This window comes from Arthrobacter sp. Soil763 (assembly GCF_001428365.1).
Lineage (GTDB): Bacteria > Actinomycetota > Actinomycetes > Actinomycetales > Micrococcaceae > Arthrobacter.
Window position 1 is genome coordinate 1 of record NZ_LMSH01000006.1, and the last position, 57,138, is coordinate 57,138.

Annotated in this window: 51 protein-coding genes and 1 pseudogene (1 of these 52 only partly in view); 29 read left to right on the plus strand and 23 right to left on the minus strand. The window is 63.2% G+C overall.

What is annotated here, in order from left to right; all coding sequences use genetic code 11:
• Positions 1 to 146: 146 nt before the first annotated feature.
• Positions 147 to 1,499: a ParB/RepB/Spo0J family partition protein gene (locus ASG71_RS15575; RefSeq protein ID WP_056741003.1), complete on the plus strand. Its 1,353-nt coding sequence runs from the start codon at positions 147 to 149 to the stop codon at positions 1,497 to 1,499.
• Between the two features lie 570 nt (positions 1,500 to 2,069).
• Here ASG71_RS15575 and ASG71_RS15580 read toward each other — a convergent pair.
• Positions 2,070 to 2,369 carry a hypothetical protein gene (locus ASG71_RS15580; RefSeq protein ID WP_056741005.1) on the minus strand — a complete coding sequence of 100 codons (300 nt, stop codon included), beginning with the start codon at positions 2,367 to 2,369 and terminating at the stop codon, positions 2,070 to 2,072.
• Between the two features lie 221 nt (positions 2,370 to 2,590).
• Here ASG71_RS15580 and mobC point away from each other — a divergent pair, with 221 nt between their 5' ends.
• From mobC to ASG71_RS15600, 4 genes are all read left to right on the plus strand, one after another.
• Entirely contained in the window at positions 2,591 to 2,983 is a 393-nt protein-coding gene (gene mobC, locus ASG71_RS15585) for a plasmid mobilization relaxosome protein MobC (protein WP_200948017.1), read from the plus strand.
• Between the two features lie 2 nt (positions 2,984 to 2,985).
• Entirely contained in the window at positions 2,986 to 4,626 is a 1,641-nt protein-coding gene (locus ASG71_RS15590) for a relaxase/mobilization nuclease domain-containing protein (RefSeq protein WP_056741010.1), read from the plus strand.
• A 27-nt stretch (positions 4,627 to 4,653) separates the two neighbouring features.
• A complete protein-coding gene (locus tag ASG71_RS15595; protein ID WP_056741012.1) occupies positions 4,654 to 5,892 on the plus strand; it encodes a hypothetical protein in 1,239 nt (412 codons plus the stop codon).
• 242 nt (positions 5,893 to 6,134) lie between these two features.
• Complete coding sequence (locus ASG71_RS15600) at positions 6,135 to 6,437, plus strand: DUF4193 domain-containing protein (RefSeq protein WP_056741014.1); 303 nt, start codon at positions 6,135 to 6,137, stop codon at positions 6,435 to 6,437.
• A 165-nt stretch (positions 6,438 to 6,602) separates the two neighbouring features.
• Here ASG71_RS15600 and ASG71_RS15605 read toward each other — a convergent pair whose 3' ends face one another.
• On the minus strand, positions 6,603 to 6,929 hold the full coding sequence (locus tag ASG71_RS15605; protein WP_056741016.1) for a hypothetical protein: 327 nt from the start codon (positions 6,927 to 6,929) through the stop codon (positions 6,603 to 6,605).
• 739 nt (positions 6,930 to 7,668) lie between these two features.
• Here ASG71_RS15605 and ASG71_RS15610 point away from each other — a divergent pair.
• From ASG71_RS15610 to ASG71_RS15640, 7 genes and pseudogenes are all read left to right on the plus strand, one after another.
• Complete coding sequence (locus ASG71_RS15610) at positions 7,669 to 8,538, plus strand: PucR family transcriptional regulator (RefSeq protein WP_235564157.1); 870 nt, start codon at positions 7,669 to 7,671, stop codon at positions 8,536 to 8,538.
• Between the two features lie 163 nt (positions 8,539 to 8,701).
• Positions 8,702 to 9,811: a hypothetical protein gene (locus ASG71_RS15615; protein ID WP_056741018.1), complete on the plus strand. Its 1,110-nt coding sequence runs from the start codon at positions 8,702 to 8,704 to the stop codon at positions 9,809 to 9,811.
• A gap of 269 nt (positions 9,812 to 10,080) precedes the next feature.
• Positions 10,081 to 10,398: a hypothetical protein gene (locus ASG71_RS15620; protein WP_056741020.1), complete on the plus strand. Its 318-nt coding sequence runs from the start codon at positions 10,081 to 10,083 to the stop codon at positions 10,396 to 10,398.
• Positions 10,399 to 10,535: 137 nt separating this feature from the next.
• Entirely contained in the window at positions 10,536 to 12,212 is a 1,677-nt protein-coding gene (istA, locus tag ASG71_RS15625) for an IS21 family transposase (protein WP_056741022.1), read from the plus strand.
• Positions 12,209 to 13,000, plus strand: a pseudogene (gene istB / locus ASG71_RS15630) (IS21-like element helper ATPase IstB); the annotation flags it as partial. The gene istA and the pseudogene istB, both read left to right, overlap by 4 nt.
• Before the next feature lie 174 nt (positions 13,001 to 13,174).
• Positions 13,175 to 13,582 (plus strand): large conductance mechanosensitive channel protein MscL, encoded by a 408-nt coding sequence (gene mscL / locus ASG71_RS15635; RefSeq protein WP_056741024.1) that lies wholly within the window; start codon positions 13,175 to 13,177, stop codon positions 13,580 to 13,582.
• A 195-nt stretch (positions 13,583 to 13,777) separates the two neighbouring features.
• The gene (locus ASG71_RS15640) at positions 13,778 to 13,999 is read left to right on the plus strand and encodes a hypothetical protein (RefSeq protein ID WP_056741113.1); all 222 of its coding nucleotides are present in this window, start codon (positions 13,778 to 13,780) and stop codon (positions 13,997 to 13,999) included.
• Positions 14,000 to 14,392: 393 nt separating this feature from the next.
• On the opposite strand, the gene trxA is transcribed toward ASG71_RS15640, so the two are convergent.
• The 6 genes from trxA to dnaK are packed head-to-tail and all read right to left on the minus strand — an operon-like array spanning position 14,393 to position 21,160.
• Positions 14,393 to 14,821 carry a thioredoxin gene (gene trxA, locus ASG71_RS15645; protein ID WP_056741026.1) on the minus strand — a complete coding sequence of 143 codons (429 nt, stop codon included), beginning with the start codon at positions 14,819 to 14,821 and terminating at the stop codon, positions 14,393 to 14,395.
• On the minus strand, positions 14,818 to 17,454 hold the full coding sequence (gene clpB, locus ASG71_RS15650; RefSeq protein ID WP_056741027.1) for an ATP-dependent chaperone ClpB: 2,637 nt from the start codon (positions 17,452 to 17,454) through the stop codon (positions 14,818 to 14,820). Before clpB ends, trxA begins: the two co-directional genes overlap by 4 nt.
• Positions 17,451 to 17,768 carry a chaperone modulator CbpM gene (locus ASG71_RS15655; protein ID WP_056741029.1) on the minus strand — a complete coding sequence of 106 codons (318 nt, stop codon included), beginning with the start codon at positions 17,766 to 17,768 and terminating at the stop codon, positions 17,451 to 17,453. Before ASG71_RS15655 ends, clpB begins: the two co-directional genes overlap by 4 nt.
• Positions 17,765 to 18,715 carry a DnaJ C-terminal domain-containing protein gene (locus ASG71_RS15660; RefSeq protein ID WP_056741031.1) on the minus strand — a complete coding sequence of 317 codons (951 nt, stop codon included), beginning with the start codon at positions 18,713 to 18,715 and terminating at the stop codon, positions 17,765 to 17,767. Before ASG71_RS15660 ends, ASG71_RS15655 begins: the two co-directional genes overlap by 4 nt.
• Complete coding sequence (locus ASG71_RS15665) at positions 18,708 to 19,253, minus strand: nucleotide exchange factor GrpE (RefSeq protein WP_056741114.1); 546 nt, start codon at positions 19,251 to 19,253, stop codon at positions 18,708 to 18,710. The genes ASG71_RS15660 and ASG71_RS15665 overlap by 8 nt, the downstream gene beginning before the upstream one ends.
• Before the next feature lie 8 nt (positions 19,254 to 19,261).
• On the minus strand, positions 19,262 to 21,160 hold the full coding sequence (gene dnaK / locus ASG71_RS15670; RefSeq protein ID WP_056741033.1) for a molecular chaperone DnaK: 1,899 nt from the start codon (positions 21,158 to 21,160) through the stop codon (positions 19,262 to 19,264).
• Between the two features lie 507 nt (positions 21,161 to 21,667).
• Here dnaK and ASG71_RS15675 point away from each other — a divergent pair.
• The 4 genes from ASG71_RS15675 (at position 21,668) to ASG71_RS15685 (ending at position 25,744) form a co-directional block, all read left to right on the plus strand.
• Positions 21,668 to 22,765 carry a S1C family serine protease gene (locus tag ASG71_RS15675; RefSeq protein WP_235564159.1) on the plus strand — a complete coding sequence of 366 codons (1,098 nt, stop codon included), beginning with the start codon at positions 21,668 to 21,670 and terminating at the stop codon, positions 22,763 to 22,765.
• A gap of 65 nt (positions 22,766 to 22,830) precedes the next feature.
• The gene (locus tag ASG71_RS15680) at positions 22,831 to 23,385 is read left to right on the plus strand and encodes an HdeD family acid-resistance protein (protein ID WP_056741037.1); all 555 of its coding nucleotides are present in this window, start codon (positions 22,831 to 22,833) and stop codon (positions 23,383 to 23,385) included.
• A gap of 337 nt (positions 23,386 to 23,722) precedes the next feature.
• Positions 23,723 to 23,986: a UBP-type zinc finger domain-containing protein gene (locus ASG71_RS16485; protein ID WP_082575245.1), complete on the plus strand. Its 264-nt coding sequence runs from the start codon at positions 23,723 to 23,725 to the stop codon at positions 23,984 to 23,986.
• Positions 23,987 to 24,010: 24 nt separating this feature from the next.
• A complete protein-coding gene (locus tag ASG71_RS15685; RefSeq protein ID WP_056741038.1) occupies positions 24,011 to 25,744 on the plus strand; it encodes an FAD-dependent oxidoreductase in 1,734 nt (577 codons plus the stop codon).
• A gap of 1,162 nt (positions 25,745 to 26,906) precedes the next feature.
• Here the strand turns inward: ASG71_RS15685 and ASG71_RS15690 are convergent.
• Both ASG71_RS15690 and ASG71_RS15695 read right to left on the minus strand, forming a co-directional pair.
• Positions 26,907 to 27,347, minus strand: coding sequence for a DUF4913 domain-containing protein (locus ASG71_RS15690; RefSeq protein WP_056741040.1), 441 nt, complete (start codon positions 27,345 to 27,347; stop codon positions 26,907 to 26,909).
• Between the two features lie 11 nt (positions 27,348 to 27,358).
• Positions 27,359 to 29,128, minus strand: coding sequence for a type IV secretory system conjugative DNA transfer family protein (locus ASG71_RS15695; protein WP_056741042.1), 1,770 nt, complete (start codon positions 29,126 to 29,128; stop codon positions 27,359 to 27,361).
• A 227-nt stretch (positions 29,129 to 29,355) separates the two neighbouring features.
• Between ASG71_RS15695 and ASG71_RS15700 the strand changes: the two genes are divergently transcribed.
• The 3 genes from ASG71_RS15700 to ASG71_RS15710 all read left to right on the plus strand — a co-directional run bounded on the left by ASG71_RS15700 (position 29,356) and on the right by ASG71_RS15710 (position 32,577).
• Entirely contained in the window at positions 29,356 to 30,447 is a 1,092-nt protein-coding gene (locus ASG71_RS15700; protein ID WP_056741044.1) for a tyrosine-type recombinase/integrase, read from the plus strand.
• A 4-nt stretch (positions 30,448 to 30,451) separates the two neighbouring features.
• Positions 30,452 to 30,799, plus strand: a complete 348-nt coding sequence (locus ASG71_RS15705) for a helix-turn-helix domain-containing protein (protein ID WP_056741046.1) — start codon at positions 30,452 to 30,454, stop codon at positions 30,797 to 30,799.
• Positions 30,800 to 31,206: 407 nt separating this feature from the next.
• Positions 31,207 to 32,577: a hypothetical protein gene (locus tag ASG71_RS15710; RefSeq protein WP_235564161.1), complete on the plus strand. Its 1,371-nt coding sequence runs from the start codon at positions 31,207 to 31,209 to the stop codon at positions 32,575 to 32,577.
• A 59-nt stretch (positions 32,578 to 32,636) separates the two neighbouring features.
• Here the strand turns inward: ASG71_RS15710 and ASG71_RS15715 are convergent, their stop codons facing one another.
• The 9 genes from ASG71_RS15715 to ASG71_RS15755 are packed head-to-tail and all read right to left on the minus strand — an operon-like array spanning position 32,637 to position 41,740.
• Positions 32,637 to 34,184, minus strand: a complete 1,548-nt coding sequence (locus ASG71_RS15715; RefSeq protein ID WP_056741050.1) for a helicase HerA domain-containing protein — start codon at positions 34,182 to 34,184, stop codon at positions 32,637 to 32,639.
• Positions 34,184 to 35,692, minus strand: coding sequence for an SCO6880 family protein (locus ASG71_RS15720; RefSeq protein WP_056741053.1), 1,509 nt, complete (start codon positions 35,690 to 35,692; stop codon positions 34,184 to 34,186). The genes ASG71_RS15715 and ASG71_RS15720 overlap by 1 nt, the downstream gene beginning before the upstream one ends.
• Complete coding sequence (locus ASG71_RS15725; protein ID WP_056741055.1) at positions 35,679 to 36,968, minus strand: hypothetical protein; 1,290 nt, start codon at positions 36,966 to 36,968, stop codon at positions 35,679 to 35,681. Before ASG71_RS15725 ends, ASG71_RS15720 begins: the two co-directional genes overlap by 14 nt.
• A gap of 1 nt (position 36,969) precedes the next feature.
• Positions 36,970 to 37,725: a hypothetical protein gene (locus tag ASG71_RS15730; protein ID WP_056741057.1), complete on the minus strand. Its 756-nt coding sequence runs from the start codon at positions 37,723 to 37,725 to the stop codon at positions 36,970 to 36,972.
• 25 nt (positions 37,726 to 37,750) lie between these two features.
• Positions 37,751 to 38,020: a hypothetical protein gene (locus tag ASG71_RS15735; RefSeq protein WP_011689681.1), complete on the minus strand. Its 270-nt coding sequence runs from the start codon at positions 38,018 to 38,020 to the stop codon at positions 37,751 to 37,753.
• 11 nt (positions 38,021 to 38,031) lie between these two features.
• On the minus strand, positions 38,032 to 38,634 hold the full coding sequence (locus tag ASG71_RS15740) for a DUF6668 family protein (protein ID WP_056741059.1): 603 nt from the start codon (positions 38,632 to 38,634) through the stop codon (positions 38,032 to 38,034).
• A gap of 34 nt (positions 38,635 to 38,668) precedes the next feature.
• Positions 38,669 to 40,102: a chromosome partitioning protein ParA gene (locus tag ASG71_RS15745; protein ID WP_056741061.1), complete on the minus strand. Its 1,434-nt coding sequence runs from the start codon at positions 40,100 to 40,102 to the stop codon at positions 38,669 to 38,671.
• A gap of 43 nt (positions 40,103 to 40,145) precedes the next feature.
• On the minus strand, positions 40,146 to 40,664 hold the full coding sequence (locus tag ASG71_RS15750; protein ID WP_056741063.1) for a hypothetical protein: 519 nt from the start codon (positions 40,662 to 40,664) through the stop codon (positions 40,146 to 40,148).
• Positions 40,661 to 41,740, minus strand: coding sequence for a CHAP domain-containing protein (locus tag ASG71_RS15755; RefSeq protein ID WP_056741065.1), 1,080 nt, complete (start codon positions 41,738 to 41,740; stop codon positions 40,661 to 40,663). The genes ASG71_RS15750 and ASG71_RS15755 overlap by 4 nt, the downstream gene beginning before the upstream one ends.
• A 234-nt stretch (positions 41,741 to 41,974) precedes the next feature.
• On the opposite strand from ASG71_RS15755, the gene ASG71_RS15760 reads away from it, so the two are divergent.
• The 4 genes from ASG71_RS15760 to ASG71_RS15775 all read left to right on the plus strand — a co-directional run bounded on the left by ASG71_RS15760 (position 41,975) and on the right by ASG71_RS15775 (position 45,427).
• Positions 41,975 to 42,877 (plus strand): MarR family winged helix-turn-helix transcriptional regulator, encoded by a 903-nt coding sequence (locus ASG71_RS15760; protein WP_056741067.1) that lies wholly within the window; start codon positions 41,975 to 41,977, stop codon positions 42,875 to 42,877.
• Positions 42,878 to 42,968: 91 nt separating this feature from the next.
• The gene (locus tag ASG71_RS15765) at positions 42,969 to 43,328 is read left to right on the plus strand and encodes a hypothetical protein (protein WP_056741069.1); all 360 of its coding nucleotides are present in this window, start codon (positions 42,969 to 42,971) and stop codon (positions 43,326 to 43,328) included.
• Positions 43,325 to 44,260, plus strand: coding sequence for a hypothetical protein (locus ASG71_RS15770; RefSeq protein WP_056741070.1), 936 nt, complete (start codon positions 43,325 to 43,327; stop codon positions 44,258 to 44,260). The genes ASG71_RS15765 and ASG71_RS15770 overlap by 4 nt, the downstream gene beginning before the upstream one ends.
• Before the next feature lie 12 nt (positions 44,261 to 44,272).
• The gene (locus ASG71_RS15775; RefSeq protein ID WP_082575249.1) at positions 44,273 to 45,427 is read left to right on the plus strand and encodes an alpha/beta hydrolase; all 1,155 of its coding nucleotides are present in this window, start codon (positions 44,273 to 44,275) and stop codon (positions 45,425 to 45,427) included.
• Between the two features lie 151 nt (positions 45,428 to 45,578).
• On the opposite strand, the gene ASG71_RS16740 is transcribed toward ASG71_RS15775, so the two are convergent.
• Positions 45,579 to 45,758, minus strand: coding sequence for a hypothetical protein (locus ASG71_RS16740; RefSeq protein ID WP_157366497.1), 180 nt, complete (start codon positions 45,756 to 45,758; stop codon positions 45,579 to 45,581).
• Between the two features lie 494 nt (positions 45,759 to 46,252).
• On the opposite strand from ASG71_RS16740, the gene ASG71_RS15785 reads away from it, so the two are divergent.
• The 3 genes from ASG71_RS15785 (at position 46,253) to ASG71_RS15795 (ending at position 49,275) form a co-directional block, all read left to right on the plus strand.
• Positions 46,253 to 47,818: a hypothetical protein gene (locus ASG71_RS15785; RefSeq protein ID WP_235564165.1), complete on the plus strand. Its 1,566-nt coding sequence runs from the start codon at positions 46,253 to 46,255 to the stop codon at positions 47,816 to 47,818.
• Positions 47,819 to 47,983: 165 nt separating this feature from the next.
• Positions 47,984 to 48,907 (plus strand): ParA family protein, encoded by a 924-nt coding sequence (locus ASG71_RS15790; protein WP_082575251.1) that lies wholly within the window; start codon positions 47,984 to 47,986, stop codon positions 48,905 to 48,907.
• Entirely contained in the window at positions 48,904 to 49,275 is a 372-nt protein-coding gene (locus tag ASG71_RS15795) for a ParB family protein (RefSeq protein ID WP_056741080.1), read from the plus strand. Before ASG71_RS15790 ends, ASG71_RS15795 begins: the two co-directional genes overlap by 4 nt.
• A gap of 481 nt (positions 49,276 to 49,756) precedes the next feature.
• Here the strand turns inward: ASG71_RS15795 and ASG71_RS15800 are convergent, their stop codons facing one another.
• Together ASG71_RS15800 and ASG71_RS15805 are read right to left on the minus strand one after the other, a co-directional pair.
• Complete coding sequence (locus tag ASG71_RS15800) at positions 49,757 to 51,130, minus strand: hypothetical protein (RefSeq protein ID WP_157366499.1); 1,374 nt, start codon at positions 51,128 to 51,130, stop codon at positions 49,757 to 49,759.
• Between the two features lie 597 nt (positions 51,131 to 51,727).
• The gene (locus tag ASG71_RS15805; protein WP_235564167.1) at positions 51,728 to 52,597 is read right to left on the minus strand and encodes a HEPN/Toprim-associated domain-containing protein; all 870 of its coding nucleotides are present in this window, start codon (positions 52,595 to 52,597) and stop codon (positions 51,728 to 51,730) included.
• A gap of 942 nt (positions 52,598 to 53,539) precedes the next feature.
• Here ASG71_RS15805 and ASG71_RS15810 point away from each other — a divergent pair.
• Both ASG71_RS15810 and ASG71_RS15815 read left to right on the plus strand, forming a co-directional pair.
• On the plus strand, positions 53,540 to 53,869 hold the full coding sequence (locus tag ASG71_RS15810; RefSeq protein WP_056741087.1) for a histone-like nucleoid-structuring protein Lsr2: 330 nt from the start codon (positions 53,540 to 53,542) through the stop codon (positions 53,867 to 53,869).
• Between the two features lie 219 nt (positions 53,870 to 54,088).
• Positions 54,089 to 55,081, plus strand: coding sequence for an Abi family protein (locus tag ASG71_RS15815; RefSeq protein WP_056741089.1), 993 nt, complete (start codon positions 54,089 to 54,091; stop codon positions 55,079 to 55,081).
• A 185-nt stretch (positions 55,082 to 55,266) separates the two neighbouring features.
• Here the strand turns inward: ASG71_RS15815 and ASG71_RS15820 are convergent, their stop codons facing one another.
• The gene (locus ASG71_RS15820) at positions 55,267 to 55,878 is read right to left on the minus strand and encodes a recombinase family protein (RefSeq protein ID WP_056741090.1); all 612 of its coding nucleotides are present in this window, start codon (positions 55,876 to 55,878) and stop codon (positions 55,267 to 55,269) included.
• Between the two features lie 219 nt (positions 55,879 to 56,097).
• Between ASG71_RS15820 and ASG71_RS15830 the strand changes: the two genes are divergently transcribed.
• Positions 56,098 to 57,138: the 5' portion of a helix-turn-helix domain-containing protein gene (locus tag ASG71_RS15830; protein ID WP_082575257.1), read on the plus strand. Its footprint extends 255 nt past the window's final position; only the first 1,041 of its 1,296 coding nucleotides appear in the window; the start codon lies at positions 56,098 to 56,100; the stop codon falls past the right edge of the window.

A 57,138-nucleotide genomic window follows, 5' to 3' on the forward strand; every position in this document is an offset into this window, starting at 1 on the left:
CTTGCCCTGCGGGTAGACGGGCCTCCGTCGGCCGCCGAGCAAGCAAGCTTGCCAGCAACAAAAAAACAACGGGGGAGCAGGGGAGCTGGCCGGTCACCTAAGCCGCCCCACTCACCCCAACTTCTCGGACAAGAAGGAGCAACACCATGAACGCCACACCCACCCTTGAAATGCTCGACCCGGCCACCCTGACCGTGGACATCAACGTCCGCAAGGACGCCGCCCTGACACCGGATTTCATTGCCAGCATCAAGGAACACGGCGTGATGGAACCCGTCATCGCCCACCGCAAAGACGACGGCGTGGTGCATGTCCTGATGGGACAGCGCCGCACCCGGGCGGCTGTCGAGGCCGGGCGCGCGAGCATCCCGGTGATGATCACCGAGTCTCCCGAGGAAGCCGAACGGATCGTGACGCAGGTGGTGGAGAACATCCAGCGCGCCGAGCTGACGGAAGCGGACGAGGCAGAGGCATACCACCAGCTGTCCCTGATCGGCGTTTCAGCCGCCACGATCGCCAAAAAGACCGGGCGGACCAAGACGACCGTGGAGAGTGCCCTGAAGGCCAAGTCCACCGACACCGGATCCGCCGCCCTGGGCAAGGGATACACGATTGAAGCGGCCCTGATTCTGGCCGAGTTTGGCTCCGATGAGGAGGCGGTGGAGGAATTGGAATCGGTCATCGCGGACGAGCCGGACATGCTGGCCCACGTCACCCAGCAGTTGCGGGACCGCCGCGACCGCGCGGCCGCCCTCGCGGCGCTGACAGCCGAGCTGGAGGCCGCCGGGACCACCGTGGTGGAACGCGCCGGATACGACGGCGACAGCGAGAACGTCCGGGTGTCCTCGCTGAACCGGGCAGACGGGGAACCGGCCACCGAGGAGGACGCCAACGCCGTGCACATCGTCACGTCCTACAACGGCCATCACTCCACCGTCCCGGTCGTGGCCGGGTGGAAGGAGCTAGGTTTTACGCTCCGGTACAACGGCTACGGCGCATCACCGGCGAACAAGGGTCCGATGACCGAGGAGCAGAAGACCGAGCGGAAAACCCTGATCGAAAATAACAAACTGATGCAGTCGGCTACTGTGGTCCGCCGCGACTTCGTGAAAACCCTGCTGGCGAAGAAGCAGCCGCCCAAAGGCTGGCAGCACTTCACCGTCCACGCCATCACCCACCACCCCGAAACGGCCAGCGGCTACGAAGGAACCGTCGCCGCCGAAATGGCCGGAGCCAAGACAGGGGAGACCTCGGAGAGGTGGGGCTGGAACCCGTTGCGGGACCACGTAGCCAAATCCACGGGCCGGCCCGAGGTATCCCTGATCGCCCTGGTCTGCGCAGGGTACGAGAAGACCATCACCAAGGACTCATGGCGGTCCCCGAACATACGCCACATCGACTACCTGACCCGGCTCGTTGCCTGGGGGTACACGGCAAGCCCGGTCGAGCAGATCATCCTCGACAGCGCCGCACCCGCACAGGAACACGAAGCCGCATAAGAGCCCCTTGCCGGGCGGACCCCCGCCGCCCGGCAAGGCCTCCGGCCACCCACCACATGAGGGTCAGGTACCTTCCAGAGGTCGGGCGGTCCGCCGCGCGATGCGAACCAAAGTTGCTGGTCATCAGCGGCGGACCGCCGTTTGACGCGACCACCAGGAACCATCCAGGTGCCGCGGCTCCGGCCGGCAGACCACGCGACCCGCAACGTGGCACCACGCGCACAATACGATGACCCGTCAGCCGTTCAGGCTGGGTACAACATTCAGCTAAGCTGGATCACAGATTTCCTTTGTCCGAGGAGCAGAAAAGGACCGGCTACCAGGCCGGTCCTTTTCTGTTTAACCGCACGCACCCGGACGGCAACGCGGACATCCCATCCGCAAATCTCTCCGACCCGGCCCGCTCCTTACGGAGACTGTGCACAGCCACCGCTTACCCAGGGTGACGTGCGCCGGGGAGGGTGACGTGGTGGTTGTGTGCAGCCGGTCAGGTGGGTCCCGTCGTCCAGATGTGTGCGGGAAAAGCCCGCAGGAAATAGCTTTTGCCGTGCCCATGTGGGCGAGGGGTTGCTACTCCGAGACGCCAGCCACGGGAGCTGACTCTTGCGTGGTCTTCCGGCCCCGAGGACGCCCGCCGGCCTTCTTGGCCGGAGCGTCCAGGCCGAAGCCGCGCAGGTCGGACTCGGTCCAGTCTGCGCGCAGGGCCGCCTGGTAGTCCTTGGCGTATTTCTGTTCCGCCGCAGAGAGCAGCTGAGCAGCTTCCTGAACCTCGACACCGCTGGCTGCGGCCTGCTTGACGGCGTTTACTTTGGCGTCTCTGGCGGCGTCGATTTTTGCGGCGGCTTTTGCGGCGATGTCGTTGATATCCATACCCAGACCCTACCGGCCACCGCTGACAGTCGGAAGCAGGGTTTTCAGAAGCCCCGCACACAGGGCGAAAAACATACAAAGCCGATCGTCCGGAGCAAGCTATACATTTGCACGGGTGTAAATGGGCGTGTCCTGCACGGCTCCTGCGTCGGCGTTTGGCACACTGGCTTGTGGGTCCCCGGTTGGGGTCGCTGCGCTGGGCCTTTGATTGGGGGATTGGGATGTCTGATGAGGGGAACGCTCACCGTCCCAATCTGTCGCGCCGGCGTCGTGAGAACACGCCCGCCGGGAGTAAGAAGCGGCGTGACGTGTGGGTCACGGTGGAGGAAGAAGCTGCCCTTGTTGCCAGGGCGGAGCGGGAGAAGGTGACTGTCCCGAACCTGCTGATTTCGTCGGCACTCTCGTCGCACTCTGATTCACCGACGGAGCGGCGTGCCATCGCAGCTGAGCTCATGTCTCTGCACAATCTGCTGGCGCGTTCGTCGAACAACATCAACCAGCTCGCGCGCCAGGCGAACGCGACCAGCGAGTTTCCATCTGAGGCCCGCGAAGCGCTGAAGCACATACGCGCGGTGGCGATGCGGATTGATGACGCCATTGATGGGTTGATGTAGGGATGATCCCGAACATTACCCGCGGTTCGCGCATGGCCGGCCTGATGGTTTACCTCGCGTCGACTGACGCTGATAAGACGAAGAACTCGCACAGTGAGCCGCACCTGGTTGCGGGTGATGCGGCCATTATGGCGTGGTACGACGATGGCGTACTGGACCGCAATGATGCTCTGGCCATAGCCAAGCACCTGGACCGGCCGCGAAAGATGTTCGGCGTCTCGGTGCAGATCAAGGACATGCAGTGGGACGCGGCCAAGAAGGAGCGAGTTCACGTCGGTCACAAGGATGCCAGCGTATGGCACTGCTCCTTGAGCCTGCGTGCCGAGGAAGGTGCATTGACGGACCAGCAGTGGGGCGATATCGCCAATGACTTTGTGGACTCCATGGGGTTCACCGAAGCCAGCGGAAAGGCTCGCTGCCGGTGGGCGGCGATCAACCACGGGACGTCCGAGAACGGTAACCACCACATCCACATCGCCGTGTCCCTAGTCCGCGAGGACGGGACCAAAGCCTCCACGCACGGTGACTACAGACGAGCCCAGCAGACGTGCCGTGAGCTGGAGGTTAAGTACGGTCTGGAACAGCTCTCAACCGTGCACGCCACCCGCGGCTACGCCCAGGCGGAGAAGGCGACCGCTGCCCGGGATGACCGCGAAATGCACCGTTCCTCGTTGGCCCGGAAAGTACGAGCCAGCGCCAGTGCCTCAGCAACGGAAGCTGAGTTCGTCCGCCGAGCCCGTGACACAGGACTGCTGGTCCGGCCCCGCTACGCGAAAAACACCACGGACGTCATCGTCGGGTACTCCGTAGCCGAACGACCCGGACGCGGGGAGCGTCCGATCTGGTTCGGCGGCGGCACCCTCGCTTCCGACTTGAAGCTCGGTGCTCTGCGTGAAGAATGGATGGACTCACCGCACCTGGCTACGGAGGCTGCAGCGGAATGGAATGCAGCTGCCCGCAACAAGCGGAAGGTGTCGAAGGCCGGGCCCGAGAACGCAACGCCACCAGCGGAAGCGTGGGTTGAGTACACCCGGAACGCGACGGCACTGGCGGACCAGCTGCGCACTATCCCGCGGGATGATCACGCGACCTGGGCGAAAGCAGCGCGTGAGGTTTCCGGCGCGTTTGCCGCCTGGTCTTACCGGCTGGAACCGACGCCGGGGCCGCTGGCCGCCACCGCTGCTGAACTGTCCCGCACAGCCCAACTGCGGGCTCCCCGGCAGCACAGTAAACCTGTCGCTCTACCGTCCATTGCCGGTACGGCGATGTTGTTCATGGCCGCCTCGAGTAAAAGCAAGACTGCAGCACAGACCGCACTCATGGTGCAGCTGATCAACACCGCCTTCGCGGTGTACGAAATGCACGCCCAGTCCGGCCGGACCCGCGAAGCCCAGCGCATCCGCTCGGTGGTCGAGCACCAGCTGGCCCCGTTCACCGGAACCATGCCGAAGGCTGTACCGGTGGGGGCTGCACAGCAGCCTTCTACCGAGGCAGCAATGCCAGCCAGGGCCGTTGATATTGCTCGGCGCGGGATGGTGCCCATCCGTCCGGGATCAGTGGTGCCGACGACTCCAACGCCGGCAACGCCGGCCAAAACCTATCAGCCCAGCCGAGGCGAGACCGGGCCGGGACTCGACCGATAAATCACTACCAAGTGCAAGGGGAACACCATGAGTGAATCAGACGGAATGGATGACGTCGTAGACGGCGGCTTGCGGCAGACGCTGATGATGGCCTCACGTATTGCCGAGACCATTGCCCGACGCCGGCAGGAATCCCAGCGGCAGCAGGAACACCTGGACGCCCAGGCAGCGCACGAAGCCCAAGCACGGCTCGCCGCAGAACGCAGCGCAGCCCACGCGGCCCTCGCACCCGTGGAGAAGGAGCAGTGGTGGGACAAAGCGCAGCCCAACGACATTGCCACGGCACACGCGGTCGCCGAGGGCTGGAAAGACCACGACCCCACCGCCCTGGCAGCCTCCGAAAAGATCCGGCATGAAGTCCTCGCCCGGTATGGCATCGACACCCACGACGTCGGCGCAGATGCCGCGTATCTGGAGTCGGGGATCCAGACCATCGCCACCGAGAATGCGCGCCTGGATGCAGTCGCCCTCAACTGGGAGGCACAGCGCAAGGCGGCCGCCGAACACGAGAAGGCGATGCAGCTACTCGCGGCTGCCCGGGCGGAAGAACTCCGCGCCCAAGCCCAGAAGCTGGCACCGGAAATCGAACGCCACCAGGTACCCGTCGAATACCTGGCCAACCCCGAGCTGGCACAGGCATTGCAGCGGGCTCACAACGCGAAAGCCCCCAAAGCAACTTCGGCGGCCGACGCAGAGATTAAGGAACGCATGTTCCTCATCGGCAAGGACGGCGTGAACGGTCCTGACATTGACCAGCTGCGCAAAGAAACCACCACGAACATCAACGGTGCCGGCGACTCCCACTTCAAGGACCCCGAGTTCGTGAAAGCAGCCAAAGACATGCACGAAGCCAAGCTCCTGGCAGAAGGTGGCTTCAAAGGCTCCCAGTGGGCATCAATGGAACACCGGTACGAACGCGCCGAGAAGGAACTCTTTACCCGCCTTGAAGGCGTCGGACGAGAGATCGAAAACCGAGTCACCGGCAACGACAGCAACCGCTTGAAAGATCAGGGCCTCAAAGCCGAAACCGAAACCGCGTCGGCCACCGGCTACGGCTCAGCTGCCCATCACGAAAAGTTCGCAGAGTCACTGGAAAACAGCGGGGCGAACGAAACCCAGGTCCGGGGCCGCCTAGCGGCAGCCCGCAGCGAAGGCACCCACCCCAGCGCAGCCGTCACTATGGGCAAGGGCGCAGCCAAAGCCCGAAAGTCCCGCACTGGGGCAGCAGTAGGGGCTGAACGAGGTAAAAACGGCCTCAGCCGGTAGACACAGCGCAACTGTGTGACGGGGGCTGCCCAGAGGCAGCTCCCGTGGGGGGAGTTGCACCATATGGCGGCGGCATATTGCTCCGGCACTGCGTAATTCGGGGAATGCTCCGGCGTGCTGCGCTGAAGAGTTGGCCTGACGTCCTTGGGTCCAATGACATGGGAACAACGACGAATTGGTGTACGTTTCAGTCTCGTCAGAAAGAACACCGTAGAAAACGTCAGAAATGAGAAGCACCTAAAGTGGCAACCGATTACGACGAAGTCCGCTCCGACGTCAAGGAATCCCAGGACCGTTCCCTGGAGGCCCTGCAGTCCGCGAACGCCCCGGATGCACGCAGCGTCGTCACTGAACTGGACGAAGCGGATGCACTCGATGAGGGCCTGACCCCCGGGGGAGAGATCGTCGCCGAGGAGCTCGTCGTTCAGGTCATTCCCCAGGCCGCGGACGAGTTCACCTGCTATTCCTGTTTCCTCGTCCGGCACCGGTCCCAGCTCGCACGCGAAAGCGACGGCCACTCGTACTGCATCGAATGCGAAGGTTAGGAAGTTCCTTCGCGTGGACGCAGCATCTGAGAGCAGTCCGGCAGCGTGACGTATTTCCCGAGCGCGGTGTTTGCGGAATCCAGGCAGCGCGGGGGAGAGGCGTCACCTTGGGGGTCGCTTCTGCGGCTCGAGTGGCGCCTGCTCCCGGGAGAGTAGTGTTGCGGGTCAGGCTGCCTGGGTAGCCGTTGCTGCCAGGGACGCGGCGGTGTCGGGGGCGAGGATGCTCAGCCTGTAGTCGGACTGGAGCGGATCGACGCGGACCGGCAGATGGTGGGACTTCGAGCAGGCCCGGAGTTCTTCCAGCGCGTCGGGTTCGATCCGGGCTCGGGTCATATCGAGCTCCAGGGTCATGCCCGCGGTGAGCGAGTTGGCGCGCTTCATCACGTCATACAGGCCGCGGACGCTTTTGGACGTCACATGACCCTGCGCGGCAACCTGGGCCGTTGCGCAGTCGAGGTCCACCCGGACCAGCACCCGAAGCTTGTCTGTCACGAAAATTGTCTCCGCTCTAAGTCGGGGGCCACGACGCTGTGGCGCCCCGGACAACCACAGACCAAATGTGATCCACGCAACACCTGCCGGTGTGATCTCATGCCAGAGAGACGCGAACCCGAAGAAGCCGCGCGCTCAACAAGTTCCTGAGCGAATAGAAGCTGCACCGGCGCCGGGTTTTCCGAGTGCGGTAAGCAGCCATCCAATGGCTATTGGCTCCCTACAACCTGTCCTTCTCTTCCAGCCCAGTACTAGCAATGTCTACTGATATCTAGTGTTTTGTTATGGTTCTACATATTTCCCTAGACATTCGTAGAGATGAGGCTGCATGGACCCGGTACTCCCGAATGACGCAATCGGTCAGCTGCTCTCCCGTGACGACAGGGACCAGCGCCTCCTGTCCCTCTCGGCGACGGTACTTGAGCTTGAAGAACGTGCCAGCATCCGGGATGCCCTGGACCAGGGCGCGACTCCCGACCTCGGGGACAGTGCCTCCAGGGAGGGCCGCCTGGCGGAGGTCCTTTCACGGCTGACGGGGCAGCCCATCTGTACTGAGGACGCGTTCGGGCATATTAGCGCGGCGGCGGGGATCGGGTCCCAACGCCCCTACCCCAGGCTTGGCGCGGCCGCCAGGTCGCGGACTGCGCAGCTCTGGCTTGCCTCCGGCTCACCAGTCCGCGAACCGCGAAGGCTTGTTGCCCTTGCCCTGTTGCACGACGAGGTGTTGGGGGCTATTTGCATGCTGGAAACGGACAGGCCGATAACAGCCGACAACGTCTTCGCTTTGAAGTATGCGGCGCGGCTCTTGGAGGTGGAGTTGTCGCACCGCCGCAGCCTGGCACGGCTGGAACAACGGCTGGGGCGCGACCTCGTGGACGAACTGGTGTCCGGAATGGATGGCGCAACCGCAGTCGTTCGTACGGAGGCCTTGGGATATGACATCAGTGGTCCGCAGCACGTCATCGTGGCGGAGTGGCAGCCGCCAAGAACTGACGATACTGTCGTGGTCGCACTGCGCAGGACGTTCGCGGAACTCCGCTTGTCCGCGCTCGTTTCACGGCGCTCGGACATGGCTGTTGCCGTGGTCAACGGAGATCCGTTGGGTGCCGAGGTCTTTTCCGTTATCGCCAAAACCCTGCGAAGTGCCACCGGCGCCGTGGGCATCGGCGGTCCAAGCCAGGATATTGCCCAGATTCCGCGCTCCTTCTCGGAAGCCCTGCACGCGCTGCACATTCGGGCCGGTTCAATCGATCGGTACGGCGCCACGCGCTTTGATCAACTGGGGATCTACCGCATCTTGGACACGGCCGGGGGGAAACCGGATCTGGCCGGTTATGTCGACGAGTGGCTCGGCACCCTTCAACGCACCGACGACAGCCGGGGGTCTGACCTGGTGCAAACCCTGGCCCAGTACCTGGACCACGGCGGCAACTATGAGAATACGGCCGAAAGCCTGACCATCCATCGAAGCACCCTGCGTTACCGCTTGAAGTCCATCCGGCAGATCACCGGCTTCGACCTTGCCGACCCCGAGACCCGCCTGAACCTGCACGTCGCAACGCGCGCATGGCGTCTTTGCCCGCACGGCGCTCCTTTTCACGTCCCCTAGCCAATGCTCAAATTACCGGCCGAATGGGCCGCGGGCTGCGCAGAGCCGACTGACAGTTTCGAAAATGGGCAGTCTTTTGGCCGGGCCGAGCGACCTTGATTCAACGGGGGCAGACGGACATCCAGTTTGCTGGTCATAGACACCGAACCATAGGAGGCCGGGCTTGCCGGAACAATCGGGCGACGTGAACCCCAACTGTGCCCGTACGCTTGGCGTGCTCGCCGAACCGGAGGTCACCGCCGAGTTTGCCGAGCGCAACGGACGCGAAGTGGGCCATCTGCTTAACCTTGCGGATGAGAGCCACAACTGGTCCGTGGTGATCGAGTACCAGGATTTTACGGCCGGCGAGGGGCTGGCGCCGATGCTGGACGCCTTGGCGAAGCATCGGATCCGCCGCGCATGGGATGTCATGGTCTGCCTGACCGATCTTCCAATTCGATTGGAGGGCCGGACCGTGGTCGCGGAAGTTGCGCTTAGAGAGCCGGTCTCCCTGGTTTCCTTGCCCGCGCTCGGCGCCGTCAACATCGACCGCCGGGTCCGTACCGCCGTCGCCGATCTCGGCTGGGCGATGCACCGCCACTTCGATCCCGACGATGACGCCGTAGAATTCGGCCCGCCCTCGCTAAACCAATCCAGGCGTATTGAGACCGCTGTTCTTGACGACGGGCCGATCGGGTTCCGCTACGTCTCAGCAACCCGCCTCGGCCGAGGACGGCTGCTGGCGGGCATGCTGCGGGCGAACCGTCCTTGGCGGCTGGTCTTCGGATTGAGAAGCGCAATGGCTGCCGCGATCGCCACGGGCGCCTTTGGGCTCGTCACGGACACTATCTGGCAACTCGCAGACCTGCTGGGCGCGCCGAGGCTGACGTTGTTGATGGTCCTTTCGATCGGTTCGATGGTGATCTGGATCATCACCCAGCACGATCTGTGGGAAAGCCCCAGGCGCAACGATTCACTCGAACGATACAAGGCTTCCTTGTACAACGTCTCTACAGTGTGGTCATTGATCATCGGCGTCGTGATCAGCTACGTCCTGCTGTTCGTGGCCGTGCTGCTCGCCGCGGCGTTCACTATCGACAACGCCCTCTTGGCGCTGATCCTGCAACATCCCGTAACTGTCTGGGACTTTGCGGAAGTCGCATGGATGACGACCTCGGCGGCGCTCATCGGTGGTGCGCTGGGTTCGGGATTCGAGTCAAAGGACGACATCCTTCGGGCGGCGTACGGCCAACGGGAACGTCATCGGCGCCAGTCGGCCGACGAAGGCGAATAATCCGGCCTTGCCGGAGACGGCCCAGCCTATCCTCGTTTCGCTTCTCCCACCGTCGCCTTCACGGCGTGCCCGGCCGCGATAAGGCTCGACCTCGGGTCGTTGGCCGGCTTGTTGCCTGCGGAAGGATGCCAGGAGGTCAGTCAGGTTGTGACCGGCGGCCGGAGAACCGACGGTCAGCGCGCCCCAGCTGACCGGCCGGGGGTAGAATTTATTGGCGATCGAGAACCCTTGCAACACGAACACCCTATCTGTTGCAACGACGCGGCGCCTTGAACCTCGGTTTCGCAACCCAAGCCCGCGGCGGGCAGCCTGTCCGTCTGGGCACTCAGGTAGCCACCGTCGACGAGTGTTTCGAAGCCATCATGGGCGAGCGGGGCATTGCGTTCACCCAGGCCTCCACCCAACGTTTCTACGACCGTCCGGGGCTGTCTTTCATCCCGGTCAGAGACGTCCCGCCCTCGCCGCTGTCGATTGCATGGCGCACTGACGTCAATGACGGGCTGGCACGCGAGTTCGTGGAGACCGCCCGGACCTTGGCCTCCTTCGGAGGCGTGCCAAACCTCGTCGACTCCCCTCTGTGGCTGTGACAGGTTTATATGGCCCCGGCAGGACGGTTATTTCCGGCCCCACTTCATGACTCGCCGGGCACCTGTGGCGGTTATTTGTGGCCCCACCTTCAACGTTGGATTCATCACTGGATGGATGCGGCGGAAGGCTGGTCTGGATGGAGTCGAGAGTGGAGTTGTTCGCGCGGATTCGAAGGGACGCCCGGGTTGAGGGCCTGTCGGTTCGTGCGTTGGCGGTTCGGTACGGGGTTCACAGGCGAACGGTAAGGCAGGCACTGGATTCAGCTGCCCCTCCGGAGCGTAAACAGAGACAAGGCGTGTCCTGGAGGCTGGAGCCCTTCAAGGGCGCGATCGATGCGATGCTGACCGAGGACACGACGGCGCCGCGGAAGCAGCGCCATACTGCACGCAGGATTTTGGCCCGGCTCATCGAAGAGCACGGTGCGCCGGAGCTGTCGTATTCGACGGTGCGGGATTATGTGCGGGTCCGCCGCGCCCAGATCGATGTGGAGGCCGGCCGCCGGGTTGAGGTGTTCGTTCCCCAGGAACACGCCCCCGGAGCGGAAGCCGAGGTGGACTTCGGTGAAGTCTGGATCATGCTGAACGGGGTGAAGACGAAGTGCCACATGTTCATCTTCCGGTTATCACATTCGGGCAGGGCCATCCACCGGATCTACCCGACCCAGGCTCAGGAAGCCTTTCTTGAAGGCCACGTGGAGGCCTTCAAAGTTCTGGGCGGCGTCCCGACTAAACATATCCGCTATGACAACCTCACCAGTGCTGTAACCGCTGTGGTGTTCGGCCAGGGCCGGCAGCGCCGGGAGAACGACAGATGGGTGTTGTTCCGTTCCCACTACGGCTTCGACCCCTTCTATTGCCAGCCCGGCATCGCCGGGGCCCACGAAAAGGGCGGGGTTGAAGGTGAGGTGGGCTGGTTCCGCCGCAACCGGCTTTCACCGATGCCGGTTGCTGACTCCCTGGACGAGCTCAACGACCGGATCCGCAAATGGGAAGCCCAGGACGAGGACAGGAGGATCAATGACAGGATCCGCACCATAGGCCAGGACTTCGAGATCGAACGGCCGTTCCTGGCCCCGTTGCCGGCAGAGGAATTTGATCCGGGTCTGGCGCTGAACCCGAGGGTCGACAGGTCCTCGATGGTCACCGTCCGGATGGTGAAGTATTCCGTCCCGGCCCGGTTCATCGGCCGGAGGGTCCGGGTGTCATTGCGGGCGTCCGAGGTCGTGGTGTTCGATGGCCGCACCGTGGTCGCCAGGCATCAGCGGCTCGCCGCCCGGTCCGGGCAGTCGGTCCAGCTGGACCACTATCTCGAGGTCCTCAAAACCAAGCCCGGCGCCCTTCCAGGCTCCACCGCTTTGGCCCGGGCGCGAGAGTCCGGGACGTTCAGCAGCGCGCACGAGGCATTCTGGGCCGCCTCCCGCCGGGTCAACGGCGACGCCGACGGGACCCGTGAACTCATCGACGTCCTGCTCCTCCACCGGTCCATGGACGCCTGCGACATCCACGCAGGCATCGCCGCGGCCCTCGTAGTGGGCGCGGTCAGCGCCGACGTCGTCGCGGTCGAAGCCCGCAGACACGCCACGACATCTTGCCGGGGCGGGGCCAGTTCGGACCGTCATCCCCGTGTTCATGCTGAAGAGAAGGTGCAACGAGTTGTCAGTCTCACCCAGCGCCGCCTCATGGACCCCGTCGCCGTCATCGCCGGGCTGCCACCTGATAGCCGGCCCCTGCCATCGGTCCGCGCCTATGACGAGCTGCTGGCCAAACGTTCGGAACACCCCGCAGGAACCGCGTCAAAGGAGAACATCTCATGAGCCCCACCGCACCGGCGACCACCATCACCCCGGCCCTGCGCCGGCGGCGAGGCCTGACCGAACAGGCAGCGGTTGCCGCCGTGGACCAGGCCTGCCGCCGACTGCGCCTGCCCACCATCCGGGCAGTCCTCGATGAAGGCCTCGCCGTCGCGGGGAAGGAACAACTCTCCTACCAAGGCTTCCTGGCCGAACTGCTGCTGGCCGAGTGCGACGACAGGGACCGGCGCTCCTCGATCCGGCGCGTGAAAGCCGCGAACTTTCCCCGGGACAAGTGGCTCGGGGACTTTGACTTCGACGCGAACCCGAACATCAATTCCGCCACCATCCACACCCTGGCCACCGGAGAATGGATCCGCAAAGGACAACCCCTCTGCCTGATTGGGGACTCCGGAACCGGCAAATCCCACCTGCTCATCGGACTCGGCACCGCCGCCGCGGAGAAGGGCTACCGAGTCAAATACACCCTCGCCACCCGACTCGTGAACGAACTCATCGAAGCCGCAGACGAGAAGGTCCTGGCCAAGACCATAGCCCGCTACGGCCGCGTGGACCTGCTCTGCATCGACGAGCTTGGCTACATGGAACTTGACCGTCGAGGCGCCGAACTCCTCTTCCAGGTCCTCAGCGACCGTGAGGAGAAAAACTCCATCGCCATCGCCTCCAACGAATCGTTCTCCGGCTGGACCAAAACCTTCACCGACCCGCGCCTCTGCGCCGCCATCGTGGACCGGCTGACCTTCAACGGCACCATCATCGAAACCGGCACCGACTCCTATCGCCTGGCCCATGGCATCGCGCGTAGAAGTTCGGAACAGGTGAACAACCCCGCTGCAGGAACCCAAGGTCCCCACGGAGGTGAATCCGACCTCATGCCACGGGCGCCGGCAGGCACTCGGTGACTCCCCTCGAAACTTTCCCCAAAAGTAACCGATACGGCATCCGCGTGGGGTAGTTTGATCGCTATGTTGATCGGATTCAAGAATTTCATCATGAAGGGCAACGTCGTAGACCTTGCCGTCGCCGTCGTGATTGGTGCCGCCTTCGGTGCCGTAGTCACGGCCCTAGTCCAAAGCGTTCTCATGCCGTTCATTGCGGCCCTGGTCGGATCTCCGAACTTCGATAGTTTCGCCGTCGTGACCCTCAACGGAAACGACATCAAATTCGGTGTCCTGCTCACGGCAATTGTTAACTTCGTGCTCGTGGCGGCAGCCATTTACTTCGTCATCGTCGTGCCCATGAACCACATGGTCGAGCGCCGCAACCGGCGCCTCGGCATCAACCCGGACGTCAAGGAAGAAGCGGCCGAAGACCCCCAGATTGCCCTGCTTACGGAAATCCGGGATTCCCTCCGGCAAGACCGCAGGCCCTAATCAAGCCGGCGTACCCGAACCCCGCCAAAATCCGCTGTCAGCGCTGAACCGCGGCGCAATTGCTTCGGCACGCTCACGTTCCACAGACCGACGCTGCGATAGCGTGTCTCTCAGCGGCGCAGGGATAAATCCGGGCGTTCGTGCAGCCGCAGGCTGGCTGGGCTTGTTTTCCGTCATCGATGAAAGGACATGAAAATGGCTGTTTCGATTGAATTGGGCAAGGCATTGGACAAGGGCTACGAGAACTCGACTCTGGACGAGGTCCTTTCGGCCCCGCCCTCGGCTCTTGCCGGACTGACCGAAAAGCACGACGAACTGCTTGCCGGTATGGGAATCAAAACCATCCGCGATCTGGGAAGCAACAAATACTTCGCTACGGCAGGGGTACTGGTCGCACTCTCCGGCAAGGTTGGGTAGTCGGTCTGGACTGTTAGCGCGTCTAACTGAAAGGGTCCGGCCCGGCGCACGCCGGGTCGGACCTTTTCCATTCCAGAATGGATTTCTCCCACTCAAGAGATCTGACATGCTAGCAACGACGGCGCCCCGACTCCATACCCCCGACCGGCATCTGCCGTTCCCCCGGGCGATACAGGAACCCTTAGCCAACCGGTGCGAAAACCGTCCCGCGAGCCCGAGACCCACAACAACGTTCCGTGAACCTGGGGCCACTTTCAATCGCCCCTCTGGGGCCAAAAATACTTGACACAATCACCTCTGCCTGCCTCGCTATCCTCTTCGCTCCAGTCCAATTAGCGCGGCCCATAAGGGACGACGGCGGGAAACCGTACGCCGTCGTCCGCTGTTCTTCAGCTACTTCGTGAGGGCCTCTTCCAACCAGGACCTCAGCACGGGGGCTGGAGCTGCGCCGGCCTGCCTCGCGACGATCTTGCCGTCGACGATAACCATCAAGGTTGGCACTGCCTGAATCGAGAATCTGGCCGAGAGCTGCGGCGAGTGGTCCACATCGACCTTCACAAGTTTGATCTGCCCCGCCCGTTCGTGTGCCAACTGGTCCAGCACCGGGCTCACCATCCGGCAGGGTCCGCACCACACCGCCCAGAAGTCCACCAGTACCGGAACACCGGACCGCTCGGCGATCTCGCCGAAGTCGTCGTCGCCCGCTTCAACCACCCAGGGAAGCTCCCGGTGGCAATTCCCGCAGCGTGGCCGGCCTTCGGCGGCAGCCGGAACGCGGTTGGATTTGCCGCAGTGGGGACACTTGATGATTGCCTTATTCATGCGGTTCCGGCCTCTTCCATTTCCCTAGTGGTGTAGTCCACCGAGAGCTCACCGTCGGCTGCTGTCACCGTCACGACTCCCCCCTCGGCGATGCTGCCGCGCAGGAGGGCCCGGCCCACCTCCGTTTCCACTACACGGGAGATAAAGCGGCGCAGTGGTCGGGCTCCGTAGATCGGATCGAAGCCACGTTCGGCAATCAGCAGGCGCGCCTCCTCGGTCAGGTGCAGTTCGACCTGCTGCTCGGCCAGGCGCTGCCGCAGCTGTTCGAACTGCAGGTCCACAATGCGTTCGATCTGCGGCAGACCGAGAGGCGCAAACAGCACGATATCGTCCACTCGGTTCAGGAACTCGGGGCGGAAGTGGCCCCGGAGTTCGCCCATCACCAGGCTCCGTGCCTGCTCGGTGATCGTTCCGCCTTCGGTGGAACCCTCAAGGAGATATTGGGAACCGATATTGGAGGTCATGATGATCACGGTATTGCGGAAATCAACGGTGCGGCCCTGGGAGTCCGTAACCCTGCCGTCGTCCAGGACCTGCAAAAGGGTGTTGAAGATATCCGGGTGCGCCTTTTCCACTTCGTCGAACAGCACCACCGAGTACGGTTTGCGGCGTACGGCCTCGGTGAGCTGGCCACCCTCGTCGTAGCCGATATAGCCCGGAGGGGCACCCAATAGCCGGCTCACGGTGTGGCGCTCTTGGTACTCGCTCATGTCCAGCCGGATCATCGCGCTTTCGCTGTCGAAAAGGGCAGCGGCAAGAGCCTTGGCGAGTTCGGTCTTGCCGACGCCGGTCGGTCCCAGGAAGATGAACGATCCGATGGGCCGACGCGGGTCGCGGATGCCGGAGCGGGCGCGGATGATGGCATCCGTGACCGCACTGATTGCTTCTTCCTGGCCGATTACGCGGGCGCGCAGGATCTCGTCCAAATGCAGTACTTTCTCACGTTCGCCCTGCTTCAGCCGTGTCACCGGTATGCCTGTCCAGGCCGCGACGATGTCGGCGATCTCGTCCTCCGTCACCACCTCGCGGAGCAGGCGTTTCTCCCCCTGTTTCGCGGTCAGCCGTTCCTCCTCGGCGGCCAGGCGCCGTTCGAGGTCGGCGAGTCTGCCGTAGCGTAGCTCCGCTGCCCGGTTGAGGTCGTAGTTCCGCTCTGCTTCCTCAGCGTCCTGCCGCACCCGCTCGAGTTCACTGCGGATTTCCTGCAGCTTGCGGATCGCCAGGCGCTCGGCTTCCCATTGGGCCCGCTTCGCGTCGGCCTCGCCGCGTAGGTCCGCCAATTCGCGCCTCAGCTCCTCGAGCCGGGTCTTGCTGGCCGGATCGGACTCCTTCGACAGGGCCGCCTCTTCTATTTCGAGCCGCGTGACCTTCCGGGTGAGCTCATCCAGTTCCGCCGGCATCGAATCAATCTCCGTCCGCAGCCGGGCGCACGCCTCATCCACCAGGTCAATCGCCTTGTCCGGGAGGAACCGGTCAGTGATGTACCGGTGGGATAGGGTGGCTGCAGCCACCAGAGCACTATCCTGGATCCTTACGCCGTGGAAGACCTCAAGCCGCTCCCGGAGCCCGCGAAGAATGGAAATGGCATCCTCCACGTCGGGTTCCTCAACCAGGACCGGCTGGAAGCGGCGTTCCAGAGCCGCATCCGATTCAATGTGTTTGCGGTATTCGTCGAGCGTGGTCGCCCCGATCATGTGGAGCTCCCCGCGGGCGAGCATCGGCTTGAGCATGTTCCCGGCGTCCATCGACCCCTCGCTCGCTCCTGCCCCGACGACGGTGTGCAGCTCGTCGACGAAGAGCAGGATCCTTCCCTCCGCCGCCAAGACCTCGGCGAGCACCGCCTTCAGCCGCTCCTCGAACTCGCCGCGGTACTTGGCACCTGCCACGAGGGCGCTCAGGTCGAGCGAAAAGATGGTCTTGTCCTTCAGCCCTTCCGGCACGTCCTGGCGGACGATCCGTTGGGCCAGTCCCTCCACAATGGCCGTCTTGCCGACGCCTGGCTCCCCGATCAGTACCGGGTTGTTCTTGGTCTTGCGGGAAAGTATCTGCACGACCCGCCGGATCTCGGCGTCGCGGCCAATGACCGGATCCAGTTTTCCGGTGCGCGCGTCCGTCACCAGATCGCGGCCGTATTTCTCCAGCGCCTCGTACGTCTGTTCCGGTGTCGCGGACGTGACGCGCTGGTTTCCCCTGATCTGCGTCAGGACCGAGAGAAACGCCTCGCGGGTGATGCCGTGCTCGGCCAGCACCCTGCCGGCCGCCGTGGACCGGCCTTCCTCCGCCAGCGCCACCAGCAGGTGCTCCACCGAAACGTACTCGTCCTTAAGCCGCTTGGCTTCCCGTTCAGCAGCATCGAGGAGTGTGCCCAGCCTGCGGCTTACATACACCTGGCCCGGCGCCGCCCCCGGTCCCGTGACCTTCGGCTTGCGCCTCAGCTCTGCCTCGACCGCCGTCTTCAACTCGTTCACGTCAACCTGCATGCCCACGAGCAGCCGCGGAACCAGTCCCCCCTCCTGCTCGAGCAAGGCCGCCAGCAGATGCTCGCCGTCCGTTTCGGTATGGCCGTGTTGCTGGGCGATCCGCTGGGCCGCGGCCAAGGCCTCCTGCGACTTCTGCGTCAAACTCTCCATATTCATCGCGAAGTAGTCCTTTCCACCTGCGTGATTTCAACCAATCGTCGTTCAAGAGCGTCCACCCGCGCCAAGAGGTCCAGTACCAACGGTATTGCCGCGTAGTTCAGCGACAGCTCCGCGTGCAGCCGCAGGACCCGGGCGATCAGTTCCGGGGTTCGCGGACTGAACCAGGGTCCGCCGGGAGCATCACCGCCTAGCGGTCGAATCAGATCCAGCTCCACGAACCGCCTGACGATGTCGGGGTGGACGCCGCTGCTGCGTGCCACCGCCTCGAGATTCAGGCGCCACGGGTAGGCGAGAGCATACACTTCGCTCATTGCTCCTCCCTCGGGTTGAAGTCGGAGGCGCTGGCGAGTTTCTCGTACAGCTTGCGCTCTTCCTTGCTAAGGCTCGGGGGGACCATGATCTTGATCTCCGCATACAGGTTCCCCGGTAATCCCCGCGGGTTGGGCATGCCCTGCCCCCGCAGCCGCAGCCTGCGGCCGCTGGAGGAGCCCTCGGGTACGGTGATCGTCACCGTCCCGGCTGGCGCCTTTGCCTTGATCTTGGACCCGAGTGCGGCTTCCGAGGGCGTCACCGGGAGGTCGAAGTAGATGTCCCGGCCTTTTAGCCGGTACCTGGAGTCGGGCTGGATCCGCACGGTCAGTAGGAGGTCGCCGGGTGGGCCCCCTTCGCGGCCTGCCGCGCCTTCCCCGGCCAGACGGATGCGCTGCCCATCCAGCACACCGGGTGGCACGTCGACGTCATAATTGCGGGTCTCACCGTCCGGCTGAGCGAGCCTGATGGTGCGCTTTCCGCCACGGACAGCTTCCTCGAGGGTCAGCCACAGCTCTGCTTCGTGGTCCGCCCCGAGGGCCGGGCCCCCTGCCTGTTGCCGGAACCAGCCGCCGAGCAGATCCTCCCAATCGACGTCGCCTCCCATCTCGACGTCGACGTTGCCGTACCCGCCGCGTCCAGGACGCGGGCCTGGCCGGGGGCCGGGCCGCGGGCCGCCGGAACCCCATCGCCCGCCGCTGCCCCCCGTGCCGGCGGCGCTACCGGCGTACTGCCGGTAGTCGGCGCCAAACCGGTCATAGCGCGCCCTGGTTTCGGGATCTGACAAGGTGTCGTAGGCCTCGCCGATCTCCTTGAACTTGTCTGCGGCATCCGGCTCGCGGTTGACGTCCGGATGGTATTTTCTTGCCAGTTTGCGGTAGGCGCGCTGGATTTCGTCGGGCTTCGCTGTGCGCGGGACGCCGAGAACCGAATAGTGATCCTTAGCCACGGTCGGGGGTCACCGCCCGGCTCACCACGACGGCGGCTGGCCGGAGAGGGTTGTCCGGGCCACCGTAGCCAGGACGCAGCACGCTCACCAGGGTCCCGGGGGGAACGTCGTCAGTTTCCACCACACTGACAACCTCATGGACGCGCGGATCGAAGGGGACGTTCTCGGCGTCGATCCGTGGATAGCCCAGACGGGCCAAGGTATCGATGGCCTGTTGCCGGATTGCGGCTATGCCCTCCACGAGCGGATCCTCCGCACCCGCCGGTGCGTGGGCCAGCGCCAGTTCCAGATTGTCCAGGATCGGCAACCATGCCAAGGAAACCGCGGCGCGCTCCTGGGCCCGTTGCTGCGTGCCGTCCCTAACGGCGCGCTTGCGCAGGTTGTCGTTGTCGGCCAATGCGCGACGCCACTGGTCCTCCATTTTGGCCAGCGCCTCCGCCTGTGCCGCCCCTTCGGTTTCCTTTACAGCGGGTGCGGCCGCGGCTGCCTCGTCACTTCCTGGATGGGCCTGTTCAGCCGGCCCTGCCTCGTCGCTCATGGTCATTCCTAGCCACGATCGAATTCTGCATCGACTATGTCATCGTCATCTACGGCGTTTGACGCTCCGGGTTGAGATGCGGCTCCCTCGGCCGCCCCTGCAGTGGCCGCGGAGGCAGCCGAGGCATTCAGCGCCGCCTGCAGTTGCTGAAGCTCGGAGATGAGTTCCCTCGCGGTGGACACCTCCGCCTGGTTGCTGACCGCGTCGCGTGCCTGCCCGATCAGCAGTTCCGCCCGGGCTTTGTCGTGCGCCTGGACCGCGTCACCGAGTTCGTTCACCGCCCGCTCAACGCGGTAGGCCACCGCATCGAGCTCGTTGAGGGTATCGATCCGCTCCCGGTTCTGCACGTCCTCGTTCCTGTGGGACTCGGCCTCGGCAATCATGCGCTCGACTTCCTTGGCGTCGAGATTGGAGCCCTCACTGATGGTGATGCCCTGCTCCTTGCCCGTGTCCTTGTCGCGCGCCGTGACATTCAGGATGCCGTTGGCATCGACGTCGAACGTGACCTCCACCTGCGGTTCCCCGCGAGGCGCTGGCCGGATATCGCTCAGCTGGAACCGTCCCAGCACTCGATTATCCGCCGCCAGCTCACGCTCGCCCTGCAGGACCACCACGTCCACGGCGGGCTGGTTGTCCTCGGCGGTGGAGAATACTTCGCTGCGCCGGGCGGGGATGGTCGTGTTGCGTTCGATGATCTTGGTCATGACGCCGCCGCGGGTCTCAACACCCAGGGAAAGCGGTACAACATCCAGCAGCAGGACATCGGACACCTCGCCCTTGAGCACGCCGGCCTGGATCGCCGCACCGATGGCCACCACTTCGTCCGGATTGACGCTCATATTCGGCTCTTTGCCGCCCGTCAGCCGCCGTACGAGGTTCTGTACCGCAGGAATGCGGGTGGAGCCGCCCACGAGAATCACTTCGTCGATGTCATTGGCCGTGACCTTGGCGTCCGTCATCGCCTGCTGCACCGGCCCCATCGTGCGCTCGACGAGGTCGTGGGTAAGGTCTTCGAAGACGGACCGCCGGATGGTGGTGGTCAGGTGCTTGGGGCCCGTCGCGTCGGCCGTAACAAAGGGAAGATTGACCTGCGTCTGGGCGACAGAACTGAGTTCAACCTTGGCCTTCTCGGCCGCTTCAAACAGGCGCTGCAATGCCTGGGGGTCCGTTCGGAGGTCGATTCCGGTCTCCTTCTGGAAGTCATCGGCGAGGTAGTCGACAAGTCGCCGGTCAAAATCGTCGCCACCGAGGTGTGAGTCGCCCGCGGTCGAGCGGACCTCCACCACCCCGTCACCGACGTCCAAGAGGCTTACATCGAAGGTTCCGCCGCCGAGGTCGAACACCAGCACCGTCTCATGCTCACGCTTGTCAATGCCGTAGGCCAGAGCCGCAGCAGTGGGTTCGTTGATGATGCGCAGGACTTCCAGCCCGGCAATCTTGCCCGCGTCCTTGGTCGCGGTGCGCTGTGCGTCGTTAAAGTACGCGGGAACCGTAATAACGGCCTCCGTTATCTTTTCGCCCAACTGCTTCGCGGCGTCGTCCACTAGCTTGCGGAGGACGAGCGCGCTCACCTCTTCGGGTGCGACCTTCTTGCCCTGAACCTGAAAACGCGCCACGCCGTTGTCGTCCGCTACGACGTCGAAACTCACGGCCTTGGCTTCATCCGAGATCTCATCATAGTGCCGGCCGATAAACCGCTTGGCCGACGTGATGGTTCCCTTGGGGTTCAGAATCGCCTGCCGTCGGGCCAGTTGCCCCACAAGCCGTTCCCCGCTGTCCGTGTACGCCACAACTGACGGAGTGGTCCGGGCTCCTTCCGCGTTGGGTATGACGCGGGCTTCCCCGCCTTCCCAGACGGCGATCACCGAGTTGGTTGTTCCGAGATCAATTCCTACTGCTTTGGCCATGACTCACTCCGGTCCTAGAGGGCGCGACCGGTCCTGTGACGTCGTCCGCCCAAGGTTGCACCGCATGACTCCACGCCCTGCTCGGCCACGAGGCTCTACGGGCTTTGTCATGGGGTCTTGTAGCGTTTAGTCTGCCCCGTGGACGGGAGCGACGGCACGACCCTCTAGGTCCAAATATGCTCCAGGGAATTGACCTCTCAGGCCTAGTCCTCAGGCGTATCCTCGACGATGCTGCGGTAATTCGGGGATTGGCCTTTCGGCTCGCCCACGAATCAGTTCCTCAGGTGGGGTCAGAGACTGCAGGTCAAACCAGTGGGCGGTCGATTAACAGCCGAGGAGGTGCTTGCCAGGGCCGTACCTTGTTCCTGGTTGACGTTCCTGGTTGACCTGGCGGATCCAATTGCCGGAGATTTTTAGGCGTCCCGGGGCCATGCGGACGCGACAGCGCCGGAGGAGACTCGACCTGTTATTTGTTTCCGTAGATAGCCAGAAAGCGACAGGAATCCAATGAGTACGAGCACAACAGCGGCCGCCGAGGCAACGGCCTTGCTCCCGGCGCCGGGACACAGGCGGGCGTGGGCCGCTGTCCTCGGCGCGGGGGTACTCATATTCGGGTCGGGGTGCACCGGGCCTGCTCCGGCTCCGGCTCCGGCATCCCAATCCGCCAGCGCTGAGGGTTCCAGTTCCACCGGGGACCTTTCGGTCGTTCCTTCGATCGTAAGAGAAGTCGAGCCTTCTGTAGTCACGATTCAGACACCAGGCGGCATCGGCAGTGGGGTAATCTACCGCAGCGACGGCACCATCGTCACGGATGCCCACGTCGTGGAGGACCAACAAAAAAAGCCATTCGAGAGCGTCCGGATCCACTTCGCGGACGGGTCTCAGGCGTCGGCCACCGTCGTCGGTGTTGACGACTCAACCGACGTGGGAGTGTTGAAGGCTGACCGGGACAACCTTCCAGCCGCCAAGTTCTCGACGGCGCTCCCCGAGGTCGGGCAGCTGGCGGTCGTTATCGGCAGTCCCCTCGGGCTGGAGCAGACCGTCACGGCGGGCATTGTTTCCGCTCTTCACCGTAATATGCCACCGTCCGAGGGATCGCCCCAGGGGCTTATCGACCTTATCCAGACAGACGCGCCCATCTCCCCGGGCAATTCCGGTGGCGCCGTAGTCAACAGCAGCGCGGAGGTCATCGGGCTCTCAGTAGCGTATCTGCCGCCCAGCTCGGGCGCAGTATCGATCGGCTTCGTGACTCCCGCGGCCACCGTGACCGACGTAGCGGACCAGATACTCAAGAGCGGAGTAGCCACGCACCCGGTCCTCGGAGTAATTCCGACCGACATCACTCCCGAGGTCGCAAACCGCTTTGGCCTCCCCACAACCTCGGGCGCGCTGATCATCGAAGTTGCCAAGGGAGGGCCGGCCGCCAAGGCGGGGCTGCAGCCAGGAGACATCATCACCCAGTTCGACGGGCAAAAGATCACCAGTGTGACCGACCTCCTTGCCGCTGTCCGCAAGAAAGAGCCCGGCCAGCAGACGGACGTCGGGTTCCAACGCGGACAGGAAACAAAATCAGTGAAAGTCACACTGGGAAGCACGTCAGGATAAACCCGTTCGTGTGGTCCGGCCGGCAATATTACGATTAATCCAATTCCAGAAACAGAGGTGCGGCCATGTCCGACCCAATGGCACAACAATTGTTCAAGGGATCCGGAACAGCGTTGATTATCCGGGGCATTGCGGCCATTCTTTTCGGCATCCTGGTTGTCCTCTGGCCGGGTGCCTCCGTACTGGCACTGGTGATCCTCTTCGGAATCTACGCTGTCTTTGACGGCGTCACCAGCATCGTGCAGTACGTCACGCGCAAGAGGCGCCGGTCCGTCTGGCAACTAGTGGGCGGCATCATCTCCGTGCTCGCGGGTATTATCGCGTTCGTGTGGCCGGACATCACTGCCCTGTCGCTGACGCTCGTCATCGGCGTGTGGGCGGTTATGCTCGGTGCCTCCCAAATAGTGCTGGCCTTCGAAGTTAAAAAGACCGTCGGCTCGTGGTGGCTCTGGCTGATCACAGGTATCATCACCACCCTTTTCGGACTCTTCCTGGTGATTCTTCCCGGCGCAGGCATACTTAGTCTCCTCGGGCTGCTTTCGTCCTTCGCAATCGTCCTAGGGATACTCCTGATCGCCTCCGGTGTCGGACTGCGCAGGTTGGGCGGAAGCCCTGATTGATGGCTCTCGATGGGCTGAAAGGCTGCCTGCGGGGCCGGATTTCGGGCCGCGGCGTCTGACAGCACACGGCGGCGGCCGCGGGATTCACCGCAATTCCGGTACACAAGGCACGACGACGACGGGGGGGTCCCGCCGCCGCCTATTTCCCTACTCGACGCGGATTTTCCCGGATGCGCCACTTGACAGGCCACTGAGCCAGGTCTAGTACTGTGCTTTATCTGGCGCACCCCGCTCGCCGGTCCGAATGGTACCGATACCGCCGGTCAGGGCCGACGCAAACCCTTTGCCGCCTGCCGCGGCGAGGCCGGCTCCTGGCCGGACCGACATAGGAGCGAACATGATTCTTGGAATTCCTGATCCGCATCTCGCGCAGATTCGTCCGGTTCGGGTGCGCACACCGCAGGGCTGCGAGGAATGTCTGGCTTTGGGCACTCCGTGGGTTCATTTGCGTTTGTGTCTCTCCCGCGGCCATGTCGGGTGTTGTGATGCCTCACCCATGCGGCACGCCCGAGCCCACGCCACCGAGTTGCATCCAATCGTTCGTTCTTTGGAGCCCGGCGAGGACTGGCGCTGGTGCTATCCCCATGAGGCGTTCGTCTAGGGTATCGGCAGGCGCAACCAGCTGATGGAACCTATCGCAGACTCGACGCTGATCGAAACGCCGGATGTCTCCGGCGCCTATCCACGGCTCGGCCAAGCCCAGATCGAATTGTTGGGCCGTGCCGGCACCAGCCGGACTACGTCCGCCGGAGAAGTCCTCATACAGGAGGGAAACGTCGACAGTGACTTCTTCGTCATACTGCAGGGAACGGTACTGGTCGTGGAGGGGCTGCCTGACGCCGGTAGCAGACAGCCTGCTGAGCTGGGCCCCGGCACGCGGATCCTCGAAGTTCACGGTCCGGGACGGTTCCTCGGGGAATTGGGCCTGGTCGAGGGGCAACCGGCCTTTGTCAGCACTGTGTCCGCCGAGGCGGGTGAAGTGCTCCAGATCAGCGGGGACGATCTGCGCCGTGTAGTTCTGACGGACGCCGCGGTGGGCGAGACCATACTGCGGGCATATCTTCAGCGCCGAATCCTGCTGATCAGCGCGGGCGCGGGCATCCGCATTGTTGGATCCCGCTTCAGCCGTGACACCCTTCGCCTCCTGGAATTTTCAGCCGCCAACCGACTGCCTCACCGGCTGGTCGATCTGGAGGTTGACGAGCAGGCGCAGGCCATCCTGGACCGGGCCGGGATTCTAGCAAGTGACCTGCCCGCAGTGGTGCTAAACGCTTCGCAGGTCCTCAGAAACCCATCCAACGCAGACCTGGCCCTCGCCATGGGCCTGCGGGCAGTCAAAGAGCATTCGGCCACGTACGATCTGATGGTGATCGGGGCCGGTCCGGCCGGCCTGGCGGCCGCCGTCTACGCAGCGTCCGACGGGTTGTCGGTCGTCCTTAAGGAAGACTTCGGCTTGGGTGGGCAGGCCGGCACGTCGCCGCGGATCGAGAACTTTCTCGGCTTCCCCGCCGGTATCTCCGGCGGGGAACTCACTGAAAGGGCGATCCTTCAGGCCCGCAAGTTCAGAGTCCAGATCAACGTCGCCTGCCGGGCACGCACCATCGAGTTGAGGGACGGCGAGTTCCGCGCCGAGTTCAACGAGAGCGGCCCTGCCTCCTCACGGGCCGCGCTGCTAGCAACCGGGGTCCGCTACCGCCGGCTGCCGGTCCCCAGGCTGGAGGAATTCGAGGGAATCAGTGTCTTCTACGCCGCCACTGTCCATGAAGCCAGGCTCTGCGGATTGCAGCCAGTGACCGTCGTCGGCGGTGGAAACTCCGCGGGACAGGCCGCGCTTTTCCTGGCTGGCACGGGAGCACCAGTGCGGCTGGTGGTGCGCGGGACGGACCTCCGCGCGGACATGTCGCGATACCTCGCGGATCGGATCGAGGAACAACCGGGCATAGAGGTACTGCTGGGGGCCAGCATCGTGGGCGTAGACGGTTCAGGGACCCTCGAACGGATCATCGTCGATCTGCGAGCCACAGGCGAACAGCGCATTTTCGACTCCCGATACCTCTTCATTTTCATCGGGGCCAAGCCGCACACAGAATGGCTGCAGGGTACCGTCGCCCTGGATGACCACGGCTTTATTCTCACCGGGGCTGATCTCGAGGACCTTCCTCCTGAGTTCAGCCATCTGGGCCGCCGACGGCTGCCCCTGGAAACCAGCGTCCCCGGGATGTTCGCGGCCGGGGATGTTCGGCGTGGATCGGTGAAACGCGTAACGGCTGCCGCCGGTGAAGGCTCAACAGCCGTTGCAATGATCCACGAGCACCTGCGCCTCCTCCGGGAAGGACCGGCCGGTGGGGCGTTGGGGTGAGGGGCGGTGAAAGTCCAGCAGGCCGGTCCCCGGGTAGGGCGGACGACGGCAACGTCACCAATTTCGCGGTTATCAGTCAGATCGCCGCCGCAGTTGAGTTGGGCCTGGTCGATGTGCCTCGCGTGCTTCCCGCCTGAGAGACAGTGCCGGAAGCAGGACCGTTCAAGGCCGAGGACTCGGCGACGGCGAAGCACCTATGGCGTCCCGAAATGCCGTTGAACGTCCAGCACTGACGGCAATCCGCATAGGCAAGAGCTTAACAACGGCGACATACGGGCGTAGTTTTGGTGGTGTTGGAACGCCGATCCCGGCCTTGCCGCATCGGCCGCTTACCGGCCGGTCCCGCTAGAGACGAGTCACCGGCACCGGCCAAGCACGGCGTTGGGTGGCCTGCGTCGAGACGAGGATCCCCGAACGTCTTCTCACGTCAGCCCTCCAATCCCGCCATCGAGGAAGCAACTTACCTCCTTCATGACCTAGCCTTCGTTAGGCAGCACACAGCCGTCATCTTTTATGACCCGTTCTTCCCGGACGGAAGCGAGGAGCTAAAACAATATCGCCCGTCAGGAGGAAATGGGAGGGACAAAAAAGAACATAGGTGCCGAAAGGCACCAAAGGGCAGGCAAGGGATTCGCAGGGAAGCCATACAAGCTGTCGTGAGCGATCTGGCCCGTCTTTCTGCGACAATCCAGGATCACGAAAAGGGATGGCGCGAGTGGTCGAGGAGCCCTATCACCTCACCGCGATTGCCTCTTCCACTGTCCGCTACGGCGGGACTGTTTACTGTCTCCACTTTGGGTGCGCCAAATTGGACTACGCCCCAGCCTGACGTCAGGAAGGAATGAAAAGATCGTCAGAATAGGGTCCGAAAGGCAGTTCCTGTACCTGTCCCCTGAACAGTCTTAGATTCAAACCTGACAGGTCGGCCCGATGAGAAGCTGGCGTGCCAAGGGGCTCGGCAACTGCGCAACAGCCTGCTTCGCTATTGCGCGTATCGGGGGTGAGGGCAGGGCTCGCTGCCCACAGCCGGGGACAATCCTCATGTGTTACCCACTGCGGCTGCTGTCGAGGGAGCTACCCCAATGGCTCCCAATTCCCAGCCGTGGATAACCCGGATTGACCCTAACCATAGGCAGCTGAGAGTCACCTAGTTCTGCCAGAGCTACCTCTTCGGGACTCGCACGTCGGGAAACCAGCCCGCGGGGGCCTTCTTTGGCTCTAGGTGCTGGGGGTCGCGGTGCTTTTGCATGTCGCATTTGTAGAACGGACCGCGTGGGTCGAGGAGCACGCTCATGTGGTGGTCTGCGTGGTCTCTGAACCACACGCTTATGCCGGTGGCCCCGTCGAGTCGTAGGTGTTCCCAGGCGCGCCACAGCGCTTCTACACGGGAGACCGCTTCGGGGTGGAAGTACCATTCGATGCACCATTTTGCAGCGCGTCCGTCGACGTCGCGGACGTAGGTGGGGAGCAGCTGTTCGTGCAGGAACTCTTCGGCTGAGCCGTAGACGAGTTCCGGTGGCTTTTGCTCGTCTCCAGGCGTGATGGCGGGCTCTTCTGCGCTGGTGCTGGGCGCTTCGCTGAATAGGCCGATGTCGATGGTCATTTGAGAATTTCCTACCCAGTGACCCAGGGGTTGGCGGCAGTTGCTGCAGCGAGGGGCACTTCGTCTTGTTCCGGGCGGGGGCTGTACTTCTTGATGGAGGCTTCCACGGCGTCCTTGTGCGGGCCGGTGTACCAGGGCATGGTCCGGACCAGTGTGGCCGGTGCACCGGAGGCGAGGACCACGGCGCGGCCGCGGTCCAGTTCGGCGAGGTTGGAGACATCGAAGATGCGTTCCTTGCCTTCCTGCCGGGAGCGGCTGGAGCCGGACTTTCCGGACGAGACGGAGACGTTGGTGTAGCTGTAGTCCCCGATCAGGTCCGAGAGCGCCCGGAGGAAGCCTTCTTCAGCGACGCCGCCGCCGTAGACCTTGACGTTCGCGGCCGACCAGATTTTCCGCATGTTCGCCTCGCCCCAGAGTTCGACGCCTTGGGACCAGGACTGCAGGATGCCCATGACGATCAGGCCCTTGGAGCCGTAGTGGCTGAACTGATCGGGCAGGGCTGCCCAGCGGACGACGTTGGCCAATTCATCGAGGGCGAACAGCGCGGGTTTGGGCAGGCGGCCGCCGCTGCGTTCGGCGCGTTCCTCCATTGCCTCTGCGATGGCCACGGTCAGGGCTGTGGTGAGCGGGGCGGCTGAGCCGGCCCCTTCTTTGGAGAGGATGTAGATCGTCTCCTGTGAGGTAGCGAAAGCGTGTGGGTTGAACTGGCGGCGGGCGTCCGTGGCGACCGTTGCGCCGCCTGTCGGGGCGACCCAGCGCAGGGTGTTCCTGGACTTGAGGCACTGGATCATTTTCTCGGCGGTGCCGAAGATACCGTCGCGCTGTTTGTCGGCCAGTTTCAGAGTGGACTCCAGGCCCTTGTACTGCAGCTCGTAGTCATGTTCTTTCAGGATTTCGATGGGTTCCTGGTTCACCTGCTCTGTCACCCACAGGTAAACCTGCGTGATGGGAAGCTCACCGAGCGCGGCCGCGAGGAAGTATGAGGAGAGAATGTCTTCGGCTTTAGGGTCGAAGTAGGCATCCGGCTTGGAACCCGGGACCCGTGAACCGACTGAAAAGTGCTGCGTAAGCTTGTACGCCTTCTCTTCGTCCGTGACATAGGAGAGCGGGTTCCACCACCACTGCGCTTCCTCCTGGGCGATCTTCTGCGGATCGAACACCCATACCGGGGCCGTGAGCTCGCGGACGCCACGGGTGCCGTCCACCACGTCGCGCTTGTTCGAGGTGGACACCACAGCACCCGGTGCGTCCAGGATCGCGGGCATCACCCGGGAGGTCGACTTACCGGTCCGGGGGCCCCAGATATCGAGGCTGAGGTCTTCCCAGGACTGAATGAACGTCTGGCCGGTGGAGACCACCTTGCCCACCACGATGCCCGGCGTGCCTGTCACTCCCAGCCGATCCGCCGTCGCCTTCGCGCCCTTCTCGGAGAACGCGGCCAAGGACTTCCCGCGGCCCAGGTACCGGGCGGCCTTGTCGACGCGGGCACGCTTGGACGCACCCTTCCTCCAGGCCACGAGCACGACGATGGTTAGGACCAGGACCACGCCGGCCATGAGGGCGGCCGCGACGGTGGACTGGACGGGCCAGGGCACGCGGCCCTTGACCAGCCCGGCGATCAGATCAATCGGATGTTTGGGGGGTGAGTCGATGCCGGCCATCCAGGATCCGAGGTGGGCGGCCGCGTAGGTCCCGCCGCCGAAGACGACGATGGAGCCGATGGCCATCCAGACCAGCAGGGCATCCCCGAGGCCCATTCCTTTACGGTTCGGTGCGCTCACAGCGTGCCTCCTTCAAGGGGTAGGCCAGGGGTAATTGGCTCGAGGAGGGTTTCCGGGGTTATCTCTATTCGCTCAGGTTCGTTGGCCTGTTCTGCGGCCGGGATTCGCGTTTGAGCAGGTGATGTCGGTTCGGAGCCCCTGTGGGCCCGAATCGACGAACCATCGACGAGAGTGACGGTTTGGGCGTAATGTCGACGCATGCTCGCTCCTTCTGAAGTTGGTAGCTGATGGTGCTGGTGGCGTTGCCCGGTGGCGGCGCCATGGATCCGGCGTTCTGGAGTGTGCAGGCGGCCGAGGATTTCGAGCAGGAGATCGTTGACCAGTACGCGCTGGCGATGGCGGCGGCTGGTTTGAGCGATCCGCATATCCGCAATACCCGGGCGACGATTATTGAGTTCGCCCGGTCGGTGACGGGCCCGCTGTGGGCGGCGACCTGTCAGGACGCCGACCGGTTCCTGGCCGAGCAGCGCAGGCTGGGTCGCAGTGTGAGCACCAGGGCTGGCAAGGCAGGGACACTGGCGTTGTTTTACGAGTTCATGATCAGCCGTTATCAGGGCCGGATCCATCGGGTGGCCGGGGTGCTGGTCGAGCAGCCCATCGATGAGTTCAACCGCCAGTCCGGGGCGTCGCTGGGCAATGTCAGAGTGCCGCCGTCGGATGCCGAGATCGACGCGTTCTTTACGTGTTGGCGGCACTCGATCCCGCAGGCCCGCAAGTATCTGCCCGCCGCGCGGGACTACTTCGCTGCCTCGCTGTGGCGTCGGCTGGGGTTGCGGATCAACGAGACGGTGATGCTCGACATCCGTGACTGGCGCCCGGACCTGGGCGGCTTCGGCAAGCTCCATGTCCGGTTCGGCAAGGGAGCACAGGGCCGTGGCCCGAAGCCGCGCCTGGTCCCGGCGATCAATGGCGCGGCAGAGCTGATCGACTGGTGGCTGGGCGAGGTCCGACACCAGTACGGCGAGGACTGGGCTGATCCCGATGCACCTTTGCTCCCCTCGGAGCGGTTCGATTCCGAGCTGGGGCGATGCGGCCGGGTCGGCGGCAACGCGTTGCGGCGCAGCCTGGGGTTGCAGGTCGAGCAGTGGTTGCCGGCATGGTCGGGTCGGATGACTCCCCACGTTCTGCGGCACTACTGTGCTTCCTCGCTGTACGGGGCCGGGATGGACATCAAGGCCCTCCAGGAGTTGCTGGGGCATCAGTGGCTCGCGACTACCTCGGGTTACATCCACGTGCGCAGCGAGCACGTCGAGCTGGCCTGGAAGAACGCCAATGAGCGGGTCGAGTCCCGCTTCGCGACCACACAGAAGGAAGGATGAGGCCGTGCTGTGGAATCTGCGGATCAGAGCCGCCGAACGCGGGATCTGGAAGTCGGCGCAGATGCGCCGGATGCTCGCCGATGCCGGGCTGGAGATCAGTGCCGGGAAGATGTCCTCGTGGTGGGCCGGGACACCGGCGACGATGAGACTCGAGGAGCTCGACGTGCTCTGCTCAGTGCTGGCGTGCACGCCGACGGACCTGATGAGTCCCGAGCCGGACAAGGTCGCTGCACGACGTCCACTCGCGACCGAGACCGTCAACGGCAATAACCAGGACCACGGCAGTGGCGGCGGGGTATCGCCGGTCGTCACGCCGCGCTTCGGCAGGCCGCGGTCCGAGCCGCCCCTATAGGCAGGGCTGTTGTGAGTCCTGCCCCGGGCCCGGCGGCGGCGCTGCGGCCGCCGTCGATGTGCCCCCGCTGCCAGATCAACCGCGCCGCCTGGACCTTCCCCCGGGTGGCCTATTGCTATGACTGCCTTCCCGGCGGGCCCTTCACCGCACCGCCGTGTTCCAAGTGCGGCACCAACGCGGGCTACTTCAGCCAAGGCTTGTGCGCCAGCTGCCATCCCGGCAGTCCGCAGTACCCAGGCTCGTGCAGGGGCTGTCTGGCGTGGGGCGTCTACCGCCGATACAACTGGACGTGCTGGCAGTGTCGTTGGTGGCGCTCCCACAACCCGGAAGGAATCTGCGACTTTTGCGGGCGCGCGGCCCGTATCGGGGAGCGGCGGGCCTGCCGGCTGTGTCTGGAACAGGCCCGAATGCTCCAGGAGCCCGGACATGGCCTGGACCTGGCCGGCGCGAATAAGGCCGGGCACCAGCTCTTCTTCGCCAACATGACCTCCGCACGCCGGGGCGCACCACCGTTGAGCCCGGAACAACGCGCCCCATGGAAGCGGCGGGACAAGAACACCCTGCCCGGCAACGGGCCCGCGGCGGAGGCCGACGGGCAGATGACGTTGTTCGATATGGCGCCCGATCCGAAGGTTGTCGCGGCGCGTGCCCGCCTCGAAGACAGAGACCTGACCCGCTACTGCGCCGCCATCGTCCGTGAACACGCCGCGAGGGCCGGCTGGAGCAAGCGGCAACGCAACGACGTGACCCGATCGCTGCGGCTGCTGCAGGGCTTCCGGCTCAGCCCGACCGCGAAGATCCGCGCCACCGACGTCCTCCAACTGCGCCAATACTCCGGCAACGTCATCTCCACGATCGACGTTCTGGCCGCGGCAGGCCTGCTTATCGAGGATCGGCCAACCCGGATCGAACGCTACTTCGCTGCCAAGACCAGCACCCTGCCGCCGGTCATGAAGGACCAGCTCGAGGTGTGGCTGCAAGTCCTGACCAACGGCGCCCTCCAGGCGCCACGGCAGATCCCGCGCGACCCAGGGACCATCAGGGCGCACATCCTGGGCATCGAACCCATCATCCACGCCTGGGCCGAGGCAGGCCTCCAGTCTTTCGCCGAGGTCACCCGCGCCGACATCACAGCCGCACTGGAGGAAACGAGGGTCCGCCGCCACGTCGCCGGGAACGGGCTCAAATCGCTCTTCACGACCCTCAAAGGCCGCCGGCTCATCTTCGCGAATCCGACCCGCGGGATGAAGGCGTCCCCGAAGGCCAGCACTATCCCGCTCGCCCTGGACGCCGCAGTGATCCGCGAGGAGTTGAACTCCCCGAAGCCGGTGGTCGCCCTCGCCGTTGCCTTGGTCGCCTTCCACGCGCTGACCAAGAAACAGCTCAGCGAGCTGCGGCTCACCGACATCAGCGACGGACACCTGATACTCGGCACCCGCGACATCCCGCTGGCCGCGCCCGTGCGCACCCGCCTGGCAGCCTGGCTCGACCAGCGCAACCGGACCTGGCCAGGCAGTGCCAACCCGCACCTGCTCATCAACCGGCGTACGGCGCCCAGGCTCCTCCCCGTTAGCCGCCAGTACCCCTGGACCGGATTGACGCTGCGGCCCCAGGCGCTGCGCGAGGACCGTATCCTGCACGAGATCCACGCGACCGGCGGCGACGTCCGCCGCATCTGCGACCTGTTCGGGCTCAGCGTCGAAGGCGCCACCCGCTACCTCAACACCCTCGAGCACCCGGACCTCACCCTTGAGGGCGAACAGGTTCCCCGAACCTGAGCACCAACACCCGCCGCAACCCCCGGGCATGCTCAAGTTCACGCCAAAAGCGTCAGAATTCACGCGAACTTCTCACTGTTTTCCCGCCACTTACCCTCGGTGTCGTTGACTCCATCCGGGCCTTGTTCCAAAGATGTCAGTCCCACCAGAACCGGGATCCCGGGCCGGCCACCGACCTTGATCAGGAACTTCCCCCGTCCGGGAGGTTCGACGTCGAGCCCGCGTGAGTCCCAGGCGGGCGGGTCCTGCCAGGAGATGAGCTTCTGCTGCTCCTGCCGGGACAACGGAATGGCCGAGGTCAGCAACGGCATCTCGGAGGCCGGGAGGCCCCCGCAGATGACCATGCCGGAGCGTTCCACGAAGCCGCGGGCTTTCATCCGGTCCTCTTCCGCCGGAAGCGCCAGCAGGTCGGACATGGTGTGGGAAATCATGATCTGCCCGACACCCACGGAACGGTTCAAACGGGTCAGGGCGTCCACCCGGTCCACCATCCCTTTACCGGCACGCAGCGCCCGCCACAACTCGTCCAGGACGACGAAGTAGTTCCGCCGCGGTTCCAGGCCGGCGTCGGCGAGGGTGTTGGCAACATTGACCGTGCCGAAGCCGTAGGACCAGCAGGCCAGCAGCACGGCGGCCTGCAGGTCTGTTTCGGTCTCATCAATGGTGGAAACGTCGAAAACGACGGAGCGGTCCCGGCTCATGGGGTTGGTGGTCTGGCGGGAGAAAATTTCGCCGAGCTTCCCGCCGCCGGTCAGGCCCAGCAGCGTGGCCTCCAGCGCCCGGGTTTCCTTCAGATAGACGTTGATGTCACCGCGGTCCAGCGCGACCTGGCGCAGCTCGTCGGGGGCGGAGACAATGACGTCGAGCAGGTCTTTGAGGACAGGGATGCCGTCGAACCGGTCATCGAGGACGCGGAGGGCGCGGTCGAGGATGGTCTGTTCCTGGTCGGTGGGCGGGTTGTTCCGGCTGATCGTGATCAGGGAGACGACCATGTTCAGGCGTCGGCCGTGGGCGTCGGCGCGGACCCGGGTGGCGGCCTCGTGGTGGCCGGCCTCTTCGAGGCGCTGGGCGACTTCGACGGCCTGGCCCGGGTCGAGGATGTTCAGGTATCCGACGCCGCGGCCGAGCTTGATGACCTGTCCGCCGAGGGCCTGCACGGCTTTGACGTGCTCACCCTTGAGGTCGCCCAGGACGAGGGCGTTGACGCCTTGGGCGGAGAGGCCTAAGAACATGCGGCGGACCAGTGTCGACTTGCCGAGGCCCGGCTTGCCGAGGATGAATGCGGACGGGTTGGAGATCAGCCGGGCCCGCTGGAACCAGCTGATCGGGTCGCAGCAGACCGTGGCCTGGGTTTCCTCGTGCCGGCCCAGCGGCACACCAATCATGGGCGAGGACGCGCCCGAGGAGAACGGCCACAGGCCGCAGACCTGGACCGTAGTGCCGCGGTATTCGGTGACGGAGGGGACGAGCGCGGCCATGCCGCCGCCGCGTCCGGTCCAGCCCCGCGCGCCCGGGCCGGCGTCCCGGGCGCGGCGTTTCTCCGGACGTGCCGCCGGTTCCTTTACTGTCTTTGACTTCTTTGCAGTCAAAAGGCGCATGCGGGCCATTAGAGGGCGTCCTTAATCTCGGAGGGCACCATGCTGTGCTTGGGTAGGACCAGTCCCAGGGGCAGGGACGCGGCGAAGGCGGTGTCCTGGGATCCGTAGGCCCGGCGCAGGAGCACCCGGGCGGTGCCGGAGGTCTGCTCGATAGCGGCGACAGCGTCCGCGAGGCGTTCCTTATCGGTGACGGTGGCGGTGACGACCATGCCGAAGTTCACTAGGCCCGCGCCCTGGGCTTCTTCCTGGGCGGTCTGCACGGCGGACCGGGCATCGACCAGGGCGCGGGCCGAGGGGCGGGTCCCGGAGGTGATGCGGACGTTGGCGTTGTTCTGGTCCCGTTCGACCACGGCCGCGGCGCGGGCCGAGTCCATCGGACGGTACAGCAGGGAGATGCGCTTGCGGTCGATGTCCCCGTGCGGGGCGAGGAGGCGGGAGAGCACCGAGGAGTTCACGGACCCGCGGGGTGCGCCGGTCATGGTCCAGGACGCCGAGAATGCGCTGTCATGGCGGTAGTCGTCCCAGCTCGCCTGCGTCGCGGTCGGGCCAACCTCGCCCCAGCTCAGGGATACGGGGGAACCGGCGGCGTGGGCTTCATCAATGATCAGGGCCGCCGGCGGGTCATAGGCGATCCGGACGACTTCGCAGAGTTCCTGCGCGGACATGGGACGGGCGATACCGGCGCCGGTGGACTGCAGCCGGGCCGAAAGTCCCGGAATGCGGGAGGCCAGGTCGCGGGCCACGTCCTCGGGGGTGCGCTTTTTCGAACCCGACCGGAGGGAGGCGTTGAACGTCAGGGAAACCCAGGCCCGCACGGTGGCGGAGCCTTCGGGGTAGGTGTCCACGACTTCGCGCAGGATCGCCTGGGCGAAGGCCGGGGCGTTCGGGTCGATGTTCATCTCGACCTCGTTGCGGAGCCGGTAGCCGGAGTCGGGCGCGGTTTCGACCGTGACGGCTGCGGCGTCCAGTCCGGCTTCATCGGCGAGGCCGGCGAGCCAGCCGCCCCAGTTGGCCACCCACGCATCGACCTGTTCAGGGTCGACCAGGGACGCACCGTCGGGTTCGGTGGAGAAGATCACCGTGAAGTGGTTCGTGGCCGGGACGTGGAGGAGGGCGAACGGGCGCTTGTAGGAGTCGGAGAATTCGTACAGCGTGGACTTCGCGGCGAGGCCTGGCAGCTGGTACATGCCCCACTGCGTGACGCCCAGAGGGCCGGAGCGGTAAAGGTTGGTGCCCGAGGACTTGGAGATCCGGAAGCTAATCCGGGTCGCGGTGCGGTCAACAATGGACTGGCCGTGCTTGTCCTTGACCGTCAGCAGGAGGGCGCTGATCCCGGCAACAGCGAGGACCGCGAGGCCGGGAAGCAGGCCCCAGATAGCGAAGCTGGTGATGCCCAGGAGCAGACCGATCATGACGATGCCGGTGCCGATGGCACCGAGGTTGCCGAGTCCGGCCGAGCGGGGCACACGCCAGTTTCCGTAGGACGGTTCTTTGTATTCGGTGTTAATTGCTGCCACTGGGGCCCTCCATGGATTCTGATTGGCCGGTTGAGTCCTGTGCGGTTTGTTGGGCGGCCTGGGAAACCCGGGACGCTACTTGTGTTCCTGCGGCCACGGCGATACCGGCCGGGCCGGCTGCTGCCGTCGCGCCCGATGCGGCGCCTGCCGCGCCGGCCCCTGCCGTTCCGGCGGCACCTGCAGCTCCCGTGGTTCCTGCGGCGGCAGCCTCCGGCGCGCCAGCCGTGCCGGCCGATCCGGGGGTTGGTTTCCCGCCGCTGCCCTTGGGGCCGGGGGTCCCGTCGCTCCCCTTTGGGGCCGAGCCTGTCTGGTTGGAGCTCGCCGGTGTGGGTGCGGCATTGCCGCGTCCGCTGCCACTGCGGCCCATGGACACGGCGCCGGTGGCCATAGCGCCGACGGCGGCGCCGGCTCCCGCGCCGCCGCCGGATGCGACCGCTCCGACCATGGGGGTCACGAAGCGCATCAGCGCCGGCATGGCGAACAGCGCCACAACCATGAGCGTGAACCCAGTGATCGAGCCGATCAAAGCGTTCTTCCCGCTGCTCCCCATGAGAAGGAATGCCACGGAGTAGACGATTGCCGCGGCGGGTTTGTAAAGGATGAAGGCGATCGTCCAGCCGACAGCCTTCTGGAACCACTGCTTGCCCATTTCCGTGTTCGTGAACGCGGCGGTCGTGGGCAGGATGCCGGCGAGGATTACCAACATCCCGCTCCGCACGACCATGAGCACGACCTGGACGAGGGAAGCCAGCAATCCGATCAGTCCCAAGATGATGAGGATGAAGACCCCAACCCCGGTCTGGTTGGTCATGACCAGAAGCTTCATTGCGTCCGCGAAGCCTTTACCGTCGGTCGAGCGGTTGATGATCGCGGCCGAGAACGCATCAGCGGCGACCACAAGAATGGAAATGATCCCCAGGCCCAACCCGGACACAAGCGTCAGCGTCACCAGTGAGCGCAGAAGCTCCTTAAGGGGTGCTCCCCGCTGCTCCCAGATCATGCGGATACCGCCGATAATGACGGCGAGGACGGCGAGGGCGACCGTCCAAGCCATGAGTTCCCCATGGACCATGGAAACGACAGGACTTGCCGCAGTCCCGTCCTGGCTTGTCAGGTTCACCGTCGGCATCGAGACCCAGAAGGTCGACAGAGTCGTCACCATCTGACTCATGCCCTCCATGATCGCCTTCGCCATGTTCCCCATGGCGTCGTTAGTCAGGTCTTCGAGGGCGTTCCCGAACCCGCACCCTAGGTCCCCCCACTTGCATTCGGCCATGTCAGATCCCGGACCAGAGGATGAAGCCGCTCAGATCCTTGAGCTGTGACACGTTGCTGAAAGTCACGCCATCGTCCGCGGGCTTCACTTTCCAGTCCCCTTCCATCCACCGCATGGAGATTGTTGTGTGGCCGAGGGCTCCGGTGTCCGTCTTGAAAGCCAGATCAAGGTTGGCTTCCGAAGGTGTGTAGGACTTCATGAGAAACCCTTGGACTTGGATAGTGGTGCTGTTCCCGGACGAGCCGGTGCCTGCGTTCGTCTCGCGGATTGCCGCATCCCTTCCAACGCCGGGGACAAGGAGCTTGTCAGCGAGCTTCTTTTCAAGCTCAGGCGCACCCGAGGAGCCGAGCGCGGCCACATTCATGGCTGCGTAGAGAGCGCCTGTGGGCGAGTGCGCGAAGCAGGAGCGGAATCCGTCCGGGTCAGTCTTCCCCGGGCCGAAGGTCTTCGGCTCGGTGGGGACAGCCATCTTTCCCACGAGTTCCCACTTTGACGTCGGTGCCGTTCCCAGCGCTGTGTCGTTGCTGGAAGGCAGCCCGCAAATGCTTTCTCCCCCCGCGGCGGCCGGAGCCGACGACTGCGTGGGGACGTTGCCAGAGGACGACGCGGGGGCGGGCTGGGCTGCGGTGCCCCCTTTGGGTAGCAGGAAGATGACGATGCCGATAACGAGGATCAGCGCCACCAGCCCGGCAGAGATGAGGAACCCGGGTGCGGTGAAGGGGCTGCTGTCATGGTTGCTTTCGGTGGACTGGCTCATGGTGACCCTTCCGAGTAGTGGTGGTTTAGACGAACGCGCGAACGATGCCGGAGGCGCCGGTGATGATGATGCAGCCCAGCAGTACCCATCCGAGCTTGCCGATGGCCTGGGCGCCCTCGCCGCGCTGGAGCTGGATCACCATACCGATACCGACGATGATCACGCCAAGGACGCCGAGGACCAGGCCGATGCCGGAAGCCCAGTTCAGGATCGTGAGCAGGCCGCCGGCCTGGGCCGGGACAACCGGGGTGGGGTTGGGGATGACGCTTGAGTCCAAGAGGGCCAGGGAGTTCATGGTGAGACCTTTCATTTGGTGGTGCTGGTGTCAGCTACGAGTGCAGCTATGTTGGTGGTGAAGCGTTGGTATTCGCGGGCTGGAGGGACGCTGGGGGTGTCTTCGTGCCGCCAGGCTTCGACCCAGGGCAGGGTCCAGAGGCGGGGTGCTCCCCCGCCGACAATGGCGGTGAAGTCGCGAAGGGCTTTGGGGGTCTTGCCGGGGGCGTCCGCGAGGACGGCCAGGCCGAGGAGGTCAACGGCCGGGGCTGCGCCGGCAGCCCACTGGGTGAGGGCGCTGCGGGCCGCTGTCAGCCCGCGCATGTCGGCGCGGCAGACCAGCAGCAGTTGAGGGGTGCTTCCGTCCTGCGGGACGGGCCAGCAGTGCCCTGTGGCGCGTGCCCCGTCAAGGAGATCCGCGATCCGGCTTTCACCGGATCCGCCATGGGCTCCGGTCACCCAGAGAGCCGCGGAGCCAACGACGGTCCGGCGTCCCAATCGGTCAGCGGCGTCAGGTTCGACCATGCCCCGCAACGGAGCGGTGATCGCCGCCGCCGGCGGGGTGTGTGCCTCCGGCTCTGACGATTCTGCCTCGACGACTGGGCGGGTGATCCAGGGATTCAAGGTCTGCTGCATGGGTCCTCCTTTCGAATATCCGTTGAGTGGATGTTTAGAAGCCGGCGGCCACGGAGGCTGCCGCCGCGAGCCAGGCCCGCTGGGTGGCGGGCTGCAGGGCTTCGTACCGGATAGGTCCGTTGACCAGGGCCGGGTCGTACGGGATCCGGACGACGGCGCGGACGAAGGGTTCGAAGCCCTTGGCGATCCGCTCGGCCTCGTCTTTGGCCCGCTTCAGGGCATCCCCGCTCATGGAACGTTTCGCATCGGTGGACTCGGAGACGATCACGACCGCGTTGCGTGCCAGCTCCGCCTCGTGGCCGCCACGGGATTCGAGGGTCTGCAAGGTCAGCCGGGCGGCTTCGGCACGGTCCTCGATTGCCGTGACCGGGACGACGAGCTGGTTGGTGTGGTCGATCATGCGTCGCCAGTTCGCGGCGCGAGCGGTGTTGCCGGAGTCCATCACGACGAGACGGTAGTACCGGGTCAGGACCTGGTGGGCGATGTCGACTTCCTCGGCGGTGACTTCGTGGTCGCCTTCCTCGTTCTCATCGGAGCGCAGGACGTCGAACTTATCGGCCGTCTGGTGGTGGACGAACATGGCGATTTCCGCGGCGTTCGTGGACGGGGACAACAGCTCGGTCGATGAATCGATCAGGTCCAGCACGCTGCGGTCGTGGGAGCCTTTTTCGGTCCGCCAGCCCAAGGTTCCCTGGGATTCGTTGTTATCCCAGGCGACCGTGGCGGCGCCGCTGTAGCGGGCGAGGATTGCCGAGAGCATGACGACGGTGGGGGTCTTGTTGGCCCCTCCCTTGCGGTTGACCACGGCGATGGTGCGGGGCCCGGGCCAGTGCTGGCTGACCGTGCGGATGTCCTCGCGTTCGGAGAGCTCTTCGTCCGAGGGGTTCATGCGGATGCCCAGGCGCGTGAGGGCGCCGCGCCAGCCCCGGGTTGCCGGTTCGAGGACCGGGGCGCTGACCAGGAACGAGGTGTCTTTCAGGCTGCGCCGCGTCGGAGCCGCCTCCTCCGCGGCCGGCCCGGTCTGTTCTACCGCTGCGGGAGGCCACGGCTGCGCGTCGGGCACGACAGCAGCAACCGGGGGTTCCACAGGCAGGGCTGCGGGCTCCGGCGCGGGAAGGGTAAGGGTTTCAATGACGGACGGGGCCGCGGTCTCCGGTGTGGTGGCGGGCGCCTCGGCCCGGCGCCGGGTCGTGCGGGGTTCGTAGGAGACGGACTCGATCTTGTCATCCGGGTGGACGATGAGTTCACCGTGACCCTCGGGGTCCTCGATCTGGACCCGCACCGGGCGCTGGAGCGTCTGCGCTTCACCCACGACCAGGGACAGGGCGTTGTTGCGGAGGTCCTGCAGGGATTCCCCCGCAGGAACGATGCGGGAGTTACCCGCGACGACGACCTCGGCGGTGCCGTTGTCGCGGACGATTGCCTTGATGCTGGGGAATGCCATAACTTGCGTTGGTGAAGTACCCATCGGCTTGTTCCTTAGGTGTGAGAAGGGAAAAGGGGTTTGGTGCTTAGGACGAGGGCGGGGTGAGTCGGTTGACCTTCCACGGGGCGTCCTTGCCTGTGCGGAGCAGCTGCAGCGTGTAGGTCCCGGCGTTGGTTGGGACGGCGGCGGTGACGCCGTAGCCGTTGGCCTCGTCGACGGACAAGGTGGCCGATCCCGTGACGCGGGATGCCGGGATGTTGGAGGGGTCGACGGAGGAGTAGTCCGCCGTGGCCTGGGAAGTCAGCCAGCGTGCCAGGTCGTTGGCCCACTGCTTCTCATCCAGGGTGGGGCGGGCGAAGTCGGTCATCGCGTTCTCGGCAACGTCCAGGGCGGCATCCTTGCTGGCTTGGTCCCAGGCGATGCCGATGGTGGCCGGGATCGTGCCGCCGGGGGCCTGGGGTCCGCTGTTGGCGCTCAGTGAGACCGGGGCAGAGGGGGTGGTGCTGGCGCTGGAAGACTGCGCCGGCGCTGTCCCGGTGGACGCGGCAGGCGCGCAGGCCGCGCACAGCAGCGCCACCGCGATCAGGGTCAGGGGCTTCTTCACTTCGTCTCCTCTTGGGTGGGCAGGTACAGGAAGGCCGAGGGGACCGGGTTGCCCACGGTCCGGGTGTAGTAGTTGTGGTCATCCGGGGAAGGGTTGCCGTTGTAGCCCTCTTCGACGTAAGTGCCGTTGGCTTTGACTTCCTTGACCACGCCGACGTGGCCGAAGTTGGGGTCCGCTCCCCCGGCCCCTGGCGCGTACCAGACCACGGCGCCGACTTTGGGGGCGCGGCCGGTGGGCCAGCCTTTGGCATCCCAGCCGGCCTTCCACGTCAATGCCGAACCCAAGCCCTGGCCATCGGGACGGAAGTTGCCGTTGAGGAACCTAAACGGTGCACTCGTGGAGCCCATCTGCTGGTTGACCCGCCACAGGGCGAAGTCCACGCACTCCCGGTAGTACATGCCCAACGGGGAGGTGCTGGCGGCGGTGGCCCCGGCCTGCAACCAGGTCGGCGAGTTCTTCCACGGGTAGTCATTTCCGGCACCGGACTGGCCGGGGATCCCGCACTCACTTCCCTGGAGGGAGAACTTCGAGGTGGAGAGAGCTTGGACGATTTTCACGGCCTCGGGCCAGTACTTCTGGTAGTGGTACGGGTCGGCATTGCGCTGGACTTTGTTAGCCGCGATCGTGGGTTCCAGCAATTCCCAACCCGCCACACCCTGCAGCGCCTTGATGAAGTTCGTTGCGCTCTTGGTCGGGGTCATGCGGTCCTCGTAAGAGCCCCATGCGCCGTTGCCGCGCTGCTGGAACAGGCCGCGGGAGTCGGGGCCGGCAGCGTCGCCGTTGTCCAGAACACGAAGGCCGGACTCCCCCAGGGCAACCATTACCGCGATCATCTGACCATTCGCGGAAAGGTTCAAAGCCCTACCTGCGCCCATGATCGACGCGGCATTCTTCAGTTGTTCCTGGGTGTAGCCGGCGACCTTCGTTCCGGCATCCACGGAGACGGAGCTGACCGGCCCGCAATCGGCCGCGGCTAGTTTGGTCGGGCCGAGAAGCAACAGGATTGAGAAGACCGGGCCAAGTACGAGCGTGGGAACGATGACGGCCGCTCCCAGTGTGGCGGTGTTCCGTTTCACTGGCCTGTCCCCTTCCCTTAGAAAAAGTGGGACGAAGATCCGTGTCCCGAAAGCACTACGCATCAAATTTACCACGTTGCGGTGCAGGTGCACTGTAACCGCAAGAATACGGTGCGCTAGCACCCGTTCTATTCAGATGCAAGTCATGAGCCGTGGGCGAATTTTGGTCCGGAGAAGGTGAAATCAGCGCGGGATAGAATAGCTGCGAGGTCCAACCGTCGACGCTAGGGAGCTATGTCCGAAGAAAAAGTGGCCCCCTCGGAGCTGCGATACCTGTTCCTTGCCCTCTCAAAGGAGTGGGAGCGGTCGATTTTGGAGCACGCCCAGGCTCATGATCTAACCAGCGCACAGGTAGAGATACTTCTGGTGCTAAATGAATCCGGCCCATACTCCATGCAGGACTTGGGCCAGATGCTGCTCCTTAACCGGGACCCTTTCAGGTCCGTCGATTCATTGGTTGCCAAGGGCTTGGTTGAGCGTGGATCGGGAGAGGATAAGAGGAAGGTGCTGTGGTCGCTGACAGACGCAGGCGCCGAAGCCGCGGCAGACATCGTCTCGGCAGATCTGTCTCTCCTGCAGGACTTCGTAGGTGACCTCCCTACGGAGAGCACCGCTAAGTTGGTACATCTCTTCCGCTCACTCCAGGGAAAGGTGACTACCTTGGGAGTCCTGGAACAGCGTTTCTCTTCGCAACAAAGCCCAGTGCAAGAGGTGCTTGCGGCCAAATCCTCTAATGAAGTCCAGATCAACCGTTCTTCTGTTATCGCTTCGCGCCTCCGCCAAACCTTGGAGATGAAAGGCGCAGGGGACGCCGGTGCGGCCTTCGACAAATACAGCCCCCAACTGGCCGAACGAGGCATTGAGATGCCGTACCGGACCTGGGTTGGGCTTCTCGAAAACGGAGGCCCTGTAAGCCGACACGTGCTCGCTCAGCTTTCCCATGTCTTGACCGGAAACCCCGCCTATTTATCAACCGATGACGAGAACGTGTTGAAGGACGTGGAGAACCACATGCGGGCTGAGAATGCCCTGCTTTTGGCCGGCGTTACGGGTTTCGGGGGTCGAGGGGCTTTGGACGCCGGCGCACTTCAGGCACTTGCCGAACTAGTCCAAAAAAGACTGAACGACGGTGCTTGAGCGAAGCTACGAGGGCATTCCAGTCCCCCTTTCCCGCAAATCCAGGACGCTGACGACGAGGGCTTTATCGGAACTTCACCTGGAGCCGGGAATGCTTACCCAGGACGTCGTTGATGCCGTGGCGGTCGTCCTAGGAAAACCCATTTTCCTTGAACAAACCGTAGACGAGAGGTTCAAGAAAACCACCGGCAGCTTTGCGCTTACGCCGGACTTTGTGGTCATTGTCTTCCGTGGAATTGACCCTCAGGCCTACCAGATGCACAGTCTCTTCCACGAGCTGGGGCATCTTCTTTGCCGCCATAGCGAGTGCATTCGCCCCGGCACGCAGCTCGAGACGGAGACCCCGGATGTAGTGCTCTGGAGCGAAGCCGAACGAGAAGCAGAGTTCCTCGCCTTCAAAATCACTTCCCTCATCAGCCGTAAGTCCCGGAGCGTTCAGGCCTTCGGATGATGAGGGAACTCGCAACGATGATGCTCTACTTGACCGGGCTGATTCTCGTGCTCCGGGCGCCATACGCGTTAGGCGCCCGGGCCTCCCGTCCTGGATGGCTTGCGGGTACGTGCGGACTGATCGCCATCATTTGCTTGGGATTTGTTGTTCCCGTCCCGACGCTCGATGCGGCAATGGGCTCCATGGGCTACTGGAATCTGCTGGGAGCAACGTCTACGACGTTGGCCTTTCACTTCATGTACCGCGCGATACTCATCCACACGTCCAAGGCCTCGCCACCCTACTATGGCGTGTTTCTCGGGCTCGGCATCGTCACCTATTCCGTCGCGTTTACCATGATCTCAGGCGAACAGAACCGGTTTACCTCCGTAGAGACGTTCATCGCAGCGCTCATAGGACAGCCGTGGACAGCTATCTATCTGTCCGCATACCTATCGCTCGTGGCGATCATTGCTGCTCTTTCACTGGGTGCGATCCTGAGCTCCTCCAAGCGATCGAAGATTTTCAACGCCGGCTTTTCTTTGGTCGTTTTGGGGAACACCGTGGACGTCATCTTGCTTTGGATGCAGCATCTCAATGTTGTCATCGCGCCTCTCTCGACCCTGCTGTATTCGGTATACGTCGCGGCCTTTTTCTCGGGCGCAATCCTGCTCTGTGTGGGCTTTCTCAGAGGCTCCGTGCGGTCTCTCCGGGAATACTGCACATTTCTCTTCTACGCGCTGCGTCTCCGTCGGGTCCTCGGACGGGCGGGTCTGGACAAACGTCCGCTCGTGGACGTGGCCAGAGAGCCAAAAATTGCGTGCTACCAGATGCTCATCCACGTGCGTGACCTTGTGACACTAAAGGGCTTTGCCCTGAACACGCCTGAGCTAAACCTGACCCACAAGGCCGACGCACTTCTAATTGACTCCCCGCTTAAGTCTTCGACGTAAGGATCTTTATATATGGCTCCCAACCCTTGGCTTGTCTCTGCGGCATCCCTGGCTGCCCTTCTACTTCCGGTCGCCGCGACGGCCGCACTAGGTCAGAAAATGACGGCATGGAAGGATCCGAAGATGCGAGACCTCCGGATATCGGAAGATCGCGCCACCGTCGTGTTGGAAGCGGATTCAAAAACGCTCGCTTCCGGAACCTATGGAATCGTCATGCCCGGCACGCACATCGTCGTGGGAGAGGTTCTCCGGCATGATGCAGATACTGCTGAGGTGACTCGGGAGATACTGCGATGGACAGGGACCCTGGAAGCAGGACCCACTCGCGGAAGTTGGACCGGCCAGGCATTTTCATCCCCTGAAGAGCTGCACCTCGACTTTGAGGAAGTGCAGCTCGCCCCGGGGGCACTCCCCGCGTGGGTTTTCCACCCTGCCACTCCATCGACCGACGTATGGGCCATTCATGTCCATGGCCTGCGCTCATCCCGCCAGTCCATGCTGCGGAGCGTTGAGTCCGCAACGCGCTTGGGGCTAACTTCGGTTGTCCCGTCCTACTACGGAGACGCAGAGAACCACGCCCAGGGCCAGGTGAGCCACTACGGGCGCTTGGAGGCGGAAGATGTGGATAAGGCACTCGCCTACGCGGTAGAGCGTGGGGCGAAAGCGGTCTATCTTTTTGGTTGGTCAATGGGAGCAACGATCTCGTTGCTACTGACAGAAACATCCGCCAATCGGCAGGTCATAGCCGGATTGGTGCTGGTGTCCCCAGGCCCGAACACAGAAGCTGTCATCTTCGAAAATGCCCGCACCGCGGGTCTCCCCCGGGCTATTGCAAAGATGGTGCCGCGTATCCTTTCGACGCCCGGCGTTAGCCGGCTCGCCTCCCTGACCAAGCCCGTTGACTTCGACACTCTGGATTGGTCCCATCGCGTCGGACGCCTGCGCACCCCTGCCCTCGTGCTCCACTCGCGAGGCGACACCGAGGTGCCTTTCGAGCTATCTGCTCAATTCGCAAAGAGCAACCCGGAAACCGCCACGCTCGTTGAATTTCCACCAGTCCCCCACCAATGCGAGTGGAACTCGGCTCCTGAGCGCTTCGAAGAGGAGATCGCCGCCTGGATCAAGGACCGGGAGTCGCGCCGCTCCGAGAAGTCCAGAGAAGGCTAGTTGGGGTGCATGCGCACCTCACCTACTGGCGATAAAGTGCAGATGCACTACTATTGAGAACGTGCTGCACGTCATCCAACAAGGCCCTCGGAATACGGCAAAGGGCCAAAGAGCGACACACCGCAGAGGTTCCCACTTAATTCAATCTGATTCATGTGTTCTTGGAGAGGTAACTTCGGTCCTGGGAGGGAACATGCCACAGCGCAGCAAAGGTGAGCGGCACGTCATTACGGCGCGGCTGCCCATTTCCGATGCCGAGAAGCTGGCCGCCGTCGTAGATGCGACCAAGGAGAGCCGGAGCGACCTCATCGCTCGACTCGTGCACGCCCACTTGAAGACTATTGACCTAGATCGACTCACTGGCCAGGAGACCCTGCCTATCGCTAAGGCGAGTTAAAGACTGAAGGCCCGCACGAAGCGGGCCTTCAAAAAGTATGCGTTCAGATCCGAAATCTTTGCCGGACAAAGATCTGAACTTTTCACAAGCTCCCCGCGAGGGGCGCTCCATTCGCTATACCCCGAAGGGAGTAGCTGTTGTCTATGGTACCTGCCACTGTCGCGGCGTCAACAACTGGCGCGCCGCTGTCGGCGCGTCAAGTCACGCCTGAACTCGCGTGGCGTCTCGCCCCGCTGATCGCGGGAGCCCCGATGTACCGGCGGGGTCGGTGGGTCAAGGGCCGTTTCCAGTACCCAAGGCCGGCTGTGGCACCAAGAATCACGGCCACCCTCCCGAAACAGCCCGCAGCAGTCCTTGTTCACGGGCCGGATGGCTCAGTAGCCACCATCTGTCTCGACCTCGATACCTCCAAGGCGCTGCAAGGGGTTGTGGACGACGATGCCAGGCGCCTCGGAGAGCTGCTGGAGCGCTGCGGGATCCGCTACGTTGCGGACTACTCCCCCAGCGGCGGCCGGCACCTGTACGTCCCGCTCGCGGACCGTGTCACCGCGGCCGAGGCCCGCGAGGTAGTAGAAGCCTTGACGCTACTGGCCCCCAGCCTCGACCCCGGCCCCCACCAGAACATCACCGACGGCTGCATCCGAGTCCCAGGATCCGCGCACAAAGCCGGCGGCCATCAAGTCCTCACGACTCCCCTGGCGACCGCCTACGACACGCTGCGTCGCCGTAACGAGGCCGAGGCATGGAACGCGTTGCGCCGGGCCCTGGCCCCGGAGCTGCGCCGCCGCCGTGACCTGAAAGCCCGAGCGGCCAAGCTCGCTACTATCGCAGCGGCCCCTGGCACTAGTCCGCTCTCCTTCGGCGGCAGCCAGTCACCCATGCGGGTCCTCGCCCGCACGGGCCTGTACGACACCAACCGCTACGCCAGCCCCTCAGAGGCCCGCATGGCGGTCCTCAACCATTTCGCGGCCTGCGGCTGGACCCTGGAGCAGGTCCGGCGCGAAATGGCCGGCCAGCTGCCGGGCCTCGCAGCCCTCTACAAGGACAAGAGCCACAGCGACCGGCTCCTGGACAAGGAGTGGGCGAATGCCTGCGGCTGGGTCCAGAAAAAGCCAGCCCCCAAGACCGGAGCGCCTAGTTCCCTTATTAACGACACAAGCCGCCCACAACCCACGGGGGGGGCAACGAAAACCACCAGCAAAGCTGGTGCGCACCAGCTTGTGAACGATCTGGAAAATGTGCTCTACGCAGTCCTCGACCACCGGCTCAAAGAACGCGGTAGAGAGGGCTTGAGCCTCCGGCTGCTGCTCCGTGCGGTTCTTGGCTACATGAGAACAATGGAAACTGACCTACTCGACGTCGGTTGCCGGACCTTTGCCAGCGCGCTCGGTAAGCACCACGGGACCGTAGCCAGGCTCCTGCCCGCTCTCCAATCCGCATCAGACGGCATCCTGACGAAGGTATCGGCCGCCCGCGGCCGCAACGCGGACACCTACCTCGTCCAACTGCCATCGCACTTCGAACAGCTGGCCCGAGACCTCTCGTGGCGGCGCGGAAAGATCTACGGTATCCGTCCTGTCTTTCGTGTCCTGGGCGACGTCGCTGCACTCACCTACGAAGCCATCGAACGCGGCCGCCTCTCCCCCACAACAGCAGAAATCGTCCGCTCGACAGCCCTGAGCCGGTCAGCCGTGGACAAAGCCTTGGCAGAGATGGCTGCCCACAACATGATCCAGCGCAGCAACGGACTCTGGACCGTAGTGGTCGCAACCAATCTCACCGACCTGGCGCGCCGCTTAGGCGCCCTCGACGATGCTGCTGAGCAGATCACGCGACACCGCCTGCAGCGGGCCCGCTGGCACGCGTGGTTGGACAGGCACCTCGTACCCGAGCTGTCTGAGAACGAGGTTTACGACGCAGAGGCGGAAACGTACTGGATCCCCCCGGATGAAGACGACGGGACCTATGCCGGCCACGTATGGCAGGCCGCGTGAGACGCAAGCGTTACTGTCAATACAGGCAATACATGTATTGACAGTAACGCTTGCAAAGACGGCAAAGACAGTGTTGACTGTAAAAAAGTCTTTGACGGCATTGAAGTCAAAGACAGTAAAGCTAGTAATGATAGCAAAGACAGTAGCGACAGTAGGGCGGACAAGATGGCAGCTCCAACAGGGTTCGACCGGACGGGCATGGAGCGAATCTGCGGGTTCGTTAACGGCAAGGGCGGGGTCCTTAAGACGACCCTCACGGCCAACATCGGCGCCCTCCTGGCAAGCTTCGGCTGGAAGGTTTTGCTCGTGGACATGGACCCACAGGGAAACCTCGGCCTCGACCTCGGCTACCGGCACGAACCCCAGGACGACGATGGCAGCGCCCTCGCCCAAAGCCTTCTGTTTGGCGTGCCGCTGGCTCCGCTGAAAGACGTTCGCGCAAACCTGGACGTCGTTCCTGGTGGCGGCGAGCTAGACCAAGCCGCCGCCGGCCTCATTTCCATGGGGAGTCGTGACAGCAGCAAGTCGAAGCTGGCCCTGGCTCGTTCGCTTTTCCCAGTCGCGGCGGACTATGACGTCATCCTCATCGATTGCCCGCCCGGCAATGAACCCCTTCAAGTCGCTGCGCTCGGCGCAGCGTCCTACGTCGTGGTGCCCACAAAGACGGATAAAGCCGGCCGAGAAGGACTCGTCGGTGTTGCAAAGCGCCTGGACGCAGTCCTGGACGTCAACCCCAACCTCGACCTCCTGGGCGTCATCATCACCGCGACGTCACCTACGGCAACCAACGTCCACCGGACAACCAGGGAAGCGATCACGGAGACCTTCGGCGACGATTCGGTGCTCTTCAAGGGCATGGTCCGGCACGCAGAAGCACCTGCCCAGGCCGCGCGGGACAGGGGAGTGCTCGTGCACGAACTCGAAGAACAGGTTAAGGCGGCCCCCAAATGGTGGGAAGTCCGTAAAGGCACCGCCCAGGCGGTGCAGAACCAGCCGCGGTCAGCCGCGAACGTTGCAGAGGATCTGTACCAAGTCACCCACGAACTCGTCGCCCGCCTGGAAGCAGCCGAGAAAAGGAACGCATCATGACCGAGTCCACCCGAAACCCCATCGGCCCGCCGCCGCGCAGGAATGCCGGCACTCCCGCTGTCCAGAATCTGATCAAATCGAACCGAGTCGCCCCGCCGCCAGAGACAGAGGCTGCCGCGGCTGCGACCAAGCCGCTGCCGTCCTCTGCTTCCAAACAGATCACTTTCTACATGGCAGCGGACGACCTGAAGCGGGCGAAGGCAGCCTACACGGCGACCAGCGGCCAGGAGGCGGACCGCAGCTGGTCGGACTTCATCTCCCGCGCGGTTCTCATGGAAGTGGCCCGCAGAGAGCGGGTCCACAACGGCGGCGAAAACTTCCCGGGCGGCATCCAGAAGCTGGCGCCGGGACGGAGGCTCCAACCCTAATGAAGTCAATACTGTCAAAGACAGTATTGACTTCAAGGGCGGCGTTCGCGTCAGAGTGCCACCCGTCGATGACTGTCACGCGCAGCGCGAGGAGCATCCCGGCACTGACCTAGAGAGCACTTCCCGGGGTCAGTGGTCGGTGCGGATCGCGAGGAGCTTGTGCCCCTCCGGGATCTTTGCTGTGAGGGCTTCCCGAAGCAGCCGCCCGGCCCTACCATTCCAGGTGCGAGGATCCTCCCGCAAGCCGGGCGGTCCGCCGCCCAGGGCGAACCACACCAGCCACTCACCAGCGACGGACCGCCATCAACCGCGACCACCCGGTTGGTGAAACTCCGGCCGCGCCACCAGGAACAACGAGGTAACTGGGCCGCGGCAGCACCACAACCCGTTCAGCTACGCTGAACCACGGATTTCCTTTGCAGAGGGAGAATAGACCGGGCCGGCAGTTCAAAACTGCCGGCCCGATCTATTTAAGGGACATTCAGGCCTTCGTCTGAAGGTACTTGTCTCCATGCCATCGGAGCGTGAACGCCAAAAACGGTTCCACGATGTTAACGGTCTCCGGCACTTCATTTGGAGCGTACTCAAATACGGGCTGAACAGATCCTGCCGACGGGTCTTCCTCTGCTTCCGCCGCAACGATAACTTCCTCGTCCTCATCAACCTCGGGAGGAGCGTCCTGAAGCGAGGTCGCCGCAATGCCACTCATGTGGATGAGTTTCGTGGTGATCTGTACCTTCCGAATGTCGGTTCCAGGCGCAAGTAAGGCCACGACTTCTTGCTTCAGATCATCAACCGTCATCGAGAGGCGAGGTCCTAGGCTCTTCATGGCTGCCAAGAGAATCTGGTAGCCATCGAGCTGACGACCGTCGTGGAGAGGAAGAACATTCCTCGCTTTACCCCGAGACTTCGGTCCCCGAGCTATCTTCTCCAGCCAGGCGGTCGCCTGCTCGTCTGTGATCGTGGTGAAAAAACTTGCCCAATCACCAGTGGGGGAGGCAAGCGGAACAGTCCATCGTTCGGTTTCGAGGACTTCGTTCACTTCCTCGCAGAGTTCAAGGCAGAACCGCTGCATTAGTTCCGGGCTGCCGTAGCTCTCTTGACTAAGGCGGTCAGCAATGGCGTCACCGGCGTCCTTGAGGTTCAGGGCCTCAAACCCCTTGTGGGCAATCTGTTTGAGTTCCTGATCGGACCACGCTTCGACGCTGATGGTGCGGGTCCTGCCTCCAATGTCTTCAACGCCCGTGAAGGAATCACGCTTCCGGTGGGGGAGCGTGATGAGGATTGCGGGAATGCCGGCAAATACGAGCGGCTTCAGCGCACGGATAATTTCCGTTCGAACAGAGGGGGCGACGAAATGGAAGTCGTCGATAACGATGCTGTGAGTACGGCCGGCAGTTTTGAGGTCCTGCAACGCCCTTACTACGGCTTGATCCTGAGGGATATCAACAGACCACCCGTCAAGCAGCGTCTTTCCATGGTCGCCACCAATGTCGGAGGCGAGACTGGCAGCTCCGACGTCAATCTTCGCCTTGATGCTCCACTTGGCCACATCGCTCTTCGACTTCGAGCTTGTCTTAGTCGACGGGATATTCAGCTGGACGGCTAATTTCGTCCAAAAAGCGTCGATGTCGCCCAGCCACTGCCCTTCCAACCAAAGCTTGTCCTGGACGACCTGCCCCACCAGAACTGTTTTGCCCATCTTGGTAGGCCCCACGACGGATACAATATTGCCGCCACGTCGAACTTCCTTGGCCAGTTGACTTTCGGCAGCACGATTTTCGCGGTGAACATAGGTGACCGACGATGCCTTACCGGGGCTGAAAACTTCGGTCGTTTTGTACGTTATTCCCATGGGTTATGACAGTACCCGACGCGGGAGTCTGCCCCTGGGGTCAACGCTTTCAACGGCTACTTCCAACCTGCACGTTCAAGAAGATCGGCGACGTTGGCCCGGCCCGAATTTCTTAAGTATTGGAGTAGCTGGGGTGCGGGGGGCCAATTGCTACGGTAGGGATCAGTGCACGCACCTGTGTAGAGCCCGCCTCCCGGGCCGGTGGAAAGCCCGCCGCCCGGTCCGGTGGAGAGTCCGCCTTTGGGACCCGTGGAAAGCCCGCCTCCCGGGCCCGTGGACATTCCGCCTCCCGGGCCGGTGGAAAGCCCGCCTCCCGGGCCGGTGGAAAGCCCGCCTCCCGGGCCGGTGGAAAGCCCGCCGCCCGGCCCGGTGGAAGCCCCTCCGCCCGGGCCGGTGGAGAATCCGCCTTTGGGTCCGGTGTAGAGGCCCCCTCCGGGCCCTGTGTAATTGTCGCGTGGCCATTTCGTCATATGCGCAAGATATCCCACCATGCCGACATTTTTGCGGCGAGGGATTGCCGCTCCTGTCGGCTACCGTCGATTGGGGAGCAACGCATGAAGGCCACGTGAGACCTCCTAAGACACACGCTCCGAGCCACTAGGAGAGCCCAGGGAGTGGAACGGATAGCTTCGTAGCTACGCCGAGCAGTATCTCAACACTCTCGCGGAGGGTCTCATCGGCTAACACGTTGTACGGGTTCTCCGGATGATGAATCATGTGACGTACTGCCGTGGGCATGGTTGTCAGACGCGAGGTTACAACGCCATTTCTCATCTCCCTATAGACCATCGTCCGAGGGACTTTGCGATTCCTAAGCCAGTTATCGAATGCCGCCACAGTTGTTGCCTGGGAGTATTCCTGAAGCCGCCCAAACAGCACGGTGTGGTTCACCATGTAGCTTGGACGGTCAATATCGGTTAGATCCTCGAGCGAAACCCAGCCGTTCTCAAGAAGGTCGTAATGTTGCCAACAAAGAGGTAGGGGGCGATTCTCGACCCGGTCGGCAAGAGCCCTAATGGTGAACACGGGGTCGAGCTCCTCCAGGATGAAATCCTCAAGAGATAGGTCATCCTCGATGCCCCGTTCGGTGAGCCGCTTTAGTAGGAAGCGCCGGAAATCCCAGATGAAGGGCTCCATGTCCGCCGACGTGAGCGACGAAAAGTCGATGCTGACCAGGGTCTCGTGGAAGTCTGCATACGAGAGACGCAAGTCAGAGGTTCGGTTCCAACGACCCAGCACTCTCTCGAATTTATCTTTCGTCTCCGTTTGCGAATAGCCGAGATGACAGAGGCGGAGGTAAGCGTCGTTCAGGGTCGTTGTGAACCCTGGCTTCGTCTCGGTGACACCGCCGGCGTAGGTGTACACAACGTCAGTGATGCTCCCCGGCGGAAAAAGCCAGTGGTGATTGGTCCAGCGGCGATTCTTGCCCCAATCAATGTCGATATCGTTCAGTGCCAGCGAGATCATTGTGCCCACGTCCCTATCCTGTCACTCAGCTTCGATTCGGTGAGCAGAGCCACCCGAGCGGAACATGGGGGTGCAGCTCACTCTGATACGCGACACTCAAAAATGACCCTTTGTGAATGTACTTGGTACCTGCCTTGTGGGGATGAAGAATAACCCGCTGTCGGCCCGGCACAACTCGTCTCCGCAATCATGCAGCGTCACCTGATGGTGCAGGGGTTTTTGACTAACTGGGATGGGATCAAACTATCTATGCCAGGAGCAAGTACAGTCTCGTCCATGAACGGGGAATTCTGGGTGGCTGTTGTGGCTGTTCTTATATCGGCTGTGGCTTTGGTTCGGGGAGAGCTCCATCAACGCCGACGGTCCTCGCATGAGGCCCAACACCGGGCCGTTGACAAGATCACGGAGGCCCTGTGGCCCGTTCACGTTCTGATCGAGCATGCTGACGTGCGAGTCCCGTCAGCTGCTGAGATCAGCAAAGTCATGCGGGAATTCGAATGGGAGTGCCAATACTGGGAAGCGATGCTGCCAACAGGAGCTAGACACCTGCGCGTAAGCATCCGTCAGGCGCTAGCGAATTGTTTTGGCTCCCCGGCGGCAATCGCTGTAGATCCCGCAGCTGACAGCGCACCCACGAAAACCTTTGACCGATATTGGTGGGGGCTCGCCTGTACTTATGTAGAACACGCCCAGAAGCGCCTAGGTGCATGGAAGGTTCAAGAACGGCGCCGCCCCCTAGAGATTGTCTATTTCGCTGATTGGCGCAAAGAGGGAGACGAGCTTCATAACCGAGGCCACGCTGGGAAATTGAAATAGCGGCCTCCCGCGCCTGACGGTTGTTCTGCGGTCTTGATGATGCTGGAAGTGAAATAGTGTAGAGGGCGAAGGCTGGCGTTGGCTGTGGGGGAGACGACAGCATGAACCACGAACGAAGGACCCCTGTTGGCCCGCAAAATCCATGTCCAGCTGATCGATGATCTTTCCGGGGAGGAAGCCCAGGAAACCATTCGGTTTTCCGTCGATGGCACCGACTACGAAATCGACCTCTCAGCAGATAACGCCGCCGAGTTGCGCGGAACGCTGGAACGGTACGCGGCGAAGGGCCGGCGTCTGCGCGGCCCGACCGGTCCCAGGGCCGGCCGTGCCCCGTCGATGAGTAGGGACGAGACTCAGAAGGTCCGCAAGTGGGCAGCGGAAAACGGATACAACCCCAGCCCTCGTGGACGCATCAGCCAGGCCATCGAAAGAGCCTATGACGCTGCCCAAGGATAGAGCCCCAACACCCAGACGGAAGCGCTGCCCTGAAGTGAAATGGGGCGCTGTCGGCGACACGAAGTAGGCGCTGTTATCGGCGTTCGGCTTCCCAGATGGCTCAAGCCAGGGGCGCTATGCCATGCCCTGACTACTGGACAGTTCGTGATACGGTTTGTTCATCATGATCAGCCCGCTCGCCTCACGGCTCGGGCTGATTTTCTTTTAACCGGGGGATTCGTGGCTGAGTACACAAAGCAATGGCTGTCCGTCGAGGACCAAGCCAAAAAGCTTGCCTTACGCGGTGTCAGCGTTCCCGAGGACGGGAGCGGTGTACAACTGCTTTGCGCGGTTGGTTACTACCGACTTACCGGCTATCTCTACCCATTCCGTGAGTCGGAGCAGTACGTGGACGATGACAGCCGTCCACGGGTACGGGTCCTCAACCACTATCGAGTCGGCACTTCCATGCGGGACGCCGCGGAACTCATCGACTTCGACCGTCGACTGCGGATGCTCATCCTTGATGGAATCGAGAGGATTGAAATTTCGCTCCGCATGCAGATCGGATATGTGTTGGGCAGACGTTCGGCCTTTTCCCATCTCGAACCTGCCACGTTCGTAGGATCTTTCACGGATACACAAGTGGATCCAGCCACGGGAGGACCAGCACCGAGCAAACACGAGCAATGGATCGCCCGGATGCGAGAGCGACAGAACGGATCCGACGAGGCCTTTGTGACCCATTTCCGAGAGAAATACGACGATCAGATGCCGATTTGGGCGCTCACGGAGATCATGGAGCTGGGGCACCTCAGTCGCTTATACGTTGGACTGACGAACTCGATCGCCACGGAGATCGCCACCGCCTACGCGGTACCGTCGAAGCGAGTGATGAGTAGCTGGATTGCGAGTCTGAACTATGTGAGGAACGTGGCTGCCCACCACGCCCGGATCTTCAACCGCAAACTTGTTACTGCGCCGAAACGGCCGAGTAAGGGGCAAGTTCCTCTCTTGGATCATCTAAGAGATGAAGAGTCGTCGAAGCAGGTGTTTGGTCTGTATAACGCCCTGGCCGTGATGGCATACATGCTTCGTGTGATCGATCCCAACGGCGGCTGGACCGAACGCCTAGTCGAGCTCGTCGGCTCGTTCCCTCGAGCGGGGCATTTGACCAAGCATTCCATCGGAGTGCCTGATGACTGGACAAGCCTAGAACTTTGGCAAGCCTAGGCACTGTCGGTTTCAGAAGTCGTCTGCACTGGATTCCGCGGAACTACGGGGCTTGTGCAGAGGACTCTTGACACGAAAATGTTCGAAGTCGCGTGCACAAACCGTCGTTTTGTCTGAAGTCGCGTGCACCCACCTTCATTCTGTCTGAAGTTGCCTGCACGAACCGCCACCGACGTTCGGGACTTTTAGTCGTTCGGCTGGGTCTCGGCGGTCAGCGTCTCCGGCGGACGGGGCGGCAGGTAACGGTAGAGGCTGGAGCGGGCGATACCCGTGGCTTCGACGATCTCGGAGATCGACTGATTTTCCTGGTCGCGAAGGTGGGCGGCATAGGCAAGCTTCGCTGGATCGATCACGCTGGGCCGGCCGATCCTTTTGCCTTTAGCGACAGCAACGGCACGCGCGTGAGCTGCGCGTTCGATCGCGTAGGTTCGTTCCATTTGGCCGAAGAGCGCGAGCATCACAACTGCCAACTGCGACATGGGATCCTCTGGATTGGCGGAATCAACCCGGATCGGGTCAGCCAGGTTCCGGACCCCGACACCGCGGCCGGCCAGGTCGTGGATCAGGTTCAGGGTGTCCCGGACGGTACGTCCCAACCGGTCCAGAGTGTGCACCACGATAACGTCTCCATCGCGGGCCTGGTCGAGGGCTTCATGCAGTCCGGGCCGGTTTGTAGTGGATCCGGATTTCTTGTCCACATAGATATGTTTGGCGGGGATGCCCTCGCCGCGCAGTGCGTCAATCTGCCGGTCGAGGTCCTGTTTCGCGGTCGAGACGCGGGCGTACCCAATTTCCATGTATCCACTGTACCGATACTTATTCTGCACGCTCCGCACGGGACGTCTGAAAGAAGATAGTTGCGGAACGAAATCTGGTCGCGTGTCGCCACTTTTGCAAGGACCGGTCTTGGGCGTTCCACTTCCTAGGAAGTGGGACGGACGTTCCTGACTGAATCTGTACTGTATTAGTCACGGCGAAGACCAAGAGCTTTCAGCGCGACAGATACACTTCGCCTTATGTTGAGCAACGAAGAACTCGCCGCGGTCCTTACCGTTGGTCACGAAACTCGCAGCGTCGAATTCAAGTCTGCCGGCGACGTCACAGACAAGGCCTTCGTGGCGTTGGTCGCCAGAGCGGCACTTGCACTCGCCAACCAGCGTGATGGTGGAAACATCGTGCTCGGAGTAGATGACCGGGATCCACAGGGCGAAAATAATGGCCTTGATGAAAACCAACTCCGGGATTGGAAGAATCTGGATACTGTGGCCGACAAGCTCAACCGCTACGCTGACCCTCCATTGATCCTCCGAATAGAGGAGCGCAAGCATCCAAACGGTAAACCGGTAGTGGTCATCGAGGTATCAGAATTCAGCGAGATCCCGTCCCTTTGCATGAAGGACTACCAGAACACTCTGGCGCTTGGGCAGCTGTACACGAGATCGCTGCGGAAACCTGAAAGCTCGATGTATCACACGCAGAACGAGATGCGCGAAGTCCTCGATCTGGCAACACAGAAGGGCCTACGTCGCTTCATGGAAACTACCGCTGGAGCCGGTCTTTTTACGAGGCTGGGTGAACCGGCCCCAGCTGTACCCTCAAACGCCGAACAGTTCCAGGAGCAGATTGATGCAATGGCTGCTGATCCTCAACTCGTCGGTATCACAGCTCAGCCCCACTTCCGCCATTTGATCTATCCGCAGTCCTTTGAAGCCGACAGGGTGCCGTACGAGGAGATGAAGCGTTGCGTCCGGGAAGCCACCGTTAGGTTAAGGGGTTGGCCGTTCCCGCTCGTGGAAAATCCGGTCAACGGTGACGTCTTTGTCGGGGAGACAACGACGTGGGGGACGCACAATGAAACCTGGCGGTTCTTCACCAGCGGATTGTTCGCTGATTTTAAGGCAATAGGGGACTGGCCGAACGACTGGGATTCTTTTGGGGGAAACTCCGAGGCCGCGGGCAACATGCCCGCTTGGTTCCCGCTCCTTAACTTCACGGAGGCACTCGAGTTTGCTGCTCGCCTAAAGACCAAGTTGGCACTTGCCGAACCGATGGTTGTT

Excerpts from the sequence above, each read along its gene's own strand:
- ASG71_RS15575 (WP_056741003.1), top strand. The coding sequence starts at position 147 with ATGAACGCCACACCCACCCTTGAAATGCTCGACCCGGCCACCCTGACC.
- ASG71_RS15580 (WP_056741005.1), bottom strand. The coding sequence starts at position 2,369 with ATGGATATCAACGACATCGCCGCAAAAGCCGCCGCAAAAATCGACGCC.
- mobC (WP_200948017.1), top strand. The coding sequence starts at position 2,591 with ATGTCTGATGAGGGGAACGCTCACCGTCCCAATCTGTCGCGCCGGCGT.
- ASG71_RS15590 (WP_056741010.1), top strand. The coding sequence starts at position 2,986 with ATGATCCCGAACATTACCCGCGGTTCGCGCATGGCCGGCCTGATGGTT.
- ASG71_RS15595 (WP_056741012.1), top strand. The coding sequence starts at position 4,654 with ATGAGTGAATCAGACGGAATGGATGACGTCGTAGACGGCGGCTTGCGG.
- ASG71_RS15610 (WP_235564157.1), top strand. The coding sequence starts at position 7,669 with ATGCTGGAAACGGACAGGCCGATAACAGCCGACAACGTCTTCGCTTTG.
- istA (WP_056741022.1), top strand. The coding sequence starts at position 10,536 with ATGGAGTCGAGAGTGGAGTTGTTCGCGCGGATTCGAAGGGACGCCCGG.
- mscL (WP_056741024.1), top strand. The coding sequence starts at position 13,175 with ATGTTGATCGGATTCAAGAATTTCATCATGAAGGGCAACGTCGTAGAC.
- ASG71_RS15640 (WP_056741113.1), top strand. The coding sequence starts at position 13,778 with ATGGCTGTTTCGATTGAATTGGGCAAGGCATTGGACAAGGGCTACGAG.
- trxA (WP_056741026.1), bottom strand. The coding sequence starts at position 14,821 with ATGAATAAGGCAATCATCAAGTGTCCCCACTGCGGCAAATCCAACCGC.
- clpB (WP_056741027.1), bottom strand. The coding sequence starts at position 17,454 with ATGAATATGGAGAGTTTGACGCAGAAGTCGCAGGAGGCCTTGGCCGCG.
- ASG71_RS15655 (WP_056741029.1), bottom strand. The coding sequence starts at position 17,768 with ATGAGCGAAGTGTATGCTCTCGCCTACCCGTGGCGCCTGAATCTCGAG.
- ASG71_RS15665 (WP_056741114.1), bottom strand. The coding sequence starts at position 19,253 with ATGAGCGACGAGGCAGGGCCGGCTGAACAGGCCCATCCAGGAAGTGAC.
- dnaK (WP_056741033.1), bottom strand. The coding sequence starts at position 21,160 with ATGGCCAAAGCAGTAGGAATTGATCTCGGAACAACCAACTCGGTGATC.
- ASG71_RS15675 (WP_235564159.1), top strand. The coding sequence starts at position 21,668 with ATGAGTACGAGCACAACAGCGGCCGCCGAGGCAACGGCCTTGCTCCCG.
- ASG71_RS15680 (WP_056741037.1), top strand. The coding sequence starts at position 22,831 with ATGTCCGACCCAATGGCACAACAATTGTTCAAGGGATCCGGAACAGCG.
- ASG71_RS16485 (WP_082575245.1), top strand. The coding sequence starts at position 23,723 with ATGATTCTTGGAATTCCTGATCCGCATCTCGCGCAGATTCGTCCGGTT.
- ASG71_RS15685 (WP_056741038.1), top strand. The coding sequence starts at position 24,011 with ATGGAACCTATCGCAGACTCGACGCTGATCGAAACGCCGGATGTCTCC.
- ASG71_RS15690 (WP_056741040.1), bottom strand. The coding sequence starts at position 27,347 with ATGACCATCGACATCGGCCTATTCAGCGAAGCGCCCAGCACCAGCGCA.
- ASG71_RS15700 (WP_056741044.1), top strand. The coding sequence starts at position 29,356 with ATGGTGCTGGTGGCGTTGCCCGGTGGCGGCGCCATGGATCCGGCGTTC.
- ASG71_RS15710 (WP_235564161.1), top strand. The coding sequence starts at position 31,207 with ATGCTCCAGGAGCCCGGACATGGCCTGGACCTGGCCGGCGCGAATAAG.
- ASG71_RS15715 (WP_056741050.1), bottom strand. The coding sequence starts at position 34,184 with ATGGCCCGCATGCGCCTTTTGACTGCAAAGAAGTCAAAGACAGTAAAG.
- ASG71_RS15725 (WP_056741055.1), bottom strand. The coding sequence starts at position 36,968 with ATGGCCGAATGCAAGTGGGGGGACCTAGGGTGCGGGTTCGGGAACGCC.
- ASG71_RS15730 (WP_056741057.1), bottom strand. The coding sequence starts at position 37,725 with ATGAGCCAGTCCACCGAAAGCAACCATGACAGCAGCCCCTTCACCGCA.
- ASG71_RS15735 (WP_011689681.1), bottom strand. The coding sequence starts at position 38,020 with ATGAACTCCCTGGCCCTCTTGGACTCAAGCGTCATCCCCAACCCCACC.
- ASG71_RS15740 (WP_056741059.1), bottom strand. The coding sequence starts at position 38,634 with ATGCAGCAGACCTTGAATCCCTGGATCACCCGCCCAGTCGTCGAGGCA.
- ASG71_RS15745 (WP_056741061.1), bottom strand. The coding sequence starts at position 40,102 with ATGGGTACTTCACCAACGCAAGTTATGGCATTCCCCAGCATCAAGGCA.
- ASG71_RS15760 (WP_056741067.1), top strand. The coding sequence starts at position 41,975 with ATGTCCGAAGAAAAAGTGGCCCCCTCGGAGCTGCGATACCTGTTCCTT.
- ASG71_RS15765 (WP_056741069.1), top strand. The coding sequence starts at position 42,969 with ATGCTTACCCAGGACGTCGTTGATGCCGTGGCGGTCGTCCTAGGAAAA.
- ASG71_RS15770 (WP_056741070.1), top strand. The coding sequence starts at position 43,325 with ATGATGAGGGAACTCGCAACGATGATGCTCTACTTGACCGGGCTGATT.
- ASG71_RS15775 (WP_082575249.1), top strand. The coding sequence starts at position 44,273 with ATGGCTCCCAACCCTTGGCTTGTCTCTGCGGCATCCCTGGCTGCCCTT.
- ASG71_RS15790 (WP_082575251.1), top strand. The coding sequence starts at position 47,984 with ATGGCAGCTCCAACAGGGTTCGACCGGACGGGCATGGAGCGAATCTGC.
- ASG71_RS15795 (WP_056741080.1), top strand. The coding sequence starts at position 48,904 with ATGACCGAGTCCACCCGAAACCCCATCGGCCCGCCGCCGCGCAGGAAT.
- ASG71_RS15800 (WP_157366499.1), bottom strand. The coding sequence starts at position 51,130 with ATGGGAATAACGTACAAAACGACCGAAGTTTTCAGCCCCGGTAAGGCA.
- ASG71_RS15805 (WP_235564167.1), bottom strand. The coding sequence starts at position 52,597 with ATGATCTCGCTGGCACTGAACGATATCGACATTGATTGGGGCAAGAAT.
- ASG71_RS15820 (WP_056741090.1), bottom strand. The coding sequence starts at position 55,878 with ATGGAAATTGGGTACGCCCGCGTCTCGACCGCGAAACAGGACCTCGAC.